At 61.0% G+C, this 57,019-nt stretch carries 53 protein-coding genes, 1 other RNA gene and 1 riboswitch; of the genes, 25 read left to right on the forward strand and 29 right to left on the reverse strand.

All coding sequences use genetic code 11. From position 1 onward, the window contains the following. The 3 genes from dnaX to ubiD form a co-directional block, all read right to left on the reverse strand. On the reverse strand, positions 1-1,162 hold a 1,162-nt coding region (dnaX, locus tag GM668_RS19825; RefSeq protein ID WP_155440695.1), incomplete at its 3' end, for a DNA polymerase III subunit gamma/tau. Positions 1,163-1,265: 103 nt separating this feature from the next. Next, an RNA gene (ffs, locus tag GM668_RS19830) (signal recognition particle sRNA small type) lies at positions 1,266-1,364 on the reverse strand. Positions 1,365-1,419: 55 nt separating this feature from the next. Next, a complete protein-coding gene (gene ubiD, locus GM668_RS19835) occupies positions 1,420-2,904 on the reverse strand; it encodes a 4-hydroxy-3-polyprenylbenzoate decarboxylase (protein WP_155440696.1) in 1,485 nt (494 codons plus the stop codon). A gap of 498 nt (positions 2,905-3,402) precedes the next feature. Between ubiD and GM668_RS19840 the strand changes: the two genes are divergently transcribed. Then, on the forward strand, positions 3,403-4,296 hold the full coding sequence (locus GM668_RS19840; protein WP_155440697.1) for a transglycosylase SLT domain-containing protein: 894 nt from the start codon (positions 3,403-3,405) through the stop codon (positions 4,294-4,296). Between the two features lie 48 nt (positions 4,297-4,344). Here GM668_RS19840 and GM668_RS19845 read toward each other — a convergent pair whose 3' ends face one another. The 4 genes from GM668_RS19845 to ribBA form a co-directional block, all read right to left on the reverse strand. After that, a complete protein-coding gene (locus tag GM668_RS19845; RefSeq protein ID WP_155440698.1) occupies positions 4,345-4,833 on the reverse strand; it encodes a nucleoside deaminase in 489 nt (162 codons plus the stop codon). Positions 4,834-4,978: 145 nt separating this feature from the next. Next, entirely contained in the window at positions 4,979-5,449 is a 471-nt protein-coding gene (gene nusB, locus GM668_RS19850; RefSeq protein ID WP_155440699.1) for a transcription antitermination factor NusB, read from the reverse strand. A 78-nt stretch (positions 5,450-5,527) separates the two neighbouring features. Continuing rightward, entirely contained in the window at positions 5,528-6,016 is a 489-nt protein-coding gene (ribH, locus tag GM668_RS19855; RefSeq protein WP_155440700.1) for a 6,7-dimethyl-8-ribityllumazine synthase, read from the reverse strand. A gap of 39 nt (positions 6,017-6,055) precedes the next feature. Beyond that, positions 6,056-7,171: a bifunctional 3,4-dihydroxy-2-butanone-4-phosphate synthase/GTP cyclohydrolase II gene (ribBA, locus tag GM668_RS19860; protein ID WP_155440701.1), complete on the reverse strand. Its 1,116-nt coding sequence runs from the start codon at positions 7,169-7,171 to the stop codon at positions 6,056-6,058. Between the two features lie 166 nt (positions 7,172-7,337). Between ribBA and GM668_RS19865 the strand changes: the two genes are divergently transcribed. From GM668_RS19865 to GM668_RS19915, 11 genes are all read left to right on the forward strand, one after another. Further along, positions 7,338-10,880: an EAL domain-containing protein gene (locus tag GM668_RS19865; protein WP_170305724.1), complete on the forward strand. Its 3,543-nt coding sequence runs from the start codon at positions 7,338-7,340 to the stop codon at positions 10,878-10,880. Positions 10,881-10,988: 108 nt separating this feature from the next. Next, the gene (locus GM668_RS19870) at positions 10,989-11,879 is read left to right on the forward strand and encodes an SMP-30/gluconolactonase/LRE family protein (RefSeq protein ID WP_229499584.1); all 891 of its coding nucleotides are present in this window, start codon (positions 10,989-10,991) and stop codon (positions 11,877-11,879) included. A gap of 209 nt (positions 11,880-12,088) precedes the next feature. Continuing rightward, entirely contained in the window at positions 12,089-12,847 is a 759-nt protein-coding gene (locus tag GM668_RS19875; protein WP_155440703.1) for a GntR family transcriptional regulator, read from the forward strand. A 2-nt stretch (positions 12,848-12,849) separates the two neighbouring features. Continuing rightward, complete coding sequence (locus tag GM668_RS19880; RefSeq protein ID WP_155440704.1) at positions 12,850-14,622, forward strand: fumarate reductase/succinate dehydrogenase flavoprotein subunit; 1,773 nt, start codon at positions 12,850-12,852, stop codon at positions 14,620-14,622. A 9-nt stretch (positions 14,623-14,631) separates the two neighbouring features. Continuing rightward, positions 14,632-14,865: a 4Fe-4S dicluster domain-containing protein gene (locus GM668_RS19885; protein WP_154373745.1), complete on the forward strand. Its 234-nt coding sequence runs from the start codon at positions 14,632-14,634 to the stop codon at positions 14,863-14,865. 12 nt (positions 14,866-14,877) lie between these two features. Then, positions 14,878-16,263, forward strand: a complete 1,386-nt coding sequence (locus GM668_RS19890; protein ID WP_155440705.1) for an ABC transporter substrate-binding protein — start codon at positions 14,878-14,880, stop codon at positions 16,261-16,263. A 12-nt stretch (positions 16,264-16,275) separates the two neighbouring features. Further along, a complete protein-coding gene (locus GM668_RS19895; protein ID WP_155440706.1) occupies positions 16,276-17,094 on the forward strand; it encodes an ABC transporter permease in 819 nt (272 codons plus the stop codon). Further along, positions 17,091-17,942, forward strand: coding sequence for an ABC transporter ATP-binding protein (locus GM668_RS19900; protein WP_155440707.1), 852 nt, complete (start codon positions 17,091-17,093; stop codon positions 17,940-17,942). The genes GM668_RS19895 and GM668_RS19900 overlap by 4 nt, the downstream gene beginning before the upstream one ends. Further along, a complete protein-coding gene (locus GM668_RS19905) occupies positions 17,939-18,952 on the forward strand; it encodes a HEAT repeat domain-containing protein (RefSeq protein ID WP_155440708.1) in 1,014 nt (337 codons plus the stop codon). The genes GM668_RS19900 and GM668_RS19905 overlap by 4 nt, the downstream gene beginning before the upstream one ends. Then, the gene (locus GM668_RS19910; RefSeq protein WP_155440709.1) at positions 18,949-19,242 is read left to right on the forward strand and encodes a DUF971 domain-containing protein; all 294 of its coding nucleotides are present in this window, start codon (positions 18,949-18,951) and stop codon (positions 19,240-19,242) included. The genes GM668_RS19905 and GM668_RS19910 overlap by 4 nt, the downstream gene beginning before the upstream one ends. Positions 19,243-19,288: 46 nt before the next feature. Beyond that, positions 19,289-19,951 (forward strand): TetR/AcrR family transcriptional regulator, encoded by a 663-nt coding sequence (locus GM668_RS19915; protein WP_155440710.1) that lies wholly within the window; start codon positions 19,289-19,291, stop codon positions 19,949-19,951. Positions 19,952-19,957: 6 nt separating this feature from the next. On the opposite strand, the gene GM668_RS19920 is transcribed toward GM668_RS19915, so the two are convergent. The 5 genes from GM668_RS19920 to GM668_RS19940 are packed head-to-tail and all read right to left on the reverse strand — an operon-like array spanning position 19,958 to position 27,433. Beyond that, entirely contained in the window at positions 19,958-21,955 is a 1,998-nt protein-coding gene (locus GM668_RS19920; protein WP_155440711.1) for an ATP-binding protein, read from the reverse strand. Continuing rightward, a complete protein-coding gene (locus tag GM668_RS19925) occupies positions 21,952-23,109 on the reverse strand; it encodes an acyl-CoA dehydrogenase family protein (protein ID WP_155440712.1) in 1,158 nt (385 codons plus the stop codon). Before GM668_RS19925 ends, GM668_RS19920 begins: the two co-directional genes overlap by 4 nt. A gap of 18 nt (positions 23,110-23,127) precedes the next feature. Next, the gene (locus GM668_RS19930; protein ID WP_170305725.1) at positions 23,128-24,747 is read right to left on the reverse strand and encodes an acyl-CoA carboxylase subunit beta; all 1,620 of its coding nucleotides are present in this window, start codon (positions 24,745-24,747) and stop codon (positions 23,128-23,130) included. After that, positions 24,744-25,613, reverse strand: coding sequence for an SDR family oxidoreductase (locus GM668_RS19935; protein ID WP_155440714.1), 870 nt, complete (start codon positions 25,611-25,613; stop codon positions 24,744-24,746). Before GM668_RS19935 ends, GM668_RS19930 begins: the two co-directional genes overlap by 4 nt. Before the next feature lie 5 nt (positions 25,614-25,618). Then, a complete protein-coding gene (locus tag GM668_RS19940; RefSeq protein WP_155440715.1) occupies positions 25,619-27,433 on the reverse strand; it encodes an acyclic terpene utilization AtuA family protein in 1,815 nt (604 codons plus the stop codon). A gap of 153 nt (positions 27,434-27,586) precedes the next feature. Between GM668_RS19940 and GM668_RS19945 the strand changes: the two genes are divergently transcribed. Further along, positions 27,587-28,336, forward strand: coding sequence for a substrate-binding periplasmic protein (locus tag GM668_RS19945; protein WP_155440716.1), 750 nt, complete (start codon positions 27,587-27,589; stop codon positions 28,334-28,336). Between the two features lie 18 nt (positions 28,337-28,354). Here the strand turns inward: GM668_RS19945 and GM668_RS19950 are convergent, their stop codons facing one another. Further along, positions 28,355-28,555, reverse strand: coding sequence for a type II toxin-antitoxin system antitoxin (locus GM668_RS19950; RefSeq protein WP_155440717.1), 201 nt, complete (start codon positions 28,553-28,555; stop codon positions 28,355-28,357). Between the two features lie 12 nt (positions 28,556-28,567). Continuing rightward, on the reverse strand, positions 28,568-29,446 hold the full coding sequence (locus tag GM668_RS19955; protein WP_155440718.1) for an SPFH domain-containing protein: 879 nt from the start codon (positions 29,444-29,446) through the stop codon (positions 28,568-28,570). A 143-nt stretch (positions 29,447-29,589) separates the two neighbouring features. Here GM668_RS19955 and GM668_RS19960 point away from each other — a divergent pair, with 143 nt between their 5' ends. Next, positions 29,590-30,384 carry a substrate-binding periplasmic protein gene (locus GM668_RS19960; RefSeq protein ID WP_170305726.1) on the forward strand — a complete coding sequence of 265 codons (795 nt, stop codon included), beginning with the start codon at positions 29,590-29,592 and terminating at the stop codon, positions 30,382-30,384. Between the two features lie 16 nt (positions 30,385-30,400). Here the strand turns inward: GM668_RS19960 and GM668_RS19965 are convergent, their stop codons facing one another. The 3 genes from GM668_RS19965 to GM668_RS19975 are packed head-to-tail and all read right to left on the reverse strand — an operon-like array spanning position 30,401 to position 34,545. Continuing rightward, the gene (locus GM668_RS19965; protein ID WP_155440720.1) at positions 30,401-31,777 is read right to left on the reverse strand and encodes a DUF1329 domain-containing protein; all 1,377 of its coding nucleotides are present in this window, start codon (positions 31,775-31,777) and stop codon (positions 30,401-30,403) included. A gap of 27 nt (positions 31,778-31,804) precedes the next feature. After that, the gene (locus GM668_RS19970) at positions 31,805-32,782 is read right to left on the reverse strand and encodes a Rieske 2Fe-2S domain-containing protein (protein WP_155440721.1); all 978 of its coding nucleotides are present in this window, start codon (positions 32,780-32,782) and stop codon (positions 31,805-31,807) included. A gap of 38 nt (positions 32,783-32,820) precedes the next feature. After that, positions 32,821-34,545 carry an N-acyl-D-amino-acid deacylase family protein gene (locus GM668_RS19975; protein WP_155440722.1) on the reverse strand — a complete coding sequence of 575 codons (1,725 nt, stop codon included), beginning with the start codon at positions 34,543-34,545 and terminating at the stop codon, positions 32,821-32,823. Between the two features lie 141 nt (positions 34,546-34,686). Here GM668_RS19975 and GM668_RS19980 point away from each other — a divergent pair, with 141 nt between their 5' ends. The 3 genes from GM668_RS19980 to GM668_RS19990 all read left to right on the forward strand — a co-directional run bounded on the left by GM668_RS19980 (position 34,687) and on the right by GM668_RS19990 (position 39,285). Then, positions 34,687-35,442, forward strand: a complete 756-nt coding sequence (locus GM668_RS19980; protein ID WP_155440723.1) for a helix-turn-helix domain-containing protein — start codon at positions 34,687-34,689, stop codon at positions 35,440-35,442. A gap of 83 nt (positions 35,443-35,525) precedes the next feature. After that, positions 35,526-36,221 (forward strand): SDR family NAD(P)-dependent oxidoreductase, encoded by a 696-nt coding sequence (locus GM668_RS19985; RefSeq protein WP_155440834.1) that lies wholly within the window; start codon positions 35,526-35,528, stop codon positions 36,219-36,221. 94 nt (positions 36,222-36,315) lie between these two features. Next, positions 36,316-39,285, forward strand: a complete 2,970-nt coding sequence (locus GM668_RS19990; protein WP_155440724.1) for a PAS domain S-box protein — start codon at positions 36,316-36,318, stop codon at positions 39,283-39,285. Positions 39,286-39,293: 8 nt separating this feature from the next. On the opposite strand, the gene GM668_RS19995 is transcribed toward GM668_RS19990, so the two are convergent. Both GM668_RS19995 and GM668_RS31240 read right to left on the reverse strand, forming a co-directional pair. Beyond that, a complete protein-coding gene (locus tag GM668_RS19995; protein WP_155440725.1) occupies positions 39,294-40,757 on the reverse strand; it encodes an NAD-dependent epimerase/dehydratase family protein in 1,464 nt (487 codons plus the stop codon). Between the two features lie 90 nt (positions 40,758-40,847). Then, complete coding sequence (locus GM668_RS31240; RefSeq protein ID WP_229499596.1) at positions 40,848-42,671, reverse strand: diguanylate cyclase domain-containing protein; 1,824 nt, start codon at positions 42,669-42,671, stop codon at positions 40,848-40,850. 464 nt (positions 42,672-43,135) lie between these two features. On the opposite strand from GM668_RS31240, the gene GM668_RS20005 reads away from it, so the two are divergent. The 7 genes from GM668_RS20005 to GM668_RS20035 all read left to right on the forward strand — a co-directional run bounded on the left by GM668_RS20005 (position 43,136) and on the right by GM668_RS20035 (position 47,479). Next, complete coding sequence (locus GM668_RS20005; RefSeq protein WP_371868739.1) at positions 43,136-43,537, forward strand: DUF6861 domain-containing protein; 402 nt, start codon at positions 43,136-43,138, stop codon at positions 43,535-43,537. A gap of 778 nt (positions 43,538-44,315) precedes the next feature. Continuing rightward, positions 44,316-44,474: a hypothetical protein gene (locus tag GM668_RS20010; protein WP_155440727.1), complete on the forward strand. Its 159-nt coding sequence runs from the start codon at positions 44,316-44,318 to the stop codon at positions 44,472-44,474. Between the two features lie 628 nt (positions 44,475-45,102). Beyond that, on the forward strand, positions 45,103-45,573 hold the full coding sequence (locus GM668_RS20015) for a hypothetical protein (RefSeq protein ID WP_155440728.1): 471 nt from the start codon (positions 45,103-45,105) through the stop codon (positions 45,571-45,573). A 245-nt stretch (positions 45,574-45,818) separates the two neighbouring features. Beyond that, positions 45,819-46,070: a hypothetical protein gene (locus GM668_RS20020; RefSeq protein WP_155440729.1), complete on the forward strand. Its 252-nt coding sequence runs from the start codon at positions 45,819-45,821 to the stop codon at positions 46,068-46,070. Positions 46,071-46,123: 53 nt separating this feature from the next. Further along, a complete protein-coding gene (locus GM668_RS20025; RefSeq protein ID WP_155440730.1) occupies positions 46,124-46,615 on the forward strand; it encodes an Hcp family type VI secretion system effector in 492 nt (163 codons plus the stop codon). A gap of 58 nt (positions 46,616-46,673) precedes the next feature. Continuing rightward, a complete protein-coding gene (locus GM668_RS20030) occupies positions 46,674-47,105 on the forward strand; it encodes a penicillin-insensitive murein endopeptidase (RefSeq protein ID WP_155440731.1) in 432 nt (143 codons plus the stop codon). Then, the gene (locus GM668_RS20035; RefSeq protein ID WP_155440732.1) at positions 47,102-47,479 is read left to right on the forward strand and encodes a hypothetical protein; all 378 of its coding nucleotides are present in this window, start codon (positions 47,102-47,104) and stop codon (positions 47,477-47,479) included. Before GM668_RS20030 ends, GM668_RS20035 begins: the two co-directional genes overlap by 4 nt. Positions 47,480-47,527: 48 nt before the next feature. Here GM668_RS20035 and GM668_RS20040 read toward each other — a convergent pair whose 3' ends face one another. From GM668_RS20040 to glyA, 10 genes are all read right to left on the reverse strand, one after another. Next, entirely contained in the window at positions 47,528-48,442 is a 915-nt protein-coding gene (locus tag GM668_RS20040) for a hypothetical protein (protein WP_155440733.1), read from the reverse strand. 354 nt (positions 48,443-48,796) lie between these two features. Beyond that, a complete protein-coding gene (locus GM668_RS20045) occupies positions 48,797-49,426 on the reverse strand; it encodes a riboflavin synthase (RefSeq protein ID WP_155440734.1) in 630 nt (209 codons plus the stop codon). Positions 49,427-49,442: 16 nt separating this feature from the next. After that, a complete protein-coding gene (gene ribD / locus GM668_RS20050; protein WP_170305727.1) occupies positions 49,443-50,537 on the reverse strand; it encodes a bifunctional diaminohydroxyphosphoribosylaminopyrimidine deaminase/5-amino-6-(5-phosphoribosylamino)uracil reductase RibD in 1,095 nt (364 codons plus the stop codon). 9 nt (positions 50,538-50,546) lie between these two features. Further along, complete coding sequence (locus GM668_RS20055) at positions 50,547-51,077, reverse strand: GspH/FimT family pseudopilin (RefSeq protein WP_155440735.1); 531 nt, start codon at positions 51,075-51,077, stop codon at positions 50,547-50,549. Between the two features lie 2 nt (positions 51,078-51,079). Beyond that, positions 51,080-51,529, reverse strand: a complete 450-nt coding sequence (locus GM668_RS20060) for a type IV pilin protein (RefSeq protein ID WP_170305728.1) — start codon at positions 51,527-51,529, stop codon at positions 51,080-51,082. Between the two features lie 10 nt (positions 51,530-51,539). After that, positions 51,540-52,214 carry a pilus assembly PilX family protein gene (locus tag GM668_RS20065; RefSeq protein WP_155440736.1) on the reverse strand — a complete coding sequence of 225 codons (675 nt, stop codon included), beginning with the start codon at positions 52,212-52,214 and terminating at the stop codon, positions 51,540-51,542. An 8-nt stretch (positions 52,215-52,222) separates the two neighbouring features. After that, on the reverse strand, positions 52,223-53,098 hold the full coding sequence (locus tag GM668_RS20070; protein ID WP_229499598.1) for a PilW family protein: 876 nt from the start codon (positions 53,096-53,098) through the stop codon (positions 52,223-52,225). Beyond that, complete coding sequence (gene pilV / locus GM668_RS20075) at positions 53,095-53,634, reverse strand: type IV pilus modification protein PilV (protein WP_155440737.1); 540 nt, start codon at positions 53,632-53,634, stop codon at positions 53,095-53,097. Before pilV ends, GM668_RS20070 begins: the two co-directional genes overlap by 4 nt. A 146-nt stretch (positions 53,635-53,780) precedes the next feature. Beyond that, entirely contained in the window at positions 53,781-54,254 is a 474-nt protein-coding gene (nrdR, locus tag GM668_RS20080) for a transcriptional regulator NrdR (RefSeq protein WP_155440738.1), read from the reverse strand. 117 nt (positions 54,255-54,371) lie between these two features. Beyond that, positions 54,372-55,616 carry a serine hydroxymethyltransferase gene (gene glyA / locus GM668_RS20085; RefSeq protein WP_155440739.1) on the reverse strand — a complete coding sequence of 415 codons (1,245 nt, stop codon included), beginning with the start codon at positions 55,614-55,616 and terminating at the stop codon, positions 54,372-54,374. A gap of 97 nt (positions 55,617-55,713) precedes the next feature. After that, positions 55,714-55,824, reverse strand: a riboswitch (ZMP/ZTP riboswitch). A gap of 186 nt (positions 55,825-56,010) precedes the next feature. Between glyA and GM668_RS20090 the strand changes: the two genes are divergently transcribed. Then, positions 56,011-56,754 carry an SDR family NAD(P)-dependent oxidoreductase gene (locus GM668_RS20090; RefSeq protein WP_155440740.1) on the forward strand — a complete coding sequence of 248 codons (744 nt, stop codon included), beginning with the start codon at positions 56,011-56,013 and terminating at the stop codon, positions 56,752-56,754. Positions 56,755-57,019 lie beyond the last annotated feature (265 nt).

Here is a 57,019-nt window from a genome sequence, read left to right on the forward strand (position 1 = left end):
GAAGGGGTACCGGTAGCGCAGCGGCCGAGCCCTGCGCTACCGGTACCCCTTCGGCGCCACCGGCGCCGGGGCGAAAGGCCAGCATGCGCAGCAGTGTCATCGAGAAGCCCGCGTATTCATCTGGCGCCAGGCCCAGTTCATTGCGGCCATGGACGGCGATCTGGTAATACAGCTGCACTTCTTCCGCATCGAATTCACCGGCCAGGCGCACGATGTCCGCATATTCCGGCAAATCCGTGGGTACGGCGGCCGGCACGGTTTGCGCCAGCGCGATCCGGTGCAGCAGCGTGCCCAGGTCTTGCAGCGCACCGTTATATGACAGGCTGCGCGACGCCATTTCATCGGCCACGGCCAGCAAGTCGGCGCCATCCTGTTTCGCCAGCGCGTCCAGCAGGCGCACCAGGTACGACTGGTCCAGCGCGCCCAGCATGCCCTGCACGGAATCAAGCGTGACTTCACCGGCTGCATAGGCAATCGCCTGGTCCGTCAGCGACAAGGCGTCGCGCATGGAACCGTGCGCGCCTTGCGCCAGCAGGCGCAGCGCGGGCTGCTCGAACGGCACGTTTTCCTGGCCGAGGATATTGGCCAGGTGGCCGACGATGTGACCCGGCGGCATCTGCTTCAAATTGAATTGCAGGCAGCGCGACAGCACGGTCACGGGTATTTTTTGCGGGTCCGTTGTCGCCAGGATGAACTTCACGTGTTCCGGCGGCTCTTCCAGCGTCTTCAGCATCGAGTTGAACGCGTGGTTGGTCAGCATGTGCACCTCGTCGATCATATAGACCTTGAAGCGCGCATTCGACGGCGCGTACACCGCCTGCTCCAGCAACTGCGCCATTTCATCGACACCGCGGTTCGACGCCGCGTCCATCTCTATATAGTCAACGAAGCGGCCGCCATCGATTGCCTGGCATGCTTCGCACTGGCCGCACGGCGTGGCCGTGATGCCGCCCGTGCCATCCGGGCCGGTACAGTTGAGCGATTTGGCCAGGATCCGCGATAACGTGGTCTTGCCGACGCCGCGCGTGCCGGTGAACAGGTAGGCGTGATGCAGCCTGCCCGTGTTCAGCGCATGCGTGAGCGCGCGCACGACGTGCTCCTGGCCGACGAGCGTTTCAAAGTTCCGGGGACGGTATTTGCGAGCGAGGACTTGATAAGACATGCGGGCAATTTTACCACGCACGGCAGCGCGGACTTTGGCAATGTTGCCTGAAGCGCATAGGGCGAAAAAAAAGCTGCACGGGGCAGCTGTTTTTTCTTTCATAAGAGGCGAGCCTGATCTGCGGCACTTGCGGTGAACGGCTGTGGCTGCTTCGTTCCCGACCTGACCAGGTTGACCATGCCGCAATGCGCAGGGGCCCGCCGGACGCCATTATAACCGCTCCGGCGGAAACGTGGGAGGCCGGCTGCGTGATTCCGTTAAATTCCCAAACTTTCCCAGATGCTATCGACCTTGGATTTGACTTCCGGCGTCATGGCAATGGTCGTGCCCCACTCGCGGTTCGTCTCGCCCGGCCACTTGTTGGTGGCGTCGATGCCCATCTTGCTGCCGAGGCCACTGATGGGCGACGCGAAGTCCAGGTAGTCAATTGGCGTGTTATCGACCAAGGTGGTGTCGCGGACCGGATCGACGCGGGTGGTAATGGCCCAGATCACTTCTTTCCAGTCGCGGATATTGACGTCTTCATCCACCACGACAATGAACTTCGTATACATGAACTGGCGCAGGAAGCTCCACACGCCAAACATCACGCGCTTTGCGTGGCCCGCATATTGTTTGCGGATTTGCACGACGGCCATGCGGTAGCTGCAGCCTTCCGGCGGCAAATAAAAGTCCGTGATTTCCGTGAACTGCTTTTGCAGCAGCGGCACGAACACTTCATTCAGCGCCAGGCCCAGCACGGCCGGTTCATCCGGCGGCTTGCCGGTGTACGTCGAGTGGTAAATCGGGTCGCGCCGCATCGTGATGCGGTCAATGGTGAAGACCGGGAACCAGTCCTGCTCATTGTAATAGCCGGTGTGGTCGCCATACGGGCCTTCCAGCGCATGCTCATAGCCGGACGGGTGATTTTCATCCGGATAGATATGCCCTTCCAGCACGATTTCCGCCGACGCGGGCACGCGCAATTCACTGCCGATGGCTTTCACGAGCTCCGTGCGGCTGCCGCGCAGCAGGCCGGCGAACTGATATTCAGATAACGTATCCGGCACCGGCGTCACCGCGCCCAGGATCGTGGCGGGATCGGCGCCCAGCGCCACCGCCACCGGATACGGTTTACCTTTGTTTTGCACGGCGTGTTCGCGGAAATCCAGCGCCCCGCCCCGGTGCGCCAGCCAGCGCATGATGACTTTATTACGGCCCAGCACTTGCTGGCGGTAGATGCCCAGGTTCTGGCGCTTCTTGTTGGGGCCCTTGGTAATCACCAGGCCCCACGTAATCAGCGGTGCGATATCGCCTGGCCAGCAATGCTGGATCGGCAGGCGCGACAAATCCACGTCATTGCCCTCCCAGACGATTTCCTGGCAAGGCGCGCCGCGCAGTTCTTTCGGCGACATGTCCCATACGGCTTTCACCAGCGAGCCCATGCCCATCAAATCCTTGAACCCCTTCGGCGGTTCCGGCTCTTTCAAGCGCGCCAGCACGTGGCCGATCTTGCGCAATTCACTGACATCTTCCGCCCCCATGCCCAGCGCCACGCGGCGCGGCGTACCGAACAAATTACCCAGCACAGGCATGTCAAAACCGGCAGGTTTGTGAAACAGCAGCGCGGGTCCGCCAGCCCGTAATGTGCGGTCGCAAACCTCCGTCATCTCCAAATTCGGTGAAACAGGGGTTAAAACAGGCTTAAGTTCGCCCATTCGTTGCAGTTGAGAAATAAAATCACGCAGATCGGTGTACTTCATATTTTTTTACGATTTTTTCGCTTTGGACAGCCGTATTGAGGTTTTTCAGACAAGTGTTTGATTTTATTAGTTTTTGCTGCACTGCACCTCAAAATCCTATATCAATAAGTTATAAAGAACAATTTTGTTAGTATTGACGTGATATAAAACGGCTTCTACAATTCGCCTTACTTGAACAGGGGACATGGCCAGATCGCCAACTTAGTTGTCACCCATTCATTCACCGGAGTCGGGGCTCCACAAACATTTTAAGGAGTGTTTTCTTTAGGCGTCTGCCTTACCCCCCGAGAAAAGTTGTATTGCGGACTGTCCCGCTTACCTGCCCAGGCACCAGGTAACGACAGCTCAGGCAAGCAATGATGGCGTTCCACGGCTGCTCACGGCAGCGTTGAACGATGATATTTCTGATGCACGGCATTGGCACATCAAAAAAAACAACTGCGTGGCTGATAACACGCGGTGGGGATGCGCTCGTTACGGACATTTCAGGGGAGTTCTATGACTAATCGCACTACCAGGGTGGCTGCCGCCGCCCGCCAGCTGGCCTCGGTGGCCAATAGCATGGCGAAGTCGCGCGTTACCGTGCGCAGCCTGCTGACTACCGCCCAGCATACGATGACCATTTGCGGCGTGACCGCGCTGGTCATGCTTGCAGTACTGTACGTCCGCCCGGACCTGGCTCATGCCCTGAGCAAGACCCTGGCGCCTCAACAGGCAGTGGAAACAGCCACCGTAACGGCCCCGCCGCTGACCGCGCTGATGGAAGCGCCGGCCGTGCAGGCAGCTTCTTCGGAAGCGCCCATGACGGCAGAAGAAAAGAAGTTGATGGGTTCGAAGAAGCAGCAAGAGTGGGTCACCACTTGGCTGTCCAAGCGTTACCGTGTAGCAAGCGATGCGACCAATATGCTGGTCTCGACCGCCTACCTGACGGCGCGCGAAATCAAACTGGATCCGCTGCTGATCCTGGCTGTAATGGCGATTGAATCCGGCTTGAATCCGTTCGCGGAAAGCCCGATGGGCGCGCAAGGCTTGATGCAAGTGATGTCGAAGGTACACCACGACAAATTCCAGGACATGGGCGGCGTGCAAGCTGCGCTGAACCCGGTAGCCAACATCCGTGTGGGCTCGCTGATCCTGAAGGATTACGTGACCCGCGGCGGTTCCGTAGAAGCCGGCCTGAAATCGTACGTGGGCGCCGCGGCATTTGACACGGACGAAGGCTATGGCTCCAAAGTCCTGGCTGAGTACAAGAAGCTGCAGCAGGTTTCCAGCGGCAAGAAGGTGCCGACCACCAACCCGGTGCTGATCGCGACCCCTGCCCCGGCAGTCAAAGCGTCGGAGCCAGCAGTGGCTTCCGCGAAAATTTCTGATTCGCAACTGGCCGGCCTGTAAGCCGGGCTGCCTGACAGTCAAAAACCACCTGCGGGTGGTTTTTTTTATCTACTTCCAGAAACCGTGATGCGGAACGGACGCTTCGTCTTCCAGCAGCGGCCCCACGACGCCAATCGGGCGCTGGCCCCGCGCAAACACTTCCCGGCACGGCAGTGAGAACGTGGGGTTTTCAGGGTGGGCGCCCGTCAATTCCAGCAGCCTGTGTTCGGACAATGCGTAGACGACACGCCCCACATTGGTCCAGTACACGGCGCCCGCGCACATGCAGCATGGTTCCGCACTGGTAAACAACGTGGACTTCGCCATTTGCTCGGGACTGAGCACCTTGGCGGCTGCCGCCACCGCCAATAATTCCGCGTGCTGCGTCGGATCGCCGGGCGGCATCGAATTATTACCGGCGCGCGCCACGACACGGCCATGTTCATCGGCCACCAGTGCGGCAAATGGATGGCGCCCCCGGTTGCGCGAATCCGCTGACAGGGCGATGGTTTCACGCAGCAGCGCGAGGTCGGTGGAGCTGACGTTTTCTGTGCTCATATATATATGTCTCCGTGGATGGTGGCTATACGCCCATCTTAATCCCGGCCTCCTCCATCACTATCATGGCAAACCACCTGCCCCTATAAGCAAAAAGCCACCTCAACCTTGCGGCGGGTGGCTTTGCCTATCCAGACAACAGCAATTAACGCTTCTTGTCCGCATCCACTTCGTCCGGACGCAGTTTGCCAGCCAGCTTGTCCAGCACGCCGTTGACATACTTGTGGCCATCGATACCGCCAAACGACTTGGTCAGCTCAACCGCTTCGTTGATGACGACACGGTATGGGATTTCAGGGTGGTTCTTGAACTCGTAAGCGCCAATCAGCAGCACTGCGTGCTCGATCGGCGACAGTTCGGCAACGCCGCGGTCAACCAGCGGCGCAAACGTTTCGCGCAGTTCGACAGAATCTGCGATGGTGCCGCGCAGCAGATTGGCAAAGAATTCCGCGTCGGCCTTGTCGAAACCATGCGCATTGCGGATGTTGTTGACCACCTTGGTCGACTCTTCATTGTTCAGCAGCCACTGGTACAAGCCTTGCAGCGCGAACTCGCGCGCGCGGTGGCGCGGCGTGCGGTTCTTGCTTGGATTGGCGTGGGAGGATTTATCGGTCATGTTGTTACCTGTCTTAAAAATGGAAAAAGACCGCCAGCCGGCGAATAGACTCGGCTGCGGTCTTTCTGGGCCAAAAGCTTACTCGTCGTAGCCCGCGTCTTGCTGCAACTCTTCCAGCGCGATGGACAGATTGGCCATCTCCACTGCCACGCGGGCAGCTTCCGCGCCTTTGACCGCCATACGCACTTCAGCCTGCTCATCGTTTTCCGTGGTCAGGATCGCGTTAGCGATAGGAATGCCGAAGTCCAGGCTGATGCGGGTGATGCCCGCGCCGGATTCATTCGACACCAGTTCGAAGTGGTACGTTTCGCCGCGGATGATGGCGCCCAGCGCGATCAGTGCGTCGAATTGCTGGGATTCAGCCAGCTTTTGCAAGATCAGCGGCACTTCCAGCGCACCGGGCACGGTCACGTGCAGCACGTCTTCGTCCGCCACGCCCAGGTGTTTCAGTTCAGCCAGGCAAGCGGACAGCAAGCCGTGGCAAACGTCTTCGTTAAAACGGGCTTGAACGATGCCGACGCGCAAGCCTTCGCCGGACAGATTGGTTTCGTAGCTTCCTACAGTCATGGCAGCCTCTTAGATATATGATGTTGTTTGATAAACAGTTTACGCGGCAGGTTTCGCCACGTATCCCGTCACTTCCAGGTCGAAACCAGTCGCCATCGATGGCATCTTACGCGGGCTGGCCAGCAATTTCATCTTGCGCACGCCGACAGCGCGCAAAATTTGTGCGCCGATACCGTAGCTGCGCAGATCCATGCTGGCTGCGCGGCCCGCCGGACGCTGCGCCGGCTGGTCCAGTGCTGCGAACTGGTTGAAGAACTGCTCGGCAGTTTCTTCGCAATTGAGCAGCACGACGACACCCTGCGGCGAATCCTTGATGGCCTTCAGCGACGAGGAAATCGTCCACGAGTGCGTGGTGGCTTCCGATTCCAGCAAGTCCAGGATCGACACCGGCTGGTGCACGCGCACCAGTGATTCCTGGTTCTGGTCCATGGAGCCATGGACCAGCGCCAGGTGCGCGGAACCGGTCGGCGTATCGCGGAAAGCAATCATGCGGAACTCGCCGCTGGCAGTTTTCAGCGTGCGCTCCGCCACGCGCTCGACGATGCATTCATTGCGGCTGCGGTAATGGATCAGGTCAGCAATGGTGCCGATTTTCAAATCATGTTCTTTTGCAAATTCCAGCAAGTCCGGCAGGCGCGCCATGGTGCCATCGTCCTTGACGATTTCGCAAATCACGGACGCCGGGGTCAGGCCCGCCATGGCCGTCAAATCGCAGCCCGCTTCCGTATGGCCGGCGCGCATCAGCACACCGCCTTTGACAGCGCGCAGCGGGAAAATGTGGCCCGGCTGGACGATATCGGAAGGTTTTGCATTTTTTGCCACGGCCACCTGGATGGTCCTGGCGCGGTCGGCCGCGGAAATACCGGTGGTGACACCTTCCGCGGCTTCGATCGATTGCGTGAAGTTGGTGCCGAACGACGTACCGTTACGGGCCGTCATCATCGACAGGTCCAGCTGCTTGCAGCGCTCTTCGGTCAGGGTCAGGCAGACCAGGCCGCGCGCATACTTGATCATGAAATTGATGGCTTCCGGCGTCACGAAGTCCGCTGCGAGCACCAGGTCGCCCTCATTTTCACGGTCTTCCTCGTCCACGAGAATGACCATGCGGCCTGCGCGCAATTCGGCAACAATTTCTTCGGTGCTGGAGATAGACATTGCTTATCCTTGGTTTCGAGTTTCCTTAACCCTCTATTTTAAAGGATTTGGCGCATCTCAACCTGAATTCCCCCTCGGAATGGCGGCTACCCTGAAGTGCGCCTATTAAACAGGCAGCAAGGTAGCATCAAGCATGACCAAAGACATGCAGATGGAGATACCAAGCATGCCCGCCCGAGACCAGGAACCGCAGGAACACGCACTGCAGCAAGGCGCCGCCCGCACCGTGCTGGTGGTCGACGATCGTCCCACCAACCGCGAATTCCTGTTGACCTTGCTAGGTTTCACGCCGCACAGGCTGCTGCAGGCCGGCGACGGCGCGCAAGCGCTGGAACTGACGCGGCGCGAGCGGCCCGATTTGATCATCACGGATTTGCTGATGCCGACCATGGACGGCTATGCGTTTACGCAGGAATTGCGCAACGATCCCACGCTGTGCCACATCCCCGTGATCTTTTTCAGCGCCACCTATTCATGCCAGGAAATGCATGCGATGGCCGCCGCGTGCGGCGTGCGCACGGTGCTGTCGAAACCGGCCGATCCGCAAACCATACTCGATGCGGTCAGCGAAGAACTGGGGCTGCATGCCGAAGCGCCGCAAGCCATCCCGCCAGCCTTGCAGGACAGCGGCGCCGCCTCCGCCCCCCTGCACGCCGCGGAACCGCCTGCGTCCGCGCTGGCCGATGCCACCGAGGCGCTGGCCATCGCCAATGAGCTGGTGGCGCTGGGCTTGCGCCTGAGCAGCGAACGCGATGGCGCCGAGATGGCCAAGGTATTCACGGAGACGGCCGCCCACATCCTGAAAGCGGAATGCATTGCCCTGTGCCTGCTGGACGGCCAGGAGCAGGTGGTGCAGCACCTGGCTACGCACGGCGTGGACCCGGCCGTCCTCTGCGGCCATGCGCTGGACCGCGGCACCTTGCCCGGCTCCCTGCTCGACGCGCACCACGTGGTGCGCCTTGCCGCGTCCGATGGCCCGATGGACAACCTGCCGCCAGGCCACCCGCCCGTGCGCAATTTATTGGGCATGGCCCTGAGGGACCGCTACAACCTGTACGGCTGGCTGTATTTCGCGGGCCGCCATAACCAGCCGGAATTCACGGAGCAGGACGTACACACGGCCTCCACGCTGGCGGCGCAGCTGACGGTCGCCTATTACAGCCTGAATTTGTACCAGGTGGTGCAGCGCCATGCGGCGCAACTGCAGATGGAAGCGAGCGCGCGGCGCGATGCCGACCTGGCGCTGCGCGCCAGTGAAAACCGCTACCGCGCCATGAGCGAATCGGCGCCGGACGCCATCGTCACGCTGGACCATGATTTGCACATCCTGCACTTCAACCGGGCCGCCGTCGCCATGTTCGGCTATACGGAAACGGAGATGCTGGGCCAGAGCGTCATGCTGCTGATGCCGGAGCGCTACCGCAACAAGGCGCGCATGCGTTATGAACAATTCCGCCTCACCACCGAGCCGTATTACAGCGGCCGCGTGGCGGAAGTGCATGGACGGCGCAAGAATGGCGAAGAATTCATTGCCGAGCAATCGCTGTCGATCGTCCACGTGGACGGCAAGCAGATGTTCACCGCCATCCTGCGCGACACGACGCAGCGGCGCCAGATGGAAAGCCGCCTGCGCATGTCCGCCATGGTGTTCGACAATACGCAGGAAAGCATCACCACCACCGATGCCGACTGCAGGATCATCGGCGTCAATCCCGCGTTTGAACAAATCACCGGCTACAAGGAGCGCGAGGTACTGGGCCGCAATCCCAGCCTGCTGCATTCCGGCCGCCACGACAGCGCGTTTTACCGCGCCATGTGGGCCAGCCTGGAAAACACGGGCCAGTGGCGCGGTGAAATCTGGAACCGCCGCAAGAATGGCCAGGTCTACCCGGAGCGCATGAGCATTTGCGCCGTGCGCGACCCGCACGGCAATATCAGCGCTTATGTGTCCGTGTCGTCCGATATCAGTGCGCTGAAGGAAGCCCACCACCAGCTGGACTTCCTGGCCAACCACGATCCCCTCACCTTGCTGCCGAACCGCAACCTGCTGAACGACCGGCTGCAGCTGGCGATGGCCGCCGCGGGACATGATGGCGCCATGGTGGCCGTGGTGCTGTTCAATGTCGACCGGCTGCAGCGCATCAACGACAGCATGGGCCACGATGCGGGCGACGCGCTGCTGCAGGCCATGGCGCGGCGGCTGAACCGCATCGTCACGCCGGGCGACACGCTGGCCCACCTGGGCGCCGATGAGTTCGCGCTGATGCTGACCAAGTGCAAACAGCCCGACGACGTCATCGTGGCGGCGCGCCAGCTGATGGAGGAAATCGCCCGCCCCGTGCATTTGCAGGGACAGGATATCTATGTAACGGCCAGCGTCGGCATCAGCATTTATCCGCGCGATGGCGCCACCGCCAGCGCGCTGCTCATTGGCGCGGACGTGGCGCTGTCGCACGTGAAGGAAGCGGGCCGCAACGGCTTCCGTTTCTTCACGGGCGAAATGAATGCGCACGCGCAGCGCTTCATGTCGCTGGAAAGGCATTTGCGGCATGCGATCGAACGCAATGAATTGACGCTGCTGTATCAGCCGCAAGTGTCGCTGTCCGATGGCCGCATCAGCGGCATGGAAGCGCTGCTGCGCTGGCACAGTCCGGAGCTGGGCATGGTGCCGCCGTCGGACTTTATCCCGCTGGCGGAAGACACGGGCCAAATCATTGAAATCGGCGCATGGGTGCTGCAGCAGGCTTGCGACCAGAACAAGGCGTGGCAGCAGGCGGGCCTGGTGCCGCTGCCGGTGGCCGTCAATGTCTCGGCGCGCCAGCTCTCCGCCGGCAACCTGCCTGCCACCGTGCGCACAGCGCTGGCAGCGTCCGGGCTGGCGCCGGAATGCCTGGAAATCGAACTGACGGAAAGCATCATGATGCAGGATGCGGAAGCCGTGCAGGCGCAATTGTCGGAACTGGCGCAGATGGGCGTGTCCGTGTCGCTGGACGATTTCGGCACCGGCTATTCATCGCTGGGCTACCTGTCGCGCTTCACGCTCGACAAATTAAAAATCGACCAGACCTTTGTCCGCAACATTACGTGCGAACCGCGCAGCGCCGCCATTGCACAAGCGACCATCGCGCTGGCCCACGGGCTGGACCTGGTGGTGGTGGCCGAAGGCGTGGAAACACCAGGCCAGCTGAATTACCTGCGCAGTATCGGCTGCGACAAAATCCAGGGCTACCTGTTCAGCAAACCATTGGCGGCCGCCGATTTTGGCGCCCTGCTGCGCGAAGGGCGCACCTTGATGCAGGAAAACCTGGCGCTGGTGCCGGCGCGCACGCTGCTGCTGGTCGATGACGAACCGGGCGCCGCCTATGCGATGGCACGGCTGTTCCGGCGCGAAGGCTACCGCATCGTGGTCGCACACAGCGGCCGCGAAGCGCTGGAATTGCTGGCCACGCAAGCTGCGCAAGTCATCGTATCCGACCAGCGCATGCCGGACATGCCGGGCGCGGAATTTTTAGCCCGCGCCCGCGAACTGTATCCGCAGACGGTGCGCATCTTGCTGTCCGGCTATACCGACATCAAAACCGTGACAGACGCCGTCAACCGGGGCGCCGTGTATAAATGCGTGGCCAAGCCCTGGGACGATGCTGAATTAAAGGCAACGGTCCACGCGGCATTCCGGCAGGCCGAACAGGGCGAGCGGCGTGCTGGTTGACTCACTCATAACAGCTATCTCAATTTGGAATACATTCCATGAAGAATTATATAGTTGGCGCTATACCCGTTGCGGCATAGTATCGATTTCCTCGCATCACATCCTGCCATGATGACAACCACCTACACTCCCCGCCTGCTGTGGCAATTGGGCGCCGAACTGGGCGAAGGCCCATTGTGGCTGCCAGAACAACAGCGCTTATATTTCGTCAATTTGATTCCCGGCGTGCTGCACGCATATGACGCGGACGGTTCCACGCACAGTTGGCAATTGCCGACATCGATTTGCTGGATCGTGCCCCGCGCCGATGGCGACGGCTTTATGGCCGGCCTCAAGGATGGCATCGTGCGCCTGTGGCTGGAGCCGGAACTGCGCGTGCAATACGTGCACCAGCCCGTGCAAGACCGGCACGGCGTGCGCCTGAACGACGCCAAGGCCGATGCGCAGGGACGGCTGTGGGCCGGCACCTTGAACGGCAACGACAAGAGCCGCCCGGACGGCCAGCTGTTCCGCCTTGACCCGGATGGCGCACTGCACGTGGCGCTCGACGATTACCGCATTTGCAACGGCCCCGCGTTCAGCCCGGACGGCAAGACGCTGTACCACAATGACAGCTTCATCGACCGTACCTTTGCATACGACATCCGCGGCGATGGCACGCTGGGCGAAGCGCGCCTGTGGAAGACCTATGGCGGCGAATATGGCTCGCCGGACGGCATGACGGTCGATTCAGAAGGCTGCGTATGGGTCGCGCAATGGGGCGGCAGCCGCGTGTGCCGCTACAGCCCGGAAGGCGAATTGCTGGCCACCGTGGCCATGCCGGTATCGCAGCCCGCATCGTGCGTGCTGGGCGGCCCGGATTACAAGACACTGTTCATCACGACGGCCTGGGAAGGCTTGAGCGATGAACAGCGCGCCAGGGAGCCGCTGGCCGGCGGCCTGTTTGCCGTGGACGTCGACGTGCCAGGCGTCCCTCCCGCGCGCTACGGCCGTCCATAATCGAACACCCGCTTTGCCAGGGCGGCCCATGCGGCCGCCCTTGTCTTTTTTGACAACGTTTTTCGCATAACCATACGCGCCGCCGCCGCATATCGATAGACAGCCGCGCGGCATAAGCTTGCGCGATCATATTCGTTCCCCCGCCCGCTTCCCCTCCCTACACTCGGCATCACCAGCTACTCATTACCTGTCATGACAGGTCAGCTCAGATGCCGAATGAATTCCTGAAATCCGAATTACTCGCACCCGTCCCGCTGCACGCACAAGTGCGCGAACGGATCCGCGAACGCATCCTCGACGGCAGCTACGCCATCCACGCGCAGCTGCCGCCGGAAAGCACCTTGTGTGCGCTGTTCGGCGTGTCCCGCATTACCGTGCGCCAGGCGCTGGGCGACTTGCACAAGGAAGGCTTGATCTTCAAGGTGCCCGGCAAAGGCACGTTTGTCGCCAAGCCCAAGGCATTCCAGGAATTGACGCAGCTGGAAGGTTTTGCGCAAGCGATGGCGCGGCTGGGCCACAGCATCCGCAACGTGGTGGCCGGCCACAGTGCCGTGCCAGCCAGCGCCGCCGTGGCGCAACAGCTGGGCATCGCAACCGGTACGCATGTATCGGAAATCCGCCGCATCCGCTGCCTGAACGGCGAACCGCTGTCGGTGGAATGCACGTATCTGCCGCTGCACATCGGCGAACGGCTGCGCAGCGCCGACCTGGCGCAGCGCGACATTTTCCTGATCCTGGAAAACGATTACGGCATCCAACTGGGCCACGCCGACTTGCGCATCGATGCCGTGGCAGCCGACGCCGCGCTGGCCGAAGCGCTGCGCGTGGCCGAGGGCAGCGCCATCTTGCGCATCGAGCGGCTGACGCACAGCGTAGCCGCCGATGGCAGCGCCGTGCCCCTGGACTTTGAATACCTGTACTTCCGCGGCGACGCCTTTCAATACCGGCTCCGCATCAACAAGGACTAATTATGCAACCCCAAACCATTACTCAGACAGTCGACGTGCTGGTCATCGGAGGCGGCACGGCCGGCCCGATGGCGGCCGTCAAGGCCAAAGAATCGAACCCCGCACTCAAAGTCCTGCTGCTGGAAAAAGCCAACGTGCGCCGCAGCGGCGCCATTTCCATGGGCATGGATGGCTTGAACAATGCCGTCGTACCGGGCTTCGCCACGCCAGAACAATATGTGAAAGAAATCACGACGGCCAATGACGGCATCGTCAACCAGGCTACTGTGATGGCGTATGCGCAGGGCAGCTTCCCCATGATCGAAGAACTGGACAGCTGGGGTGTGAAATTTGAAAAAGATGAAAACGGCGACTATGCGATGCGCAAGGTGCACCACATGGGTACGTATGTGTTGCCGATGCCGGAAGGCCACGACATCAAGAAAGTGCTGTACCGGCGCCTGAAACGGGCGCGCGTGGACATCACGAACCGCCTGGTGGCGACGCGCCTGCTGACGGCCGAAGATGGCGCCATTGCCGGCGCCATGGCGTTTGATTGCCGCACGGGCGACTTCCACGTGATCCGCGCCAAGGCCGTCGTACTGGCCACCGGCGCAGCAGGCCGCCTGGGATTGCCATCGTCCGGCTACCTGTTCGGCACGTACGAAAACCCCACCAATGCGGGCGATGGCTACAGCATGGCGTACCACGCGGGGGCGGAACTGTCAGGCATTGAATGCTTCCAGATCAACCCTTTGATCAAGGATTACAACGGCCCCGCGTGCGCTTACGTCACGGGACCGTTCGGCGGCTATACGACTAACGCCAAAGGCGAGCGCTTCATCGAATGCGACTATTGGAGCGGCCAGATGATGCAAGAGTTTTATAACGAACTGCAAGGCGGCAACGGCCCCGTGTTCCTCAAGCTGGACCACCTGGCCGAAGAAACCATCAGCACCATCGAACATATCCTGCACACCAACGAGCGCCCCAGCCGCGGACGTTTCCACGAAGGGCGCGGCACCGACTACCGCGCGCAAATGGTGGAAATGCATATCTCGGAAATCGGCTTGTGCAGCGGCCACTCGGCATCCGGTGTGTGGGTTGATGAACACGCGGCCACCACGGTGCCCGGCCTGTATGCGGCAGGCGACCTGGCGTGCGTACCCCATAACTACATGCTGGGCGCCTTCGTGTACGGCAAGCTGGCTGGGGAAAGCGCAGCACAGCGCTGCGCGCAAACCACCCTGCCCGATGCCGATGAAGCACAGATCGCAGCGGAGCGCGATCGCGTGTGGGCGCCATTGCAGCGCAAAGATGGGCTGCCGCCGCAGCAAGTGGAATACAAGCTGCGCCGCATGGTCAACGATTACCTGCAGCCGCCGAAAGTCACGCGCAAGATGGAACTGGGCCTGGCCCGTTTTGAAGCCATCCGTGCGGACCTGGACCGCATCGCCGCCACCAATCCGCATGAATTGATGCGGGCCATGGAAGTGCACGCGATCCGCGATTGCGCGGAAATGGCGGCACGCGCTTCGCTGTACCGCACGGAGAGCCGCTGGGGCCTGTACCACAACCGCGCCGATTACCCGCAGCGCAACGATGCCGAATGGTTCGTCCACGTGCAGCTGAAAAAGACCGATGGCGAAATGACGTGCTTCAAGCGCCCGGTCGCGCCGTACATCGTGCCGCTGGACGATGAGGAAAAGACCGCCTACCAGCGCCTGCGCGTGCAGCGCGCCGCGCCAGCAACACCAGTAACCGCGGCCCCCATCTCTTCTCCATTAGCCGCCTGAAAGGAACACATGACTACCGCCTACATCCCGGCCAGCGTGCCGGTCCGTGTCAACGACGACCTGTGCATTGCCCACAAGGGCTGCACCGTCTGCGTCGACGTCTGCCCGCTCGACGTGCTGGCCATCGATATGGTCAAAGGCAAGGCTTACATGAAGTACGACGAATGCTGGTATTGCATGCCATGCGAAAAAGATTGCCCGACTGGCGCCGTTACGGTCGATATCCCCTATTTGTTACGCTGAAAAGGAATTGCCATGCTGAAGAAACTGCTGCCCCTGCTGCTGTCTACTGTCGCCTTGTCAGCCAATGCTGAAACCATCCGTATCGCCATCGGCACGCAAGACACGACCATCAATTGCGCCACCGGCGGCTTGCTCATCCGTGAACTGAAACTGCTGGAAAAATATTTGCCGAAAGATGGCAAGTACAAGGATGCGCAATATGACATCCAGTGGAAAAACTTCACATCCGGCGCACCGCTGACCAATGAAATGGTGGCGGGCAAGCTCGATATCGGTTCCATGGCGGACTTCCCTGGCTCGTTCAACGGGGCCGCCTTCCAGAAGGCGGGCCGCCAGAGCCAGTTCATCACCGTGCTGTCCGGCAGTACGCAAGGCAGCGGCAACGGCATCGTGGTGCCGAAAGCATCAAGCATCCAGTCGCTGGCCGAATTGAAGGGCAAGACCATCTCCGTACCCTTTGCTTCCACGGCCCATGGCATGCTGCTGCGCGCCGTCAAAGCGCAAGGCTGGACACCGGACCGCGACGTCACCATCGTCACACAAGCGCCGGAAGTGGCGGGATCGGCGCTGCAAGCCAACAAGATCGATGCGCACGCCGACTTCGTGCCGTTCGCGGAACTGTTCCCGCACCGCGGCTATGCGCGCAAGATTTATGACGGCTCGCAAGCCAATGCGCCGACCCTGCACGGCAGCCTGGTCGACACGGATTTTGCGAAAAAATATCCGGAAATTGTCGTCGCCTTCCTGCGCGCCGCCATTGAAGCAGACCGCCTAGTGACGGCCGAACCGGAAAAGTACAGCGAACTGATTGCCAAGGTGACGGGTATTGAAGCGGAAATCAATTACCTGTTCCATGGCCCGCTGGGTTTGCAGACGCGCGACTTCACGTGGAAGCCGGAATACCGCCAGGCTGTGCAAACGTCGATAGAAACCTTGCGCCTGATGAAGCGCACGGAAACCGACCTGGATCCGAAAACCTTCATCAATGACCAGTATCTGCGCACGGCCTTTAAACAGGCGGGCCTCGATTACGACGCGCAGCTGAAACACTATGGCCGCCATCCGCTGGCTGCGAAAGACGCCGTGACCGGCAAAGCCATCACGGACTTCAAGCAGGTGGCGCAAGTGTGGGTCGAAGGCGAACCGCTGGTGCGCAGCTACGCCACGGCAACCACGGCGTTTGCAGAACTGGGCAAGCTGGAAAAAGCCGGCAAGAAGGTGCGCGTGGTCTATGCCCATGACCGCAACACGGGCTTGAAACTGCTGGCCGAAGATGCGTGGTTCGTCGCGGGCAAGAATGAAGTCAGCAGCTTCCTGCAAAAGGATGCGGCGGAAGCGTGGGCGAAAAAGAATGGCGGCAAGGTGCTGGACTTTAACGCCGCCAAGGCCGGTGCATAAGCGGAGGAATGTATGAGCCACTCAGCCGCATCGACGGCGCTGCCCGGCGCCTCGTCCACAGGTGAAGCAGCCGCAGCGCTGGCGCTGCGCGCAGCATCGCTGGCCTTGTGCCTGCTGGCCTGGCACTGGGCGTCCACCCGCAGGCTGGACCTGGGTGTGATCACCTTCGTCAATGTCCCGGCGCCGCTGGACGTGCTGCGCGCCGCATGGGACTTGCTGCAATCGCCGCTGCTGGCCAAACACGTGGGCGCCAGCGTGGCGCGCGTATTTGGCGGCTTCATTGCCGCCGCCGTGGCCGGCGTCGTGCTGGGACTGGCCATCGGCCGCTCGCGCCGCGCGGGCCACTTGCTGATGCCGCCGCTGGAAATGCTGCGCCCCATCCCTGCCGTCGCGTGGATACCGCTGGCGATCCTGATGTTCCCGTCGTCGGAAATGTCGATGGTGTTCATCACGTTCACGGGCGCCCTGTTCCCCATCTTGCTCAATACCGTGCATGGCGTGGAACAGATCGATGCCCGCCTGCTGGCATCGGCGCGCAGCCTGGGCGCGCAACGCCTGGCGCTGTTTGCGGAAGTCGTGCTGCCCGGCGCCGCGCCCGGCATCGTGACAGGGCTGGCCATCGGCATGGGCACGGCATGGTTTTGCCTCGTGACGGCGGAAATGATTTCCGGACAGTTCGGCATCGGCTATTACACGTGGGCGTCGTACACGGTGCAAAACTATGCGGACATCGTGGTCGGCATGCTGTTTATCGGCGTATTCGGCATGGGCAGCAGCGCGTTGGTCCGCAAACTGGGCGCGCTGGCCACACCATGGAAGGAAGAAAAATGACGACAAATATTGCAACGCTGCGCGGCGGCGTGAAAATCGACCGCCTGCGGCTCGTGCTGGGCCAGGGCGCCCGCGCATTTGAAGCCGTGCAAGACGTGTCGCTGGATATCGCGCCCGGCGAATTCATTTGCCTGCTGGGGCCATCGGGCTGCGGCAAATCCACGCTGCTGGGCGCGCTGGCGGGCCACATCCCTGCCAGCAGCGGCAGCATCACGGTCGATGGCACGGCCATCAGCGGCCCGCATCCGGAGCGCGGGCTCGTATTCCAGCAACACACTTTATTTCCATGGAAATCCGTGCTGGCCAACGTGGCATTTGGCCTGAAAATGCAAGGTGTGGCGCGCAAGGAACGGGAAGCGCGGGCGCGCGAATTGATTGCGCTGGTGGGACTGGAAGGCTTTGAACAGCACTATCCGTCGCAACTGTCGGGCGGCATGCGCCAGCGGGTGGAAATTGCCCGCGTGCTCATTACGCATCCGCGCGTGATGCTGATGGATGAACCGTTTGGCGCACTGGATGCGCAAACGCGGCTGATGATGCAGCACTTGCTGCTCGACGTGTGGGCCCGCATCCGCACCACCATTGTATTCATCACGCACGATATCGATGAAGCACTGTTCCTGGCGGACCGCATCTTCGTCATGAGCCCCCGCCCGGGCCGCATCGTCGAAGAATTGCGGCTGGACTTTGAACGCCCGCGCGGCGCCGGCCTTGTCACATCGCCTGAATTTACGCGCCTGAAGCGGCATTGCCTGGATTTGCTGCACCCTGAAGCCCATCCACAGCCGCTGGCGCGCCTGAGCCCACTGGGCCCCCCTATCGAACAATTACAAAGGAAGACTGCATGACCACCCTGTTGAACGACGATCCGGAATTGCTGGCGCGGCTGCACGCCGGCGACAGCGGCATCCGCCGCCTGGCGCTGCTGGAACTGGCGGATTTCGCCGGCGATGAGCACAGCCCGCTGTTCATTGCCGCGCTGAGCGACGCGCACGCCGACGTGCGCCTGGAAGCGGCGCGCGCACTGGAGGCACTGGAAAGCCCGGCATCCGCCCATGCGCTGGCGCTGGCCCTGAACGACAGCGATGAAGCAGTGCGCCAGGCTGCGGCGCAGGCATTATCGGAATTAAAACAGCCGGCATCGGCTGGCCCGCTGCTGGCGCTGCTGGCGCCGCAAGCAGGCGCCGGCGCCTGGACGCCATTCGCCCGCGCCGCCCTGCTGCGCGCATTGCGGGAATTGCGCGCACCCGGCAGCCTGGAACCCGGCCTGCTGGCGCTGGGCGATGTGGACGCCGCCGTACGGCGCGAAGCCGTCGCTGTATTGGGCTGGCTGAAACACCCGTCCGCGCTGGCGCCGCTGGGCGCGCTGGCGGGCAATGACCCGTCGCCGGACGTGCGGCGCGCCGCCATCGGCGCGCTGGGTTTCGCCAACGGAGCGCCAGACACGTATGCAGTGCTGGACACCGTGCGCTCGGCGCTGCTGGCCGGGCTGGTCGACGTATCGTGGCAAGTGCGTGAAGAAGCCGCCGGTGTGCTGGGCAAGCTGGCCGTGCCGGGCGCCGGCGACGCGCTGCTGCCGCTGCTGGACGACCCGTACTGGCAAGTGCGCCTGCGCGCAGCCCGCAGCCTGGGACGTTTGCGCCATGAAGCGGCCATAGCGCCGCTGGCGCTGGCACTGCAAAACACGGTGGCCAATTTGCGCAAGGAAGCCGCGCTGGCGCTGGGTGAAATCCGCCTGGCGCAGGCGCTGCCCGCACTGGCCGCGGTGGAAGACGATCCCGACCCGGAAGTGCGCAAATCCGCGCGGCTGGCTATCCGCCAGATCCAGTTGCAGCAAAGTGCGCCGGAGGCGGCATGACCATTACCAGCCTGCGCAACGACAAATCGCGCCGCGTATTGGAACTGGGCCATGACGATGGCGCCACGGCGGAAATCAGCCATCAGGCGCTGCGATCCGGCTGCCGCTGTTCCGGCTGCACCGCCGTGCGGCGCGCCGGCGGCGCCGTGGACGTTGACGCGGCCATTGCACTGGAACAGATTACGCCCGTGGGCGTCTATGGCGTACAGCTGACCTTCAGCGATGGCCACGACCGGGGCATTTATCCGTGGCAGTTGCTGCTTGAGTTATCGGAAATACAAGCGGCATAAGGGCGTCCACTCTGGAGCGATGATGGCAAAAATGGTATAAAGGGGCATGTCCAGCAAAACCGCTCCTCCCATTCTTCCTGCATCCACTGGCGCTGAATCCGAAGCGGCGCCGCGCCGGCGCGGACGTCCCGCCAAGAGCGAACAGGATAGCCTGCGGGGGGAATTGATCCGCAAGTCGGCGCATTTGTTCCGCACGCAAGGCTACGACAACACGACCGTACGGGATATTGCAGCGGCAGCGGGCATCCATTCCGGCAGCTGGTTTTACCACTTCAAGTCCAAGCAGGAAATCCTGGCCGCCGTGATGGAACACGGCATGCACGAATCGCTGGCGCGCATTGAAGAAATCGCGCCCCATACGCTGCCGCCCCGTGCCGCCCTGCACCGGCTGGTCGAAGTGCACTTGCATAACGTACTGGCGCCCAACCATGATTTCATTCCCGTGCTGCTGTATGAATGGCGCTCATTGGACCAGCCGTCGCGTGAACGCATCATTAAGCTGAAAGACCGCTACGAAGCCGTGTGGGATGAAGTCATTGACCGCCTGCATACGTCTGGCGACTGGGCCATGCCGACCCGTTTCGACCGGCTGCTGATGTTCGGCGCCCTGAGCTGGACGGCCCAGTGGTACAAGCCGGGCCGCACGACATTGGAAGACCTGGCGGCACAAGCCGTGCAATTCATCTTGCGCACACCCGCCAAAGCTTGAACGCGGTCAGGCGCTGATCCCGTTTGCCACGGCGACTTGCACCAGCAACTGGCCCGGCGCAGCCTGGTCGCCCACCTTTACTTGCAAGGTTTCCAATACGCCGTCGCAAGGCGCCAGCAGCCTGTGTTCCATTTTCATGGCTTCCATCACGGCCACCACCTGCCCGGCCTGAACGGCTTCGCCCGGCGCCACGGGCAACGCCGCAATGCGGCCATTCATCGGCGCGGTAATGCGGCCATGCGGCGCCTGGGCAGTCCGCTTGCCCACTGTTGCCGGTGGCGCCACGCTGGCTGTATGGTCGGCGCCGTCAAGCATGAATAGGACGCGTTCCGGCGTGGCGCACCATGCCAGCGGCAACGGTTTGCCATCCGCCAGCACTTGCCATGATTCCCCCTTGCCACAGATGAGTTGCAAACGGTGGCTGCCTGCCTCCCACGTGTCTGCGTCCAGCTGGCGCAGCGTAACCGCACAAGGCGCGCCATCGAGCACGATGCGCCACGTGCGGCTTCCCGCCGCACTGTTGGACCAGCCTTGCAAAGCCTGCGGCCAGCGCGCCGCATGCTGCCGGCCATGCCGCCATGCCAGCAGCACTGCCGCAACGCACGCCGGTATTGACGGCGCTTCGTCCGCCGGCGCCGCGCGCTCGAATAATGTATCGGCACGGCGCGCAATAAAATCCGTCGTGGCGCGGCCCGCGGCAAATTCTTCGTCGGCCACGCAGCGGGCAAGGAAAGCGCGGTTGCTGGCCAGGCCCAGCAACACGGTCTCGCCCAGCGCGCGCCGCATGCTGCGCAGCGCCGCCGCGCGGCTGGGGCCGTGGCAGACGATCTTGGCCAGCATGGAATCGTAATACGGCGGCACCGCCACGCCATCGCCCAGCGCATGGTCGCAGCGCACGTCGGCCGGCGCCTGCCAGCGCAGCACAGTCCCGCTCTGCGGCAGGAAGCCTTGCTGCGCATCTTCCGCGCACAGCCGCACTTCAATGGCATGGCCGCCCGCCGCGCGGCGCGCGTCGATTTCCTCTTGCGTCAGCGGTAACGGCAAGCCCGCCGCCACGCGCAATTGCCATTCGACGAGGTCGATACCCAGCACGGCTTCCGTCACGGCGTGTTCCACCTGCAAACGGGTGTTCATTTCCATGAAGTGGAAGCCGCCCTGCGCATCAAGCAGGAACTCCAGTGTGCCCGCCCCCCGGTAGCCGATGGCCCGCGCCGCCGCCACCGCCACTTCCCCCATGCGGGCACGCAGCGCCCGATCAACAGCAGGCGACGGTGTTTCTTCAATGAGTTTTTGATGGCGGCGCTGCACGGAACAGTCGCGTTCACCCATATGCACGGCATGGCCATGGTGGTCGGCAAATACCTGGATTTCAATGTGGCGTGGCGACACGACGGCCTTTTCCAGGATCAGCCCCGCATTGCCGAAAGCATGCTGCGCTTCGGAACGGGCCGCGGCCAGCGCGGACGGCAATTCCGCCGCATGGTCCACCTTGCGCATACCGCGCCCGCCGCCACCGGCCGACGCTTTCACCATTAATGGAAAGCCGATGCGCCCCCCTTCCGCGATCAGCCGCGCATCCGACTGGTCATCGCCGTCATAACCGGGAATGCAAGGCACGCCCGCATCGCGCATCAATTGCTTGGCGCCCGCCTTGCTGCCCATCGCGGCAATGGCCCGCGCCGGCGGTCCAATGAAGACCAGGCCCGCGTCATGGCACGCTTGCGCAAAGCCGGCCTGCTCGGCCAGGAAACCGTAGCCGGGATGGATGGCTTGCGCGCCGGAGCGGCGTGCCGCTTCCAGCAGCGCGGCCATATTCAAGTACGAATCGGCTGGCTGCGGGCCGCCGATTCGCAGCGCCATATCGGCCGCCAGGCAGTGCGGCGCTCCCGCATCCGCGTCCGAATACACCGCCACCGTGCGGTAACCCAGCCTGCGCGCCGTGCGCATGATGCGCACGGCGATTTCCCCGCGGTTGGCAATGAGGAGGGTGTCAAAGGCCGTCATGCTTTACGGCCCGGCAAGATATCCATGTACTTGCAAATAATGCCCAGCATGACTTCATCGGCGCCGCCGCCTATCGACGTCAGGCGGCCATCGCGGTAAAAGCGCGACACCAGGTTATCCAGGGTAAAGCCCATGCCGCCCCAGAATTGCATGCACGTGTCAGGCACCTGGCGCGCCAGGCGCCCTGCTTTGAGCTTGGCCATCGATGCCAGTTCCGTCACGTCCTGCTCCGCCACGTACAGTTCGCACGCCCGGTACAGCAAGGCGCGTAGCGCTTCAACTTCGGTTTTCAATTCCGCCAGCTTGAAATGCACCCATTGCTGGTCCAGCACAGAGGAACCAAACAGCTTGCGCTCACGCGCGTAGGCAATGGTTTGATCGATGCAGTTTTCCGTTGCCTGCACCATACTGGCCGCGCACCACATGCGTTCTTCCTGGAATTGCAGCATCTGGTACGTAAACCCTTTGCCCTCGTCGCCGATGCGGTAGTGCTGCGGCACGCGCACGTCGTCAAAGTGGATCAAGCCCGTGTCGGAAGAATTCATGCCGATTTTGCGGATCTTCCTGCCCACAGAAATGCCTGGCGTATCCATCGGCACGATGATCAGCGACTTATTGCGGTGCGGCGGATCGTCCGACGTATTGGCCAACAGGCACATCCAGTCGGCCTGCAAGCTGTTGGTGATCCACATCTTGCTGCCATTGATGATGTAATCGCCGCCATCCTTGCGCGCCGTGGTCTTGATAGCCGCCACGTCGGAACCGGCCGATGGTTCGGACACGCCCACGCACGCCACCATATCCCCGCTGATAGCCGGCGCGAGGAATCGTTCGCGCAGCGCATCGGAACCAAAGCGCGCCAGCGCCGGCGTGGCCATGTCCGTTTGTACGCCAATGGCCATCGGCACGCCGCCGCAATGGATGTGGCCCAGCGTCTCCGCCATGACGACGGAATACGAATAATCGAGTCCCAGGCCGCCATAGGCTGCAGGTTTGCACAGGCCGAGCAAGCCCAGGCTACCCATCTTCTTGAACAATGCCTTGGCAGGGAAGATCTCGGCCGCTTCCCATTCATCGACATGGGGATTGATTTCCTCATCGATAAAACGCTTCAGGTTGCGCTGCAGTTCCTGGTGTTCGTGCGTCAATTGCATGCTGGTCTCCGGTAGTATTTATGGCCGTGCCACGCCGAACTGCACGGGGTGTAATGTTCGTTCTTGCGCTTCGCGGCACGTGGCAAGCGCCATGGCCAGCACGTTGCGTGTGTCGCGCGGGTCGATGACGCCATCGTCCAGCAAACGGCCTGACGTATAGAACGCGCTGGTCTGCTTTTCAAAGGTGGCAATCACTTGTTCGCGCATGGCGGCAATGGCTTGCATATCGACTTCCAGCCCTTTGCGGCGCATGCCGGCTTCCATCACGATGGCCATCGTGCCGGCCGCCTGTTCCGCTCCCATGACGGCAGTGCGCGCATTGGGCCAGCTGAAGCAAAAGTCCGGGAAAAAGCCCCGCCCCGACATGCCGTAATTGCCAGCACCGAACGACGCGCCGCAATGCACGGTCACGCGCGGCACGTTGGCATTTGCCATGGCCTGTATCATTTTCGAGCCATGCTTGATCATCCCCGCCTGTTCGTACGCTTTGCCCACCATGAAGCCGGTGGTGTTTTGCAGGTACACCAGCGGCGTGCCGGACTGGCAGCACAGCTGGATGAATTGCGTCGCCTTGGTGGCGCCAGCGGGATCGAGCGGGCCATTGTTGGCCAGGATGCCGATGCGGATGCCGCAAATGGCTGCGTGGCCCGTCACCGTGGCCGGGCCGTAGTCCGGCTTGAATTCCATGAACAATGAACCGTCGACGATGCGGCCTATGATTTCGCGCATGTCCAGCGGCACGCGTTGCCCGGCCGGGGCCAGCCCCGGCAACTGCTGCGGATCCAGTACCGGCGCGGCGTGCTGCGTACAGGCCGGCGCCACCTGGCGGTTCCAGTCCAGTGTGGCCACCACCTGGCGCGCCAGCGACAACGCGTGGGCATCATCGTCCGCCACATAGTCCGCCAGGCCGGAAACCGCCGCATGCATGTCCGCGCCGCCCAATTCCTCCTCGCTGGCGATTTCTCCTGTCGCGGCTTTCAGCAATGGCGGCCCAGCCAGGAAGGCTTTGGCTTGTCCCCGCACCATGATCACGTAGTCGGATAAACCCGGCATGTACGCGCCGCCCGCCGTGCTGGCGCCATGCACGACGCTAATGACCGGCAAGCCTGCCGCCGACAGGCGCGCCAGCCAGTAAAAACCGCTGCCGCCATGGATAAACGTTTCCACGTTATAGGCCAGCAAATTCGCACCGGCACATTCGACCAGGTGGATGAATGGCAGCTTTTGCTGCAGCGCGATTTGCTGCGCGCGCTGGAATTTTTCTATGCCCATCGGCTGTACCGCGCCGGCATCGATGCCGGCATCGTCAACCAGCACCATGGCGCGCACGCCTTCGACAAAACCTATGCCGGCAATCATGCCGCCGCCCGGCACGGAGCGTTCCAGGTCGGGGTGGTCAAGGCCATAGCCGGCCAGGGTCGACAGTTCCAGGAATGGCGCGCCCGTGTCGAGCAAATGCGCCAGCCGCTCGCGCGGCAGCAACTGGCCGCGCCGTTCGAACAGCGGGCGGGCCGCGTTGGATTTATCGCGCGTGCGCTGTTCCAGCGCCCGCAATTGCGCCAACTGCGCCAGCACGGCGTCGTGGTTGGCGCGGTAGCCGCCGGACGCCGGATCGACTGTGGTTTCCACCTTCATCACGCTTCTCCACCACCCAGCACGCGGGGCGTTGCCGCCAGATGGAAGCCATTGTATGCCTGCTGCCGGACGGGCTCCGGCATCGGCATACCGGGACGCACATTGGGGCGGCCGCCATCGACACGCATGGTGGCGCCAGTAATGAACGCGGCGGCAGGCGACAGCAGGAATACGATGGCGGCCGATACTTCCGCTTCCGTGCCAAAGCGCTGCAGCGGCAAGGTTTTCGGGAACGCGCGGATAGTGTCGCGCATGGCGGGCGGATACTGGTCCATGCCGGACGACGCGATATAGCCCGGCGCCACCGCATTGACGCGCACGCCGTATTGCGCCCATTCGAATGCGGCGGTTTCCGTAAAACTCACCATGCCGGCGCGGGCCGCGCCGGAGTGCCCCATGTTCGGCATGCTGCCCCACATGTCCGCCACGATATTGACAATGGCGCCGCCGCTGGCGGCCATGCTTTGGTTCAGGCATTCGCGCGCCATCAGGAAGCCGCCCGTCAGGTTGGTTTGCACAACCGCTTCCCAGCCTTTTTGCGAAATGTCTTTCAGTGGCGATGGGAATTGGCCGCCCGCATTATTGACAAGGCCCGCGATGGCGCCATGTTCGGCCACCAGTTGCGCAACCAGCGCCTGCACGGCCGCTTCATCGCGGATATTGCACGCGTAGGTATGGGCGCATCCGCCGGCGGCGGCAATTTCTTCCTGCACGGACGCCAGCTTGTCCGCATTGCGGCCTACCAGCGCCACCGTGGCGCCCAGCGCCGCCAGTTCGTGCGCAGTGCAGCGTCCGATACCGCTGCCGCCGCCCGTCACGATGACCAGTTGGCCGTCAAACAGGCCGGGCTTGAAGATGGAACGATACATACGGTTTACTCCAGTGGATAATCATCAGGGACCTGCACCGGCATGGCCAGCAGGATTTGCGCCATGCCCTTGCCCAGCGGATCATGGCGCAGCGATGCCATGCCGCCGCCATCGAGCGCCTGTTCGCAAACGAAATTGAACGCGTGGATGCCGGGCAGTTCATAACGCGTCACGTGGCCCTTAACCAGCGGCTGCAGCCAGCCTGCCACGGTCTGTTCCGTCAACAGCGCGCGCAATAACGGCACGTCTTGCGGACGGCGCGCGATGACGCCGATATTCGACGTGTCGCCCTTGTCGCCGCTGCGCGCATAGGCCAGTGCAATCAATGGCACGGTGCGCGGTGGCCGCAATGGCTGATGGTGCGTTTCGTGCGGGCCCTGCGGGTCTGGTATTGCCTCACTGGCCGGGACACGCTGCGTTTGAACAGGGCTATCGCATGCCGCATGCGCCGGTGCGGCAAAAGGCACATCGACTGGCTGCCCGCCGGCGTCCAGCAGCGCCACGCGGGCCGCCACCTTTTGCTTATCGATGGCAAACGCCATTTGACGCACCAGCGGCGCCACCGGTGGACGCCCCGCCGCGCCCGTGGTGCCGGGCGCCCACGACGTGGCTGCCGGCGCAATTTCACGTGCAAACAATTCCAGCGCGCGGCGCTCGCCGTGCGAGACGGCCAGCCACATCACGGCTTCAAAACCGTTGCCCTGCGCCGGCGCATACGGTTTGGCGCCGCCAACAATATCGGTATGCGTAGCCGTGTAATCAGCCATGCCGAGGCGCGAAAACATCATGCGTGTCCGCTGCAAAATCGCGTCGGCCGTGCGCTGCGCCTTGGCGGCAGCGTCAAAGCCGATCACCGTCAGCTGGCCGGCACAGCGCCAGCCATCCATGTACGTGAGGCAGACCTTGTACGTGGACGGCGGCGGCAAGCCCCGCGCGCCCCGCACTTCGACCGCGTGCTGCGCCACTTGCGTCGCCGTCACCGCCGTGAAATCGCACGTCACGTCCGGCAGCAGGTAGCGCGCCGGGTCGCCGATCTCGTACAGCAATTGCTCGGCCACAGCGACAGGCGTGACCAGCCCGCCGGTGCCGGGCGGCTTGGTGATGGTGAACACGCCGTCGCGGCGGCATTCAATGACGGGATAACCGCTGTTGGCCCAGTCAGGCACGGCTTCCCAGTCCGTATGCAAGCCGCCCACGCCCTGGCAGCCGCATTCAATCAAATGTCCGGCCAGACTGCCCGCCGCCAGCAAATCATAGCCGTCGTGCGGCCAGCCAAACGCGTGCAGCAACGGCCCCAAGGTGACAGCGCTGTCAACACAGCGGCCGGTAATCACCACTTGCGCCCCCGCATCCAGCGCAGCCTTAATGGGGAACGCGCCCAGGTAGGCATTGGCGCTGGCTGCCTGCGCGGGCAGCGCGGCGCCAACGCTTACCTGGGCGCGCAATTGCGGCAACTGCGGCAACACGTCATCGCCATCGACGACAGCGATGTTCACGGCAACGCCCAGTTCCTGCGCCAGCGCCTGCAGCGCCCGCGCACAGCCATGCGGGTTGACGCCGCCCGCATTGGCAACGACGCGGATGCCCTGCGCCAGCGCGGGCTTCAGCACGGCGCGCATGGCGACCGTGACGAAGTCTGTCGCATAGCCGGCATCGGCATCCTTGCTGTGTGCCTTGGCCAATAGGCCCATGGTGAGTTCGGCCAGGTAATCGAATACGAGAAAGTCAATGGCGCCTGACTGCACCAGCTGCACGGGTCCGGCCATGCTGTCGCCCCAGAAGCCGGACGCCCCGCCGATCCGTACCACGTCTTTGTGCATGCCAGTCCCATCCCATGGTTACGCGTTAGCAAAAATATTAAAGCAATCGCTTTATTAAATCAAACACTCACTGACTGAACATCCAAAAAGCCACAGTGGCGATGGCGGCGCCATGTAAAATGGCTTGCAAGAATGATTTCACGGGAATGCGCAATGCGACTTGCAACGCTGACGCGGCGAAGTGTGTTGCTGGCAGCGCTGGCTGTGCCAGCGTGCTGGGCAGAGCCGCCGTGGCCCGCCTCGGTCCAGCTGGGGTGTGCGGAAAACGAGCCGATGACGGACACCGCGCTGGCCATCTTGCGCGAGGCGTACCGCCGCATCGGCATCAAGGTGGTGGGCGTGCCGATGCCGCCCGAACGGGCCGCTGCGGCCATTAACGCGGGCGAATTTTTTGGCGACGTGACCCACGTGGCCGGCATCGACGCCGTGTACCCCAACCTGGTGCGCGTGCCCGTTGCGCTGATGTCGTTCGATGCGCTGGCCTTTACGTATGGCCGCGATCTGCCGCTGCGCGCATGGCCCGACCTGCAGCCTTACCGCATTTGCATCCGGCGCGGCCTCAAGTCCATAGAGAAAGCGACATCCAGTTTTCCGCAAGTGAGCATCGTCAGCCAGTCCGCCAATATCTTCAGCATGGTGAAGCTCGGCCGCTGCGATGTGGCCGTGCTGCCGGACACCGCATGGCTGGAATTGGAACGGCTCAATATCCGGGGCATGCGCACGCAAGATCCCCCGCTGCAGTCATGGCCGCTGTATCACTACGTGCATAAGGCAAATGCGGCCGTGATCCCCGCGCTGACGCAGGCGCTGCAGGACATGCAGAAAAGCGGCTACCTGGCGGACCAGCAGGCGGGGTTTAACAAGCGCCTGCAGCAAGCGCGGCGCACGTTGTCGGGCGAATAGCGGCCAGCCGGGGATACCCTAGTCTGCGGCGCTGCCGCTTTCTTCATCCGGCGCGGCAGCATGCTTGACCTTGATGCCGCGCCGCGCCAGGCTTTCGCGCAGCAGAAATTCAATCTCCGCATTGACGCTGCGAAGATCGCGCGCGGCCAGACGCTGCAGTTCATCCCACAGAGCAGGATCGATCCGCAGCGGGAAGGCTTTTTTCCCCGGGCTGGCCATGGCAAGCAGCCTTTAGTTGTACAAGGTGCCGGCGTTGATGATGGGTTGCGCTTCCTTGTCGGAACACAGCACCACCAGCAAATTGCTGACCATGGCCGCCTTGCGCTCTGCATCGAGTTCCACGATTTCGCGCTCGGCCAGGCTTTTCAGCGCAGATTCCACCATGCTGACGGCGCCGTGGACGATCTTGCTGCGGGCGCTGATGATGGCTTCGGCCTGCTGGCGGCGCAGCATCACCTGGGCAATTTCAGGCGAGTACGCAAGGTGCGTCAGCTTCGCATCCAGTACTTCCACGCCGGCCGCATCAAAGCGGGCTTGCAATTCCTCCCGCAGCGCATGGGCCACTTCATCCATGCCGGCACGCAGCGTGGTTTCGCCGGCCGCCAAATCTTCGCCTTCGTCGTACGCGTATTGCGACGCCAGGTGGCGCAGCGCGGCTTCGCCCTGCACCGGCACATAGCGCTCGAAATCATCGACATCAAACAGCGCCTGCGCCGTATCGCGCACGCGCCACACGACAGCCGCGCCGATTTCCACAGGATTGCCGCGCTTGTCGTTGACTTTCAGTGTCGGCAAGTTGAAGTTGCGCGCCCGCACCGACAGCTTGCGCTTGCGGTACAGCGGGCACGCCCAGCGCAAGCCTTCGCTGCGGTCGGTGCCGACGTATTTACCGAACAGCAGCAAGATCGCGCTTTCATTCGGCTGCAGCATGTACAGGCCGGGAACCATGAAAATGCCGCCGCCCGCCATCAGCAGGAACAGCAAGATGCCAAGGGGCCCGCCGCGCAAGGCGGCGAGACTGCCGAGGATCAGCGCGACGGCAGCAAACGCCGCAAGATAACCATTGTAGGAAGTAAAACTGTGTTCACGCCTGGGGTTTGCGGTAGACATGCTGGAGTCCTCGGTTAACATCAAATAAGCATCAAAGTGATATCACTTTAGGATCACTTCTTTATGTTGTCAAGAAACTTTGATTTCGCACAGAAAGCATGGGCTACAATCGTTATCCATCCCCTCTGGAGTGCGGCATCACCATGCTGACGATCATTCGTGCCTTTGTCGTGTTGCTGCTGGCGCTGCTGGCCCTGCACTGCCAGGCGCAGCCAGTCGAGTTCCGCGTCGCGTTTGAAGACAAGGATAGTTACGACCATACCGGCAACGGGTCGGTCGTGCCCGAACATCCGGGGGTGCTGGTGGAACTGGTGGCCATGATTCCGGCACGGGTGCCGAATTTGCGCATCACCTTCTCGCGCAAGCCATGGGCGCGCTGCCTGGCCGAGCTGGAAGTGGGTGCAGTGGACGCCATCTTTTCCAGCAGCTTCAAGCCGGAACGGCAAAAGACCGGCATGTATCCGATGGCCGATGGCAAACCCGACCGGCGCTACCGCATGGACACAAAATCCTACAGCTTGTACAAGTTGCGTGAAACGCCGCTGGAATGGGATGGAACAGCGTTCAGCCATGTGCAGCAAGGCGTCATTGCCATGCGCGGCTACGCGATCATCGATGACTTGAAGAAGTCCGGCGTCCCCGTCATGGAAGCCAACAGCCCGGACGATGCCTTCCGCATGCTGCTGGCCGGCCGCGCCGACGGCTTTGCACATTTGACTGATTTCGGCGACTTGACGCTGCGCCGCAAGCCCGAACTGGACCGCGTCGTCAAACTGCCGATGCCATTGGCGACCCGCGATTACTACCTGCAAATCAGCCACCAGTTCAATGCCCGCCACCCGGAGCTGGCGCCGAAAATATGGAAGGCGCTGGCAGAGGCGCGCCAGGCGGAAGGGGAACGCCTGGCGGCCAAGTACCTGAAGCTCTACGCCGAATGACGCCGGCCATCCCCCATCAGAACCCCTCCATCCGCGCCGTATCCGGCGTGAAGTTCGCCGCAGTCAGGCCGCCCGCGTTGATTTCGGGAGGACGCGCATTGGTCATCTTGTCCGTCATGTAGGCGCCCGATTCCAGGTCGTGGTAAATCGACGTGGTGTTGATGTAAATGCCCGCGTCATGCGCATGAAAGTAATTGACCATGCCGACCCGCCACAGCTTGCCCCGCCCATCGTAGTTATCAGCCATCACGCCATTCCACGTATCTTCATCGATATACATGACCCTCCGGCTGTACTGGTGGCGGTAGCCGCTTTTCAGCTTCGCTTCCAGCACCCACACGCGCCGCAGCTCGTAGCGCATGTAATCGGCATTGACGTGGTGCGGCGTCAGCAAGTCCGCATACTTGACGCTGGCTTGCTGGATGCGGAACGCATTGAACGGCACCACCATTTCCCGCTTGCCCGCGATGGTCCATTCATAGCGTTCCGGCGAACCATTGAACAGGCGGTCGTCATCGATGGTGCGGAAGCCGCCCGGCCCCTGCGGCATGTCGAAGCCATAGGACGGCAATTGCCGCACGCGGCGCGTACCGGGGCTGTACACGTAGCCGAGGCGGGGCTGCTTCTGGTTGTTGTAATACTCTTCGCCGACGACGATTTCTCCTTTCTGCCGCTCCGGCAACAGGGTCTTGGTTTTGAAGTACGCGTACAGCCCGTCCGTGCGGCTTTTCGCATTGGCTTTGAAGCCGGGCAGGAACACCTGGAAGTCCACTTTGCCCCATGCGATTTCCCCGTTTGGATACACGACGGCCTGGTCTTGCTGCGCGCGGTACGTGGACACGGAACCGGCCAGCAAATGGTTCCACAACAGTTCAAGCCCGCTTTTCGGAATCGGGAATGGCGGCGCGCCATTGGCCGCATGCAGTCCCGCGCCGCCGTCGGCCAGTTCCGCTTTTTCCGCATTTTCCTTCGCCGCCTTGCACAGCGGCGCCGGATAGCCAAAGTCGCGGTGCGTCGGATAGACGGGAATGCGGAACGTGGCCGGGTACTTTTGCAGCAACGCTTTCTGCCCTTCCGACAGCTTGTCCGCATACGCCTGCATATTTTTTGCCGTGATGACGTACAGCGGTTTTTCCGCCGCATACGGGTCGCCGTATTTGTCGCCGGCCCTGGCGGCATCGGCCGGCGCAGTGGTCCCGCCACTGCCCCCGCTTGTGCTCCACCGCCCGCTGAATTCCGGAATCGCGCCATCCTTGCTGCCGGCCCGCTCCGCCCCCATGCACGTCAGCTCATTGCCCAGCGACGCAATTTCCTGCGCCGTCGGCCGGCTCTGGGCCAGTGCGCCGAACGCTATGCATCCAATCCCGGCCACCACCATTGTTTTGCTACGCATCGTGTCTCCTCCAGCGTGTCGGCTGCATTATTCAAAGTACTGGCGCGCATACTCCCGGTACTGGTATATCGGCCCGTCACCGCCGCACAGCCTTGGCTTCAGCAAGTGTTTTTTATAGTCCAGCACTTTGAAGTCCTGGCTCACTTCATATGCGAAGCGCTCCAGCCATGGCTTGCCGATCATTTCATTGGCGGCCTGGCTGCCCAGGTCTTTCACGTACAGGCGCGCCTTCTGGATAAAGCGCTCATGATCGACCGGGGTGGCGGAGATGACGAAGTTCGTGGCCCAGCCCTGCCCTGCAAACAATTGGTTGATGGCCGTGACGCCCGTGAAATTCACTTCAAACGTATCGATGGGGAATTGCTCGGCTTCCGGGTCGATCGCGTAATGCACGGTCAGTCCATGGCCTTGCTGCTCCATCTTTTTCATCGTGGGCATCTTCGATGCGCCGTGCAGCTGCACGATGTGCGCCGTGTCGAACAGGTTTTCAAACAGGTCGCGGTATGGCGCCGTGCTTTCCCACGTCCGGGTTTCAAACAGGATCCATTTGTCTTTTTGCAGCGCCGTGCTGGCATAGGGTTCAAAGTCCGGGGCGCCGCCTTGCGGGTGGTGCCACATCATGACCATGCCATCGACTTCGCGGGTCGGGTGCAGCGCCAGGCCCAAGGTGCGCGATGGCGGCACTGCCGCATACGGGATACTGGTGCAGTGGCCTTCGCCGCCATCGAACGTCCATTTGTGGAATGGACACGTGATGGCGCCGTCCTTGATGCAGCCGTCGCTGGACGCCAGGTGCGCGCCCAGGTGCGGGCAATAGGCATCAGTTACCTGCGCACGGCCTGCAGCGGTGCGGTAGACGATCAGCTGCTGGTTCAGGAAACTGACCGGCAGCATCGCGCCGTCGCTGATTTCGTGGGCATCCGCCACGCAGTACCAGCCGCGCGGGAAGGGATCGTTGGCATGGGGCGAGCGGAATTTCATGGGGATGGGGGCGAGTTCAGGCATTGCTGTGTTCCTTTCGTGTAGGTGTGGTCAAGACGTTTTCAGCCACGGGACTGCACAGCGTTCGGGCCCAGCAGCTGCCCCGGATACGCTTGCGTGAATTTGCCGTTCTCAAACGTCGGCACCCCGTTCACCAGTGTCAGCCGCACTGGCGCCGCGTCGCGTGTCCAGCGCCAGCCATGTCCACCCTTCCCGTCCGGCACGTCATACACTTTCTTCATGTCGCGGTGCGCGATTTCATCGAGGTGGAATACCGTGATGTCGGCCCGCTTGCCCGCCTTGAGTTCACCCCGGTCGGCCAGCGCAAAATGCCTGGCCAGCTTGCCGGTCTGGACATGCACGGCCTGCTCCAGCGTCAGCGCCCCCGTCGCCTTGACAAAGTGCGTGAACAGCCGCATGTTTTCACCGCCGCCGCACAGCATCTGGCCATGCGCGCCCGCATCGCTGACATTGCCCACCGTGTACGGATCCTTCAGCAGGCGCACGACGGTTTCTTCATCGATGTCGAACGGCGCCAGGTGCACAGTCGATTGCAAGCCGTTTTCCAGCAGCCAGTCCGCCATCGCGTCGGACGCATGCACGCCGCGCTGCTTCGCGAAATCCGCCACTGACAGCTTGACCGGGCCCGCGCCATTTTCAGAGTTCAGCAAATGCAAATCCTGCGGCCGCGCCATCGGCGAATGGCGCCACGCTGCAACATCCCACGAATGGCGTGCGCGGGCCCGCCACGCCGGGTCGCTCAGCAGCGCGCGTTTGGCCGCCTCGGTTTCCGCCAGCACCACTTCATGCCACACATAGTCATTCGACTGCGCGAAGATCAGCGAACGGTTCACGCTCAATGTGTACGTGGGCGATACGTGCGCAAATCCCGTCCAGAAATCGCGTCCTTCTTTCTTGAAGCGCTCGTGCATGTCCAGCATCGGCGCCTGGATATCCTTTTGGAACATCAACGTTGGCACACCGGCCCACTGCACGCGCACCGGCAAGCCTTCGCACAGGCGGGCAATGCGCTCCGTTGCCTGCGGTCCCGTCTTGCGCATGAAGGTATCGACGATCACTTGCAGCGACGTGCCCGGATAGCGTGCCAGCACGGCAATCAGCGCGCGCATTTCATGGTCATCGGCCAGCAGCGATGGCACCGGACGGTCATCGCCGTCATGGTCATGCAAGTTCGACGACAAGCCCAATGCGCCCGCTTTTAACGCCTCTTCCAGCATGGCCGCCATGCGCGCGGTTTCTTCTTTGGTGGCGGCGCGGTTCCACGCATCCATGCCCAGCACGGCAAGGCGCAGCGCGATGTGGCCCACGTAGGCCGCGATGTTGGTCGATACCTGCACATTGGACGCCAGCGATTGCCTGTATTCCGGCCAGTCCGACCAGTTCCACGGCAAGTTGCCGGCGAATGGCTCCGTGGGGATATCTTCAAAGAAGGAAAAGATTTTCACCATTTCCATTTGCACTTGTTTATCTGGATGCACTGGCGCCACGGAAAAGCCGCAATTGCCCATGATGCACGTGGTGACGCCATAACCTGGCAGCGGGTCCAGGTCCGGCTGCCACCACATCGTGCCGTCGTAGTGCGTATGCGATTCGATAAAGCCCGGCGTCACGCAGCAGCCCGCGACGTCGATGATGCGCTCGCCCCGATGCGGCAAATCGCGGCCGATTTCAGCGATGGTCTCACCCTTCACCCGCACATCGGCCACATAGCCCGCGTCGCCCGTACCGTCGATGACCACGCCGCCCCGAATCAAAAAGTCCGTCATGTTGCTGTCTCCTCGTTGGTTTTGTTGCGTTTTTAATCAAGTGCCAGGCCATGGTATTTCGGGCGGTTTTTTCGTGGTAAATTTCATAAAAAGGATCACAGATTGATCCTTTTTTGTTCACAGCATGGGGAGAAAGCACGCATGGTGCGTCAGGAAAGCAACAGTCAGATGCCGTTGCTGGTCAGTTCACTGAAACGCATGCTGCGCATGCGGGGCATCGGCTACCGCGACATTGCGCAAACGCTGGGCGTCAGCGAACCGACCATTAAACGCTGGTTTGCCGGCAAAGCGCTGACGGTGGAACGGCTCGAGCGCCTTTGCGCGTGCGCGGACGTCAGCCTGATCGAACTGGTGGAATTGGCCACCCGCGATGCGGACGCCCGTTTGCGGCAATTGACCTTGGCGCAAGAACAAGGACTGGCGGAAGACCATGAACTGGCGTTCATTTTCGTCATCATCTTGCGCGGCTGGTCGCCTGCAGAGCTGTGGGCGGAACAGGGACTCGATCCCGCCACGCTGGTGCGCTTCCTCGCGCGGCTGGACAAGCTGCGCGTCATCGACCTGTTGCCCGGCAATGAAGTGCGCCTGCTGACGGTGCGCAATGTCGAGTGGCGCAAGGATGGCCCGATGCGCACGCAAATGGCGCAGTGGCTGAAGGCCCGCTCCTTTGCACGCGACAATTCCTGCGCGCCGTGGAGCGCGGAAATGGTGAAATTGTCCGATGCGTCGCTGAACCGCGTGGAAGACATGAGCCGCGAATTCATGCGCAATATCCGCCTGCTTGGTGAAGTGGACCGCGCCACGTCCGTGGACCAGAAGGCGTGGTACACGGTGCTCGTATCGGCCGACCAGATCGACATGCGGGGCTTCCACCAAAAACTCAAAGCCAAGGCATAAACTGCGCCTAGTCTGCGCGGACGATGTTTCAGCAGCACGGCGGCGACAGCATGGGCCACCCACATTCAAACACGGAGCACATCATGGATTTCAGCGGCAAGACGGTCATGATCACCGGCGCGGCCGGCAACCTGGGCCAGGCCACGGCCCGCGCCTTTTACGACGCCGGCGCGCAATTGCTGTTACTGGACCGCGACGTCACGCGCCTGCGCGCCGCGTGGCCGGAAAGCGATCCGCGCTGCCGCTGCCTGGCAGTGGATTTGCTGGACAGCGATGCCGTTGCGGCGGCCGTCGCGGCATGGAACGGCGCCATCGATGTGCTGTGCAATATCGCAGGCGGCTTCCGCATGGGCCAACCGGTGCACGCGACACCGGACGCGGACTGGGATTTCTTATTTGGCTTGAATATGCGCAGCGTGCTGCATACGGCGCGCGCTGTCGTTCCCCACATGCAGGCGGCAGGCCATGGCCGCATCGTCAGCGTGGCCACCAACGCCGGCTTGCGAGGCGCGGCCAGGATGGGCGCCTATTGCGCGTCCAAGGATGCCGTGGTGCGCATGACGGAAGCCATGTCGGCGGAATTGCGCGACGACGGCATCAACGTCAACTGCGTGCTGCCATCGGTTATCGATACACCGGAAAACCGTCGCGCCATGCCGGACGCGGATTATTCCCGCTGGGTGGCGCCGGCAGCGCTGGCTGACGTGATCTTGTTCCTCGCCTCCGACGCGGCGCGCGCCGTGCACGGGGCGGCATTGCCTGTCATCGGCCGAAGCTGATCAGGCCGTATAAAGCCGCACGGCAACGTGGCGAGGTTCGCGTTGCCATTCTTGTATGATGGCCGGCAGATGATTGTTCCCTGGCGGCCAACCCATGATGTACTCCGACGTTGCCAACTTGGTGGAACTCATCCCTTATGCGGCCTTGCTGTACTCCCGCGAGGAAACCATCCTTGCCGCGAACGGGATGTTTTGCGAGCTGACGGGTTATAGCCCGGCCGAGCTGGCGCACTTGCGCCCCAGCCAGTTGACCGTTTACGAAGACCAGCCGCGCGATGACGCTGCCTGCCGTCAATTGCTCGACGGTCCCTACATGGAACTGGCGTACGAGAAAAGTTTCATTGCTAAAAGCGGCGAAGTCATCCGCTGCGAAGTCGCGTTGAAACGCTTGATGAACGATGGCCAGGTGCAATACGTCGTGTTGGCCCGCAAAACCGGCACGGACCAGCCCAATGACCTCATCATGGACAGCCTGCACGGCGCCAGCGAACTGGTGTTGCACGCGATCGATGAAGGTTTTATTTTGCTTGACCGGGACTTCCGCATCCGCTGCATCAACGATGAAGCATTGCGTATCGATGGGCGTCCCCGCTCGGCCCTGATTGGCCGCACGCACTGGGAAGCCTGGCCGGGATCGGAAGATTTACCGCTGGCTTACGCCTACCGCCAGGCCATGCGCGAGCGGGTCAATGTCTGCGTCGAGCAGCTGTACCACCATCGCGGCGAGGACATGTGGCTGGAAGCGCGCGCATTTCCATTCGGCGACAGCCTGGCGCTGTTTTACAAGAACATCACGCAGCGCAAACTGGCGGAGCGGGCCATCCGTGAAAGCGAGACGAAATTCCGCACCATTGCCGACGCTATTCCGCAAATCGTGTGGTCGGCGCGGCCCGATGGCTTTCATGATTACTTCAACCGGCAATGGTACGACTACACCGGTATGTCCGAACACGCGAGCGAAGGCCATGCGTGGCTGGCCGTATTCCACCCGGACGACCAGTCCAGCCTGATGGCGAAGTGGCATCACAGCCTGGCTACCGGCGATCCCTACGAAGTGGAATTCCGCCTCCGTCACCACTCTGGACAATACCGCTGGACACTGGGGCGCGCGCTGCCGCTGCGCGACGCGCACTGCGGCATCGTACGCTGGATGGGCACGTCGACCGATATCCATGAGCGGGTAATGGCCCAGTCGGCGCTGAAAGATACGCAAACACGGCTGGAAGCCGCGCTGACGGCGGCGGCCATCGGCACGTGGACATGGGATATCCCGGCTGACCGCGTGCATGCGGACCGCAACCTGGCAGCCATGTTCAGCATCGCGCCGGAAGATGCGGACAACCAGCCGCTCGCGTCGTATTTGAAGGCCATACATCCGGACGACGCCGACGGGGTGCGGGAGGAAATCGAGCGTTCGGTGGCGTCGGGGGAACCCTCGCACAAGCGCTTCCGGGTATTGGGACCGGGCGGCGCGGTCCGGTTCGTGGAAGCGCGCGGCACCATCGCTACCGGCAAGGATGGCAAACCCACGACGATGTCCGGCGCCGTGCTTGATGTGACGCGCCAGCATTTGGCGGAAGAAGCGCGCCAGATCAGTGAATCGAAATTCCGCACGCTGGCGGAAAATATTCCCCAGCTGGCGTGGATGGCGGACAGCGATGGCGACATATTTTGGTACAACAACCGGTGGTTTGAATATACGGGTACCACGTTTGACGAGATGCAGGGCTGGGGCTGGATGAAGGTGCATCACCCTGAACACGTGGACCGCGTGGTGGCGCTGTACCGCAAACAAATCGTGGAAGACCAGTGCATTTGGGAAGATACCTTCCCACTGCGCGGCGCGGACGGCCAATACCGCTGGTTCCTGTCGCGCGCCATGCCGATCCGGGACAAGGAGGGCAATGTCGTACGGTGGCTGGGCACGAATACCGACATCACCTTGCAGCGCGAAGCGGAACAGGCGCTGCAGCAAGCCAACCAGCGCAAGGATGACTTTCTCGCACTGCTGGCGCACGAACTGCGCAACCCGCTGGCGCCGATCAGCACGGCCGCGCAATTGCTGAAGACTGGCGCAGCCAATCCAGCCAACATCAAGCTGTCCAGCGACATCATCGACCGCCAGGTCCGGCACATGACGGACCTCGTCAACGATGTGATGGATGTATCGCGCGTCACGCGGGGGGTGGCGGCCATCGACCAGGAAGAAGTCCCTGTGGCGCAGGTGATTAATACGGCTGTTGAGCAATCACGCCCGCTGATGGAGGCGCGCAGGCAGGCGCTGGTCGTCGATATGCGCGATGACGGTGGCAAGGTGCTGGGCGACAGTACGCGGCTGGTGCAAGTGCTGACTAATCTGCTGAACAATGCCGCGAAATATACGCAGCAGGGGGGCCGCATCACGCTGACGGTGGACGAAGACGCTAGCCAGGTCCGCATTGCGGTTTCCGACAACGGCATGGGTATCGATGCAGCCCTGCTGCCCCACGTGTTCGAATTATTCACACAAGCGGAACGCACGCCGGACCGGGCCGAAGGGGGATTGGGACTGGGCTTGGCGCTGGTGAAAAGCATCGTCGCACTGCACCATGGCCAGGTGACAGCCAGCAGCGCAGGACGCGGCACGGGCAGCACGTTTACTGTCACGCTGCCGTTGCTGTGGCAGCAAAGCCAGTCCGATACGCACGCCGCCGATACGCGGCCGCTGCATATCCTGCTGGTTGACCGCGCCGACGATGGCGACCGGGAATTGCCGGCCGCGTTGCAGGCGCAAGGCCATATGGTGGCGCTGTGCCCCGATGAAGCGTGCGCGCTGACGCAAGCCCGCGATTTGCATCCGGACGCGGTGCTGATCCGCACCGACATGCCGGGGGTGGAAGGCTACGCGCTGGCGCAGCAACTGCGTGCGCTGCACCCGGACGAACATGCGACGTACATTGCGCTGAACGGTTCAGGCCAGTCGCACGACAAAGTCATTGCGCGGGGAGCCGGGTTCGATTACCAGCTGGAACGGCCAGTGGCGCTGGCATCGCTGAAACGCGTGCTGCCGGCGGCGTTCCCCTGATCCTTGCACTATGCTGCAGCAGCCAGTCCCGGCAACGCCACCAGTTGCTGGTCAGGCTCCCACACTTGCCGGAAGAACGCGCTGCGCCTGGCCAGCCCTGCATAGCGGGCAGGATGGTGCGTACACTCCGGACACCAGTGCCCACCCATCAGCACGAGATTCGGGCTGGCGCGGAAACGGTGGCCCTGGCCGCAATCCCAGTTGCGGGGCGTATCCCAGTCGCCTTTCGCCATCTCCGTATCGGCCAGCTGTCCGCCACGGAAACCCGCCGCATCGCGCAAATCCGCCAGCGACAAGGCTTCACGCGGCTGTGCTTCATCGTAGCCATGCGACAACAGCACGGGTGTTTCCGAGGGCCGCGTCAATGCCACGCTGTCCCATCCGCCGATACGGCTGTGCGTGGCGCGCGAACCAAAGTACGCGGCGATATGTTCGTCGTCGCCATGGGCAAGCCAGTGCAGCGGCCCGCCCGGTCCCGCCGCCAAAGCACTGATGCGCTTCTTTACGGCGCCCGGGAAATAGCCGCCCAGCTTGATGTAAAACGGTACGGAGTCCGCCATCTGCTTCATGAAGTCATCCAGCGACTCGCTGCGGAATGGCACCAGCGCGTTCAGGCGGTCGGAATCGGCATACCACTGGCCGTGGAAATTGCGCAGCGCGAACCAGTCCGGATCAAACACTTTGCGGAAGTCCGGCGTGCCCGTGGCGTTGAACATCTTCGCCATGAATTCGTGGTTCACCACGCGGCAGCTGGCGCCGCCGCCCACGTTGTAAATGCGGTTCCAGAATGCATCCGGCACGGCGTCTTCGCAGACGTTGGCCAGCAGACGGCCAGAATCGCGCGCCGTTACCCATTCCAGCACGCCGTTCAGCGGGTTGTGGAACAGGATGGGATCGAAAATGCGCCACAGGTTCACGTGCGCCATGCCGGTCTGGCGCAACGATACCCAGTGCTTCAGGCCCGAATCGACCACGATGCTTTCCGCGATGGTCTTGCTGACCGCATAGTTATCGAACATGCTGATCTTGATCGGATCACCCACGCGGCCCCAGTGGATGGGCGCCATGCGGTTGCCCGTCTGTGCCACCGTACCGATGTACACCAGTTTGACGCGGTCCGGATCGGGCTGCGCCTTGATGGCTTGCACGATATTGCGGGCCGCCCCCACATTGACCTTGGTGGTCAGCGCCGGCTGGTGGTCGGCCATCGGCGACACCATGCCGCCCACGTGCAGCACAAAGTCCGCGCCATTGACGCAGGCCAGCACGTCTTCATAGCGGGTCAGGTCGCCCCACACGACGTCGACGTCGCCCCGTTTCAGGTATGGCGCAATGCGTTTGCGGTCGCCCTGTGTCGGCATCACCAGTGCCACGATCTTGTAGCGGTCGCGCCGCTGGCGGAAGAATTCCAGGGCAGCCATGCCCATATTGCCGGTGGCGCCGGTCAGGAAGACGGTTTTCTTGCTGTTCATCGATGTGCTCCGGGTGGACTGCGAAACGCGCTGAAAGCACAGTAACACCGCCCTGCCCGTCCCAACATCATACAAACAGACTAGGCGCCGCTAGCTGTGCCCATATCCCACCGTATGCACGGGCGCCTGAGCCACGGGATGCGGCTGCATGGCGGCAAACGGCGCCGCGCCATCGTCAAACACGGTGCGGTTGCGGCCCTGTTCCTTGGCGCGGTACAGCGCGGCATCGGCAGCCTTGACCAGGCGGTCCGGCGCATCGCCCGCAGTCGGGGTGATGATGGCCACGCCGATACTGACTGTCACGTAGCCGAATTCCGACAATTGATGGGGCATCGCCAAAGAATGTAGTGCATTGCTGATTTTTGCAGCCAGTTGCCGCGCATGCTGTTCATCGCAGTTGGGAGCAATGAATGCAAATTCTTCACCACCATAGCGTGCGCCCAGGTCACCCGCGCGCCGCATGCATCCGGCCAGCACCAGCGCCACGCGGCGCAGGCATTCGTCGCCCGCCTGGTGCCCGTAGTGGTCGTTGAATTTCTTGAACCAGTCGACATCGAGCATGGCCAGCGCCAGCGGCGTACGCAGGCGCGCCGCCCGGCTCCACTCGGATGCCAGCGCTTCATCGAAGCGGCGCCGGTTGGCAATCCCCGTCAAGCCATCCGTCGCGCTCAACTCGGCCAGCTTGCGGTTCAACACTTCCAGCTCGCACGTGTGCATATCCGCTTCCCGCACGCGGCGCGACAATTCCAGCCCCATGTCGTTAAAGCTCAGCGCCACGTAGCGCAATTCATCCTTGCTGGCCAACAGGATCGGCGTGACAAAATCGCCCCGCGCCATGCGTGCGGCGCCTTCGCGCAGCGATTTAATGGACGACATCACGGCCAGGCACGCGCCGCTCGCCAGGTACAGGAACAGCAGCAGGAAGGCGGGCCCCGCCAGCACGGCGCTGTGGAAAAACTGCTGCTCCAGGTGATGGATACGTGCTGCCAGCAATTCATTCAGCAGCGGCAGCAATACATCGCGGGTCTGGTCGAATCCCCGGTCGATTGCCGCCGTGGTCTTGTCGATGTAATGCACGGGATCGGCCGCATACCGCCCACCAAAGATTTCTTCATCCACTTCCGCCAGCACTTCTTTCAGCGCTTCGCGGAATTGTTTGGAAAAACGGGCGATACGGTCCGCCACCTGGGGATTTGCTGCTTCCGCCTTGCGCAGCACGGCTTCCAGTTCATCGAGGCGGGCATGCAGCACCGCCACTTCACCGATGAAATGCCGGTGCCCTTCCGCCGTGATGTTCTTTGCCGCCAGCACTTCCGCGCCATGTGCGCGGATCCGCCCCACCATGTCCAGCGCCTTGGGCAGCTTGTCCGTGGCGGCCAGCATCAGGTAATAGCTGTTGGCGTCCGGATCCAGCACGAGAAAACTCGTATCGCCGACTTTTTCTATGATGGCCAGCAATCCATCCGACAGCGCCGACTGGGCGTCGCGCCGCGTGGCGGCGCCTGCCTGCAGCGTGCGCCAGTGCTCTTGCAGATTCGCCCAGTGGGTCACGATATCGAGCCGCCGGCCCTGTTCCGCCACGACCCGGCTGACATCCGTCATCGCTCGCTGCACTTCGTCGGCTTTATCGCGCCGCCGGGGTTCCAACTGGCGCGCGCCGCCCGCCACGGCTGACAGCAAACCCTGATGCTGTTGCACGGCCTGCAACAGTGTCAATAGCGGAATATCCGCTGCCAGGCCGGCCTGCTCTTGCCGCGCAATATATTCAGCGCGCTGCAGGTTAGCCGTCAGCGTGTAAAACAGGTAGGCAATCGCGATCCCGCCCAGCAGGCCGATCGCGGCAAACTTGTATGGGTAACGCAAGCGGTGCATCAAGTGCACCGCGGGCGTAAGCAGCATGCGCAGGAAGTTCATGGCCAGCCCAGTTTTTACAAGCGTATCGGGGGATTGTACGCCCGTTATTGCTGAGGTGACTGATAATCACTTTACTGCTGAAGCAATTGGGTTTAAAGACGCTTGGCAGCACGGGACATTAGAGATATTTGCTCTTTATGCAATCATGCTAAGATTTTAACTCCACTGAACTTTATGCCTCAACATTGTAGCGGCGGGATCAGACCTTACCACTGGTCTGGCGAGGCGGACCTATCGGGGTGAACTCTTGCTAATCGAGACAGATCAGTCGCACATCTGGCGCGAATTGGACCGGATTGAACAACGGCTCAGCAGGGGCGTAGACTTCGCTGCCAACCAGCTTTACGACTCCATGGGGCGGCCTGCCGCGCAGGCGTTCACTAATTTTGGCAATCACTTTGCTGCAGGGCTCGCGAGGGTTGATAGGGTACGGCAAGCACCCCCTGTACTAAAGTGGTGCCGTGGTGACTGGCGCTGCCTTGGGTGGAGCAATCGGCTCCGCTGCCTTGGGCGTTGGCGCTGCACCGGGTGCAGTGATTGGCACCGCAGCCGGCGCCCAGGTCGGGACTTGGGTGATGGCGCTGATGGGGCTGAAAGAGCTGGCGGATGGCCTCGCCGAAATGCTACCCGCCGCGCTGGATCAATCCGAACGCGGCTTCCGCGAAGCGTGGGGTGCGGCCCCTGAGGACCGGCGCGACGCATGGAAAAGCCCCGCTTCCGGTAACACCTATACTGCCGCATGGCATTTGTCGCTGGGTCATGCCATCATGATGGCGGCCATCCTGACTGCGCTGGTGGCTTATCTCGCGCGGGGCCGAGGCAACAAAGCCGTGCTGATGCAAGAGATTCGGAAGAGCCTAAATTAGGACAGAAATTCGCGGACTGGCTGGTCGAAAATGAGGGAAAGCCGCTGGGTCACCCGCAATTGAAAGCACGCCCAACCACCCCGGTTGGCCAACCAATAGGTGCGTCTCTTCCGGCCAACGGGCGCAATATGTCTTCCACGAAGAGCAGCTCTAGAGTTGGTGTTAGCGGGGAAAACAAAGCTGGGGCGTCAAAGCTGTCTTTTGACTCGTCATTGAATAAGGTTGATCGTTCATTTTCCGTAAAAGCTGCTGAGATTCTTGCGGAAAATCCAGTAGGATCGGCCTCTTATGCGCGACCGAAGAAGCCGCTTCTACTATTGTGCATGAGGCCACACACCAAAATGGTTTTTATAGAGGAATTGCTCAGAATACGCAATTCACTAAGTATCAGGCGTTTAGGAACGAATCGTTGTTTATGACCGGAACACGACCTTCACTGGCTGAGAGAGTAAATATTTGGAATGATGTAAAGTCGCTTTATCCGGATTTACCAGGAGGCCAAATTCCATTTGGAGGTAAAAAATGAGACCAATAAATGCCAATCAATTATCTACTGCAAGTGCCATAGAACTTATTCAAAAAGGGCAACAATTATAATGTCCGGTTTGTGAGGCAGTAATTAAGACTTTCCCTGAAAAATGGCAATCAGGAATGCCGCTCCGGGGGATCGAGTGCCCTAATGATCAAAAACACTATATGATTCACTGTGAAGACGAAAATGCCATGAAGGAATGCGAGCACGGATGAAGGCACGATTAAAAAATACATAAGATGACGTATGCAAATCAATGACCTCGTTGCGATTATGCCTGCACCGAAGAAGCCATTTGAAGCAAGTCCATGCAAACCTGTTCCGCTGGACCACCATCCCCAGGCCAAGCTTGAATTCATGCCTACCCTGGCAAAAATCACGACCACCATTTCCACGTTGAGTTAAGCGTATGAATCGGCTTTTCAGGTACATGCCGGCCTTGCTGCTCGTTGGGCTTTCGCTTGCCTACGCCGGCGAAACACGCGACTGGTGGCAGTACTGGCCTTATGCGAAGGAGGCCGAAAAGTGCAGCAGCGACAAGGGTTATCGCAAGCGGAATAAGGGAGAGGTTTCCTGCATCCATGACCGTGACGGGTACAGGTGCTTTTTCGGGTTTGATCTTCGGACTGGCAACAGCATCTCGGGCGCGACTTGCTGAAGTGGCGTATCCCTTGTCCCGGTACCTCTCTAGCCGGTAATTCGTCCAATTGCATACTGTTGGTACAGGCGGTGAGAAAAAGCGCGTTCGGTCAGCACGATCTGGGAGCGGGCGAAAGAAATGTCCCCATTGGTCAAGCAAGAAAGACACTGCCTGCCCTGTCTCGTTATCCTCATGGATGAATGGTCTAGCCCAGTCTATTCTGGGCCATCAGGATCCAATCTGGTCGATAAACCACAGGGGTAAAACGAAGATGGTCTACAAATGCAGGGTGAACGTCTAGTTTGATCCAGATCCAAAGGGCGAAAATCTAAAACGAACCATATTTTATTTCGTCGGTCCAACCTTTAGACACTTTTCGATAGGGAGTGAATCATGGGATATGAACCGATGCGGCCAATAAGCTTGCCTCTTGGGGAGCTTCTAGACCTTGAACTCCACCTGATGAACGTACGCCCTGGCGTCAAGCTGGAGACCTTCATTACTGAGCTGTTACAGCGCTGGCTGGCAATAGATAAAGAGCGGCTCGCGCTGCGCACGAATGGGCCGGCAATACGCGGATTTCAATGGAAGAATATCTTCCTGCCGGAAGGAACCAATCTGCGGACCAGCCATCGCGGCAACGTTGAATTTGCCAAAGTGATAGGCGACCATATCATTTCCGACGATGGCACATCGTTAACGCCATCATTGTTCGCCAACCGTCACGCCGGAGGACGCAATGCATGGCGTTTTGTTTGGCTGCGTTTTCCCGGCAATGATTATTGGATCCGCGCTTCGGACTGCAGAACACGCTTTAAAGATCAGCGGCAACAGCGGTCGGCCAGCAAAATTGAAACTCCTTAACTACCCGTCGAGAAGAGTCTAAACAGTGATCCGGCGAAACTAAATATGGCCCGTTTTAGCCAGAGACCCCGCGAAACTGGATCGTATTAGATTTTCACCCAGGACTTGTAGACGATTCTCGACTTGCCGCTGTCGTTTTTAGACTGAGCTCGACTCTGACGGTCCGAAATCGACTGCACTAGACCGTAGCTGAATTGGGGATGCTGGTACGGTGCGCTGGCCCGTGAGTTTGACGGCATTTGCTGTTGCTTCATACTCATGCCGTCAACAATACCGTCACCATTTCATTGGATCAGCCGGTTTATTTAGCCGACACCGACAGCATCCGCTCCACATACCGCGCAATTATGTTGAATGGCGTCACAACCCGCATGGTTACGTCATCTGAGCATGATGCTTTGCCAAATACCGTCGAAAATACCGTCAAATTTGATGCCATGACTCAATATCTGAGCATGGCTAACACGGATGAGTTTGCGCGCATTCTATCTGTCTAGATTTCCTTGAGCGTAGAGTGACTTTCCCTCCACCATACTGAAGAGGTATTGTCATGGCAATCGACGTGTATCTGCAAATCGATGGCATCAAGGGCGAATCGGCCGACTCCCGGCATCAGGGTTGGATAGAGTGTACAACGGTGCAGCTCGGCGTCAAGCAACCCAAGAGCGCAACTTCTTCGACCGCTGGCGGACATACCGCCGAACGCTGCGAGCATAAGAGCATCGCCGTCAGCAAGCTTGCCGACCTGTCTTCGCCCATCCTGATGCAGACTTGTTCCGCCGGGCGCACCATCCCAAAGGCCAAGCTTGAATTCATGCGCGCAGATGGCGACGGCGATCCGGTGAAGTATTACGAGATCGAGCTGGAAAACGTGTTGATCGGCAGCGTAGACCAGGTCGTTCACCCCGGCGTTGGTTTGCAAGAGTCGCTCACGCTGAAATTCGGCAAGGTGCGGTGGAAGTACACGCAGCAGAAGATCGGCGGCGGCTTGGGTGGCAATACGGCAGGTGGCTGGGACCTGTCCACTAACCGGATCGTATGACGGAGCCGACCATGGGAAAGCAATCGCAGCTTCAGTCCGTCGACTCGCGCCGTTATTCATGCTGCCGCAAGCTCCCGAAGAAGCGGGCTATTACGTGCATGGCACCCCGCCCAATGGCGGAGGACAATATGCACACCCGGCGATGATGACCATGATCCTGTTCGTGGAACGGGAATGGGCGGCCATCGATAGCCGCAAATTCGGAGTCGGCAATATCAGCCAAGCGAACGGCCCGGCATACGAAAAACATGAATCGCACAAGAATGGCCTGCAAGTCGATATTCGTCCAATCCGGAAGGATGGGCGCCACGAAGCAGTGTACTGGTATCAGGTCGACGACTACGATCAGGCCGCGACGGGAAAGCTGATCGCCCTCTTTCATGCCTACCCCGGCGTGCGGAAGATTCTTTACAACGACCAGCATGCCTCCCCATTCGTGACCCCGTACAAAAATCACGACCATCGTTTCCACGTTGAGTTAAGCGTATGAACCAACTCTTCAGGCTTGCCCTGGCCATGCTGCTCGTCGCGCTTTCGTTCGCCTATGCTGGCGAAACACGCGACTGGTGGCAGTACCGGCCCTTCAAGGGCAGTTACCTCGTTTATTCAGGCTCCCTGGGCGAAGAACAGCCTCCCACACAAAAAGACCGTAAAGTGTCGTTCAACGTCTCAGGGCCGATTGCCAAGGAAATGTTTGATTCCATGTATCCCGATGTGAAGGAGGCGGAAAAGTGCAGCAGCGATAAGGGTTACCGGGAGCGGAACAAGGGGGAAGTGTCATGCATCCATGACAGCGACGGGTACAGGTGCTTTTTCGGGTTTGATCTGCGGACTGGTAAAAGCATCACGGGCGCGACCTGCTGAAGTGCCGTGGACGGGGAATCTTGCCATGAGTATCCCACCTCCCTTGGTTTAGTTTGAGACATCGCATGCCCTAAGCTGACTTTCGAAAGTGATTACGGACGTGACCAAGGCATTTCTTGCGATCTCTAGCTGAACCTCATTCATACCTTTCAATGCACCTGGAAGCGCGTCCTTGTTGGTATTGAATGCTGAAGGTGTCTTCGTTTGATTCGCTGCATTCTTAAATTCTGATACCGACAAAAGTCCAGATTGCGCAGCGGAAGCATCCTTCATATCCTTCTTCCACTTATCGATTGCAGCGGCTAAGTCCGACAGGGTTGATTTAGTTGGTGAGGCTGCCCTGAGATCACTCTGAAGCTTATCGAGGACAGTTTTCTCTATGTATTCGGACGCGGCAACAGGAATTCGATTGTACAAAGCGATAAATCCAGGATGGGACGCATCTGTGGCCTGGAGCTTCGAATCGATAGTCGCAATATCGTTGGTGGATAGCAAAGCCAGCCGCTCATCGTCGGGCGCGATGTTCGCAATTGAGAGTGCTCCACACTTGGCTCGACTCATCGCATTGCGAAATGCGTTTTGCTGAATATCGAAATGATAATGCCCGCTGATCAAGTCGGATGCAAATGCTGAACCTGCACCAACGTTGCGTGCTTTCTTCCACATGGTGGAGCCATCGTGCAAGAGTTGGGCCGATGCTACCGAAAACAGCACGGACCCATAGAAGAAGATCTCATTCGTAGCAATATTCCAAACTTCCTTATTTTCATAAGTATCTTTTAAGACGTAATACCAGCCATTCATTCGTTTCTTTTCAGAGTCCACAGTGACCTTCAACTGGACTCCGCCAAGACGTTCAACCTCTGCATCGCTTTTACGCGGCATAGTATTGTAGGGGCCATACATTGAGCAACCAGACAACGAGATAGACAAGGCAAGTATTGAAATCGATAGACGCTTCATTGAGTCCCCTTGAAATTGAAATTCCTGCAAGAAACATGCTTGAATGCTATCACAAGGAGAGACGAAAATTCTCGCAAATGCCTTAGCAGTTGAAACGTTGAGCAGCCTGCAATAAATTTCAGTGCCCGGTCTAAGAAATGGCCACTACCACTTCAACTCCTCACGAGGAGCTCGACCTACTACTGCCGTTTTTAGACTGAGCTCGACTTAGACGGTTCGAAATCGACTGCTCTAGACCGTAGCTGATTTGGGGATGTGTGGAGGGTGCGCTGGTCCGTGAGGTTGACGGCATTTGCTGGGGCATTGTACGCATGCCACCAACAATACCGTCGCCACTTCATTGGATCAGCCGGTTTATTTAGCTGACACTGACAGCATCCGCTCCACGTAACGGGCAATCAAATCCACTTCCAGATTGACCTTGCTGCCCACCTTCAAGTGCTTCAAAGTGGTCACGGAAATCGTGTGCGGGATCAGGTTGATGGAAAACTGGCTGACCAGGTCATTGCCCGCCCCGATATCGTTGACGCGGTTGACTGTCAGCGACACGCCGTTGACGACGATGGAACCTTTGAATGCCAGGTATTTCGCCAGGCTTTTCGGCGCTTCGATCACCAGTTCCCACGATTCGCCGACCGGTTCAAACTTGCGCACCACGCCCAGGCCATCGACGTGGCCGGACACCAGGTGGCCGCCCAGGCGCTCGGCCAGGGTCAGGGCTTTTTCCAGGTTGACTTCATTGAGGCCATCCAGGCCCACCGTGCAATTGAGGCTTTCGCGCGACACGTCGACTTTGAACGCCGTATCGGTTTTCTCAATCACCGTCATGCACGCGCCATTCAATGCAATCGAATCGCCCAGTGCGACATCGGCCAGCGGCAGGCCGCCCGCATCCACGGACAGGCGCACGCCTGCGTCGAGGCCGCCTTCCAGCGGCTGGACTTCAGTGATTTTGCCGACTGCGGCAACGATACCAGTAAACATAGCGGGGTCTTTCGAATTAAGAAGTAAATCGTGCAAGGATACGCAAATCGGCGCCGATTTGCTTTACCTCGTGGAATTTTAAAGAATGTTTGCCGGACAGCTCGGTCAGCGCCGGCAGCGCAAACATGCCTTGCGCATCGCCCAGCAATGCCGGGGCCAGGTAGACCAGCAATTCATCAACGCAGCCTTCGCGGATCAGCGATCCATTGAGCTTGCCGCCCGCCTCCACGTGCAATTCATTGATTTGGCGGCGCCCCAGTTCACGCATCAATTCCGGCAAATCGACTTTGCCATGCGGGTTCGGCAGCGTAATCATTTCCGCGCCCACGCCGCGCAGCGCCGCTTCCTTGTCCGGATCGTGAATGGCTGCCACGACCCACGTGCCGCCGCCTTGCAGCACCTTGGCCTGCGGGCTGATGTCGAGGCGGCTGTCGACCACGATACGGCGCGGCTGGCGCGGCGTTTCAACGGCGCGCACCGTCAATTGCGGGTCGTCGGCCTTGACGGTGCCAATGCCGGTCAGGATCGCGCACGTGCGGGCGCGCCATGCGTGGCCGTCGGCGCGCGCTTCCGGGCCGGTGATCCACTGGCTCTGGCCATTGTGCAGCGCTGTCATGCCATCAAGGCTGGCGGCGGTTTTCATGCGCACCCATGGCAAGCCGCGCGTCATGCGGGAAAAGAAACCGATGTTCATTTCATAGGCTTCATCCGCCATCAGGCCGGTCGCGGTTTCAATGCCGGCCGCCGCCAGTTTCGCCATGCCCTGCCCCGCTACCAGCGGATTCGGGTCTTCCATGGCCGCTACCACGCGGCCCAGCCCTGCGCGCACCAGCGCGTCGGAACAGGGCGGCGTGCGGCCGTGGTGGTTGCACGGCTCTAACGTCACGTACGCGGTGGCGCCGCGCACGTCGTGGCCGCGCGCCTGCGCATCTTTCATGGCCTGGATTTCCGCATGGTCCTGCCCTGCTGGCTGCGTCACGCCCGCGCCAATGACTTTGCCATCCTTGACGATGACGCAACCGATGCGAGGGTTGGGCGACGTCGTATATAAACCCTTCGCCGCCCATTCCAGGGCTAGTTTCATGCCATCGGCGTCGTTAGTGATGTCCACGTTGTTCCTTTATCCGGTGCAGGTACTGCCTTCTTTCCTGGGGTCGCATACGCGGGCGCGGCCCAGCATGTTAATCCGTACCAGATATTGCTGTTCGCCCGCTTCCATCGTCAGCGTCCCCCAGCGGGCCGTCTGGCTTTTATCTGCGCGGCAACTGCGCCCCGCTGAATTATATGCAATATAGCGCTGGGCAGTACTGCCCGTGAATTGCATGCGGATATGGATGCCATCAGCCAATGCGCCTTGCTCGATGATGGTTTCATCGCCCGGCCCTGGCCGGCCATCGCCATCGTAGTCGGCAAACACGGTCCAGCCCTGTTCCCAGCCGCCCGCATGGGGCGCCACCACCACGACGCTGCCCCGTGCAATGGCCAGAGAGCGGGCCAGATCCAGCGCCGCGTGCAAGTCCGTCACGGCGGTACGCAATTGCTGCCGCTGCAACAACTTGTGCCCGGCAGGCAGGGCGCCGCACAGCAGGATGGCGGCGATGGCCAGTGCGATCAGCATTTCCAGCAAGGTGCGGCCCTGTTGGCGGGTCATGGCTACCTCCAGCATTTCAGCGAAGGGCCGGTTGCCAGGCGCAACCCGGTACTGGTCAAGATCAGCGTTTCGCATGCTTTATCATGAAAGGTGCGGTCCACGCGCTCCGTGCCCGGCTTGGCCATCAATTGCACGCAATTGCGCAGTGTTTCGCCGTCGCACGCCTTGCCTTCCAGCTCGTAGCCGCTGGATGCCGCGCTGGCGCCGGACCACCAGTTGAACGCGCGGGCATCGTCATCCTTCGCATCCGCATCAAACGCAATATAGCTGCCATGGCTGCTGTAATAGCGTTCCTGCTGCTGCATCAGCAATTGCAGCGCGGCTTGCCCTTCCATCCGCCGCGCCCGCACAGCGAACTCGGTATAGGCTGGATAAGCCGCGGCAGACAGGATCAGTGCCAGCACCAGCACGATCATCAATTCAATCAGCGTGAAACCGTTATGGGTACGCACGGCCCGGCTCCTATGGCTTCAACGCGCGCCGTAATTCACGGTAGTTGTCCACTTCACGCCAGGCCACACGGTTAACTTTCGGCGTACCGCCGATTCGCACGACACTTTGCAGCACCACTTCCATACCTTCGCGCGCACCAAATCCGACCGCCGTCACGCGATATACATGCGCTGTTCCGCCAGGCGCACCGCCAGGGGGCGGCGGCAACTGTTCGATAACAAAGCGCGGCTTGCGGAAGGGCAAAAACCCATCGCCCGTTTCCATTTCCGCCCCCGTATAGCGGCCAAACGCCGCCGAGTGCGATGCGGCGCCATCGTCAGCCATATCCACTTGCAGCCATGCCGGCGTCTCGCCTGCAAGCGGCTTGCACAAGCCCTGGTCCGGTGCCGACAAGCCATCGCCACATCCGTCCACGTAGCCTTCGCCCGCCGCCAGTAAAGCGTTGCGCGCCGCATCGGTACTGCCACCGGCCAATTCACGCTCGGCATCGGCCAGTGCATCTTCCGCTGCCTGCATGGCGATGTCGCGGTCCCGCACAGCGCGTGCGGACCGCTCGCCCTGAATGGCAACGCGCGCGCCGGATAGCCCCATCAACAACAGCATCACCATGACCAGCAACGCCGCCATCAGCACCATGCCTTGGGCAGGCCCAACCAGGACTGCCGCTTTGACGATACCCATCATGCACCTCCTCAGTTGCGAACCAAGACCGTGGCGCCAACCACGCGCCGCACCCGTTGCCGCTGCACTGCCGGCAACGCCCCTTCATCAATGAACACACCCGTATCGCGCCCGCCCGCGATGGCGGTGTAGCCGTGGCCAAACAGGTGGTGTACCAAGGGCCTGGCGCCAGGATTGGAGCCCGGCTCGCCATGCATCAGCAGCGCGATGCGCACACTGGCCACACGGCGCCAGCCTGCGCCGCCAACATCGAGCGCGTCGACTTGCGTGGCATTGAGATAGCGGTTCGGCACCCCGTCCGCAGGATCGTCGGTATCAATGCCATATAAGACCTGCAGTGCATCGACGCCGCGTACCAATGCGTCTGCGCTCCAGCCGTCATGGCCCTTGTATTTGCAGCGCAATTCACCGTCGCCATCGGGGCCTGCCGCCACGTAGAAAATGCTCCATCCATCGTCACTGCCGCCAATGGCAAAGCCCGCGCAATCAGTCACAGTGCCGTCGCCGTCGCCGCTGCCTGCGCCGGCAAAGCGCACGGCCAGCACGTCGCTGCCATTGAGCGCGGCAGGCCACGGGCCATCGATGCCATGGCGCTCCTTTGCCACCCCAACGGCATCGATGCCGCGTATTGCAGTGATGCCTGCTGCAGCCGCATCCGGCCCGCGATAGCCGGCCTGGCGTACGGCGCGCACCATGATGGCCAGCGCCTGCCTGCCGCTGTCATCGAGCCGTGCACCGCTCTCGTTGCGCTGATACGCCGCATGGGCGCCCACCAGCATGGCCGAGGCGGCCAAGGCCAGCACCGTGCCGATGGCCAGCGACAGCATCATTTCCGGCAGCCCAAAGCCCCAGCTACGCCGCCGCACAGGCTGCATGGCGCACTTCATGGCGCCAGCCCCGCCATCGCCAGCGCGACGCCAGGGACATATTCGCCGCCATCGGTATCGGCCCGCCCATCCGGCAAGCGCCCGCGCCAGCCTATCTTGATGACGAGCGGCGCATCCGCTCCGCCATCGCATGGCCACCGCAAGCGCCTGCCCAGCCACATATGGCGGTCGCGGCAAATCCGCACGCGCCCTGACGGCAGCGCCTGCGCCACTTGCTGTTTCAATTCAACGAGGTCAGCATGCGCCAGCTGCGCGCTGTCGCAAGGGGAAGGTCCGCAGGCAAAGGAAGGATCGGGCGCAGGTTCACGCAGCACGTCATAATCAAAGCCGGCATATACGGCGTCAGCCTGCGCCGCATTGGCCCGCACGCGCCCGGCAAAGTCAGCTGCGATCCGCGATGCGGACGACAGCCATTGCGACTCTTGCCGCACGCGCTGCGCCGTCAATTGCATGGCGCCCGCGCCCAGCACGCCCAATGCCAGTACCACCAGCGCCACCAGGACTTCCAGCAGCGTAAATCCTTGCCGGGTATGCATAAGCCGCCTCCACGCCGAGTCCGAAGAACCCGACGTTACGCGCCAAGGCGCAGCGCGGCATGAGGAAGGTCAAGGCCGGACTGAACCGGCCAGACAAATCGGAGGGTACTTTGCCCGGCTCAATGGCAGCGCAAATAGATATGTGATCAGGAAAGATTGGCCGGCGGCGTGTCGTGCCCGGCTTCTTCGATAGCATCCTGGAACTCGGCCAGGCATTCAAAATTCTTGTAGACGGAAGCGAAGCGGATGTACGCGACCGTATCGAGGCGCTTCAATTGCTGCATCACCAGTTCGCCAATCGCGTGCGAATCAATTTCACGCTGGCCGGACGTCAACAGCTTTTCTTCAATCGCCAGCACCGCATGATCGACAGCTTCCGCCGACACGGGGCGCTTGCGCAAGGCCAGCGCCAGGCTGCTGCGCAATTTGGTGGCCGAATACTCGGCACGGCTGCCGTTTTTCTTGACCACATAAGGCATCGTTAATTCGATGCGTTCATACGTCGTAAAGCGCTTGTCGCACTTGCCGCAGCGCCGGCGGCGGCGGATCGCATCGCCCTCTTCCGACATGCGCGTGTCGAGGACGTGGATTTCTTCATGCTGACAAAACGGGCATTTCATTTAGGCAAGTGACCTTTTATAAGATGAAGTACCTGACACCGGGGTATCAGGCACTTTGAAGCAAAAGAGCGCCGGCCCCCTTGAGGACCGGCGCTCCGATGTTACCAAAGCCGGCGATTATGCGTAAACCGGGAATGCGTCAGCCAGTACTTTTACGGAGGCTTTCACGCGCTCGATGGTGGCGGCGTCGTGCGGGTTGTCCAGCACGTCGGCGATCAGGTTGGCAACCTGCTCAGCCTGCTCTTCCTTGAAGCCGCGGGTCGTCATGGCAGGCGAGCCCAGACGGATACCGGACGTCACGAATGGCTTTTGCGGGTCGTTCGGGATGCCGTTCTTGTTGCAGGTGATGTGCGCGGTGCCCAGGATGGCTTCGGCTTCTTTACCGGTCAGGTTTTTCGGACGCAGATCCACCAGGAACACGTGCGACTCGGTGCCGCCCGATACGATACGCAGGCCGCGCTTGATCAGGGTCTTCGCCATCACGTCAGCGTTTTTCACTACTTGCTTCTGGTACTCAACGAACGATGGCTGCAGCGCTTCCTGGAAAGCCACGGCTTTACCAGCAATCACGTGCATCAGCGGGCCGCCCTGGATGCCAGGGAAGATCGCCGAGTTGATGATTTTTTCGTGTTCGGCTTTCATCAGGATGATGCCGCCGCGTGGGCCGCGCAGCGATTTGTGCGTGGTCGACGTGACGAAGTCAGCGTGAGGAACCGGGTTCGGGTACAGGCCGGCGGCGATCAGGCCGGCGTAGTGGGCCATGTCCACCATGAAGTACGCGCCAACGGCTTTCGCGACAGCAGCGAAGCGCTCGAAGTCGATTTTCTTCGAGAAGGCCGATGCGCCGGCGATGATCAGCTTAGGCTTGTGCTCTTTGGCCAGCGCTTCCATGGCTGCGTAATCGATGTCTTCTTCCGCGGTCAGGCCATACGACACAACGTTGAACCATTTGCCGGACATGTTCAGCGGCATGCCGTGGGTCAGGTGGCCGCCTTCTGCCAGCGACATGCCCATGATGGTGTCGCCTGGTTTCAGCACGGCGAAGAACACACCCTGGTTAGCCTGCGAGCCGGAGTTCGGCTGCACGTTCGCCGCTTCCGCGCCGAACAGTTTTTTCACGCGGTCAATCGCCAGTTGCTCCACCACGTCCACGTGTTCGCAGCCGCCGTAGTAGCGCTTGCCTGGGTAGCCTTCAGCGTATTTGTTGGTCAGCTGCGAGCCTTGCGCTTGCATCACGGCCGGGGACGTGTAGTTTTCGGAAGCGATCAGCTCGATGTGGTCGTGCTGGCGCACGTTTTCAGCCTGGATGGCGGCAAACAGTTCCGGGTCGATGCTGGCGAGGGTGTGATCTTTGGCGAACATGAAAAAACTCCGTCGATAAGGATTCGTACAGGTTAAAGATTCGAATGAGGAAAGCCGGAAAAAAACGGGACAGGCAGCCTCGGTTGTGCAATTCCACTTCGGCTGCCCAGGCGAACGGCTATTGAATCTCACGCTTCCCAGTGGATAACCCCACTTTTCACTGCCAATTCACATGAATCGCAGCTTTTCGCCAGTCACGTGAGACGTAAATGGAAGCCCAGATTGTAGGGCAAGACCCGCCACAGGGCAAGGAAACCCATGTCAAGATATCAAGAAGCACGACCGTTCTATGATGGAAAGGGGCTGGTTAGGCTAGAATCTTTGTAATTGAGTTAATTTCGGCACAGTTGCATAGGAATTATGTGCAAAAGCCGCAACATAGAGGAAATGCCCCATGATCGTCTTTATTACCGGCGCCAGCGCCGGCTTCGGCGCCGCAATGGCGCGCGTATTTGCCCGCAATGGCCACAAGGTCATTGTCAGCGCCCGCCGCGTTGACCGCCTGCAGGCGCTCGCTGCTGAACTGGGTTCCAGTGTGCTGCCGATCCAGCTGGACGTCAGCGACAAGGCCGCCATTGCCGGTGCGCTGGCCGCCCTGCCCGCCGAATGGAAGCCGATCGACGTACTGGTCAATAACGCCGGGCTGGCGCTGGGCGTGGGCCCGGCCCACGAAGCGTCGCTGGAAGACTGGGAAACCATGATCGACACGAATTGCAAGGGCCTGGTCGCCGTGACCCGCGCCGTGTTGCCGGACATGGTGCAGCGAGGCGCCGGTACGGTCATCAATATCGGCTCCACCGCAGGCGCTTACCCTTATCCGGGCGGCAACGTATACGGAGCCACCAAAGCGTTCGTCGAACAATTCACGCTGAACTTGCGTGCCGACCTGGTGGGCACCGGTGTGCGCGCAACCAACCTGGCGCCCGGCCTGTGCGGCGGTACCGAGTTTTCCAATGTGCGCCTGAAAGATGATGCGGCAGCCGCGAAAGTCTACGAAGGCACCGTACCGTTGAGCCCGGAAGATATCGCCAACACGGCGTACTGGATCGCCACGTTGCCGCCACACGTGAACATTAACCAGATCGAAATGATGCCGACTTGCCAAGGCTTTTCGCCGTTCACCATTAAGCGCACCTGATATCGGCGCGGATTGCCGCCAGCGGCCGATTCGTCATTCCCGCTCCGCATGGATCCTCGCTTTCGCGAGGCTGACGAGACCATAAGGGTTTTACTTATTTATTCAACAACTTCCTCTATCAGCTGCGAATTGTAGGCTTTACCGGGAAATACGTAAGCGGATGTTACAAGTGTTGGTAATTTGACTCGAATTGGCTTAACTTGGCGCGGTGCAATGCCGCGCCAGTGATTTTCCGTGACTTTTCTCCTTGTTTTGCGCAACCATT

It is taken from the genome of Pseudoduganella ginsengisoli (assembly GCF_009720865.1).
In the GTDB taxonomy this organism is placed as follows: Bacteria; Pseudomonadota; Gammaproteobacteria; order Burkholderiales; family Burkholderiaceae_D; genus Rugamonas; species Rugamonas ginsengisoli.

What these genes read in the sequence shown, in the direction of transcription:
- ubiD (WP_155440696.1), bottom strand. Translation starts at nt 2,904, where the DNA reads ATGAAGTACACCGATCTGCGTGATTTTATTTCTCAACTGCAACGAATG.
- GM668_RS19840 (WP_155440697.1), top strand. Translation starts at nt 3,403, where the DNA reads ATGACTAATCGCACTACCAGGGTGGCTGCCGCCGCCCGCCAGCTGGCC.
- GM668_RS19845 (WP_155440698.1), bottom strand. Translation starts at nt 4,833, where the DNA reads ATGAGCACAGAAAACGTCAGCTCCACCGACCTCGCGCTGCTGCGTGAA.
- nusB (WP_155440699.1), bottom strand. Translation starts at nt 5,449, where the DNA reads ATGACCGATAAATCCTCCCACGCCAATCCAAGCAAGAACCGCACGCCG.
- ribH (WP_155440700.1), bottom strand. Translation starts at nt 6,016, where the DNA reads ATGACTGTAGGAAGCTACGAAACCAATCTGTCCGGCGAAGGCTTGCGC.
- ribBA (WP_155440701.1), bottom strand. Translation starts at nt 7,171, where the DNA reads ATGTCTATCTCCAGCACCGAAGAAATTGTTGCCGAATTGCGCGCAGGC.
- GM668_RS19865 (WP_170305724.1), top strand. Translation starts at nt 7,338, where the DNA reads ATGCCCGCCCGAGACCAGGAACCGCAGGAACACGCACTGCAGCAAGGC.
- GM668_RS19870 (WP_229499584.1), top strand. Translation starts at nt 10,989, where the DNA reads ATGATGACAACCACCTACACTCCCCGCCTGCTGTGGCAATTGGGCGCC.
- GM668_RS19875 (WP_155440703.1), top strand. Translation starts at nt 12,089, where the DNA reads ATGCCGAATGAATTCCTGAAATCCGAATTACTCGCACCCGTCCCGCTG.
- GM668_RS19880 (WP_155440704.1), top strand. Translation starts at nt 12,850, where the DNA reads ATGCAACCCCAAACCATTACTCAGACAGTCGACGTGCTGGTCATCGGA.
- GM668_RS19885 (WP_154373745.1), top strand. Translation starts at nt 14,632, where the DNA reads ATGACTACCGCCTACATCCCGGCCAGCGTGCCGGTCCGTGTCAACGAC.
- GM668_RS19890 (WP_155440705.1), top strand. Translation starts at nt 14,878, where the DNA reads ATGCTGAAGAAACTGCTGCCCCTGCTGCTGTCTACTGTCGCCTTGTCA.
- GM668_RS19895 (WP_155440706.1), top strand. Translation starts at nt 16,276, where the DNA reads ATGAGCCACTCAGCCGCATCGACGGCGCTGCCCGGCGCCTCGTCCACA.
- GM668_RS19900 (WP_155440707.1), top strand. Translation starts at nt 17,091, where the DNA reads ATGACGACAAATATTGCAACGCTGCGCGGCGGCGTGAAAATCGACCGC.
- GM668_RS19905 (WP_155440708.1), top strand. Translation starts at nt 17,939, where the DNA reads ATGACCACCCTGTTGAACGACGATCCGGAATTGCTGGCGCGGCTGCAC.
- GM668_RS19910 (WP_155440709.1), top strand. Translation starts at nt 18,949, where the DNA reads ATGACCATTACCAGCCTGCGCAACGACAAATCGCGCCGCGTATTGGAA.
- GM668_RS19915 (WP_155440710.1), top strand. Translation starts at nt 19,289, where the DNA reads ATGTCCAGCAAAACCGCTCCTCCCATTCTTCCTGCATCCACTGGCGCT.
- GM668_RS19920 (WP_155440711.1), bottom strand. Translation starts at nt 21,955, where the DNA reads ATGACGGCCTTTGACACCCTCCTCATTGCCAACCGCGGGGAAATCGCC.
- GM668_RS19925 (WP_155440712.1), bottom strand. Translation starts at nt 23,109, where the DNA reads ATGCAATTGACGCACGAACACCAGGAACTGCAGCGCAACCTGAAGCGT.
- GM668_RS19935 (WP_155440714.1), bottom strand. Translation starts at nt 25,613, where the DNA reads ATGTATCGTTCCATCTTCAAGCCCGGCCTGTTTGACGGCCAACTGGTC.
- GM668_RS19940 (WP_155440715.1), bottom strand. Translation starts at nt 27,433, where the DNA reads ATGCACAAAGACGTGGTACGGATCGGCGGGGCGTCCGGCTTCTGGGGC.
- GM668_RS19945 (WP_155440716.1), top strand. Translation starts at nt 27,587, where the DNA reads ATGCGACTTGCAACGCTGACGCGGCGAAGTGTGTTGCTGGCAGCGCTG.
- GM668_RS19950 (WP_155440717.1), bottom strand. Translation starts at nt 28,555, where the DNA reads ATGGCCAGCCCGGGGAAAAAAGCCTTCCCGCTGCGGATCGATCCTGCT.
- GM668_RS19955 (WP_155440718.1), bottom strand. Translation starts at nt 29,446, where the DNA reads ATGTCTACCGCAAACCCCAGGCGTGAACACAGTTTTACTTCCTACAAT.
- GM668_RS19960 (WP_170305726.1), top strand. Translation starts at nt 29,590, where the DNA reads ATGCTGACGATCATTCGTGCCTTTGTCGTGTTGCTGCTGGCGCTGCTG.
- GM668_RS19965 (WP_155440720.1), bottom strand. Translation starts at nt 31,777, where the DNA reads ATGCGTAGCAAAACAATGGTGGTGGCCGGGATTGGATGCATAGCGTTC.
- GM668_RS19970 (WP_155440721.1), bottom strand. Translation starts at nt 32,782, where the DNA reads ATGCCTGAACTCGCCCCCATCCCCATGAAATTCCGCTCGCCCCATGCC.
- GM668_RS19975 (WP_155440722.1), bottom strand. Translation starts at nt 34,545, where the DNA reads ATGACGGACTTTTTGATTCGGGGCGGCGTGGTCATCGACGGTACGGGC.
- GM668_RS19980 (WP_155440723.1), top strand. Translation starts at nt 34,687, where the DNA reads ATGGTGCGTCAGGAAAGCAACAGTCAGATGCCGTTGCTGGTCAGTTCA.
- GM668_RS19985 (WP_155440834.1), top strand. Translation starts at nt 35,526, where the DNA reads ATGGATTTCAGCGGCAAGACGGTCATGATCACCGGCGCGGCCGGCAAC.
- GM668_RS19990 (WP_155440724.1), top strand. Translation starts at nt 36,316, where the DNA reads ATGATGTACTCCGACGTTGCCAACTTGGTGGAACTCATCCCTTATGCG.
- GM668_RS19995 (WP_155440725.1), bottom strand. Translation starts at nt 40,757, where the DNA reads ATGAACAGCAAGAAAACCGTCTTCCTGACCGGCGCCACCGGCAATATG.
- GM668_RS31240 (WP_229499596.1), bottom strand. Translation starts at nt 42,671, where the DNA reads ATGAACTTCCTGCGCATGCTGCTTACGCCCGCGGTGCACTTGATGCAC.
- GM668_RS20010 (WP_155440727.1), top strand. Translation starts at nt 44,316, where the DNA reads ATGCAAATCAATGACCTCGTTGCGATTATGCCTGCACCGAAGAAGCCA.
- GM668_RS20015 (WP_155440728.1), top strand. Translation starts at nt 45,103, where the DNA reads ATGGGATATGAACCGATGCGGCCAATAAGCTTGCCTCTTGGGGAGCTT.
- GM668_RS20025 (WP_155440730.1), top strand. Translation starts at nt 46,124, where the DNA reads ATGGCAATCGACGTGTATCTGCAAATCGATGGCATCAAGGGCGAATCG.
- GM668_RS20030 (WP_155440731.1), top strand. Translation starts at nt 46,674, where the DNA reads ATGCTGCCGCAAGCTCCCGAAGAAGCGGGCTATTACGTGCATGGCACC.
- GM668_RS20035 (WP_155440732.1), top strand. Translation starts at nt 47,102, where the DNA reads ATGAACCAACTCTTCAGGCTTGCCCTGGCCATGCTGCTCGTCGCGCTT.
- GM668_RS20040 (WP_155440733.1), bottom strand. Translation starts at nt 48,442, where the DNA reads ATGAAGCGTCTATCGATTTCAATACTTGCCTTGTCTATCTCGTTGTCT.
- GM668_RS20045 (WP_155440734.1), bottom strand. Translation starts at nt 49,426, where the DNA reads ATGTTTACTGGTATCGTTGCCGCAGTCGGCAAAATCACTGAAGTCCAG.
- GM668_RS20055 (WP_155440735.1), bottom strand. Translation starts at nt 51,077, where the DNA reads ATGACCCGCCAACAGGGCCGCACCTTGCTGGAAATGCTGATCGCACTG.
- GM668_RS20065 (WP_155440736.1), bottom strand. Translation starts at nt 52,214, where the DNA reads ATGATGGGTATCGTCAAAGCGGCAGTCCTGGTTGGGCCTGCCCAAGGC.
- GM668_RS20070 (WP_229499598.1), bottom strand. Translation starts at nt 53,098, where the DNA reads ATGAAGTGCGCCATGCAGCCTGTGCGGCGGCGTAGCTGGGGCTTTGGG.
- pilV (WP_155440737.1), bottom strand. Translation starts at nt 53,634, where the DNA reads ATGCATACCCGGCAAGGATTTACGCTGCTGGAAGTCCTGGTGGCGCTG.
- nrdR (WP_155440738.1), bottom strand. Translation starts at nt 54,254, where the DNA reads ATGAAATGCCCGTTTTGTCAGCATGAAGAAATCCACGTCCTCGACACG.
- glyA (WP_155440739.1), bottom strand. Translation starts at nt 55,616, where the DNA reads ATGTTCGCCAAAGATCACACCCTCGCCAGCATCGACCCGGAACTGTTT.
- GM668_RS20090 (WP_155440740.1), top strand. Translation starts at nt 56,011, where the DNA reads ATGATCGTCTTTATTACCGGCGCCAGCGCCGGCTTCGGCGCCGCAATG.